Raw genomic sequence first — 51050 nt, forward strand, 5'->3', positions numbered from 1 at the left:
TCATAATCTCTTAATGATCTTTCCAACACCTCGTCAGTGCCAGAAGCTGGACTCAAAACACTCGACAACTCAGCTATCCGCCTCGTTCATCACCGTGTATCTCGTCGGTATGGGGTGCATTCTAGAGGATTTCAGAATCATTGCAAGCCCCAATTCACTTTATTTTTCACGTATGTATCTTTTTTCTACGAAACAGCTAAAAAAACCGGTTTTTCACTTATTTTTTGCACAATTCAAAAGAAAAAATCCCGCGAACGGGATTTTTTGCTGTCTTTCTTTTTATCTTATTCAGTAAATTTCTGCGTGCTGTAATCCGCTGTTGGCAATTTACCGAGCGCTTTTTGTCCGGTTGTTCCCGGTAAACGCTCCACATATTGTAAAAACGCTTCGGCATAATCAAGGCCCACGTCCATACGGCGCTCGCCTGTCACCTCTTTCATGCTGCTATAGTAGTCCTGTCCATTGGCCAGGAAGTCGATAGTCACCACTTTATAGGTTCGATCCAAGACCAGTGCTTCATAACTACCGCTTGTATTACGCACTTCCAGCTGGCTAATACGCTGCCCTTTGGCCTGGGTTAAATCTACCTGCCAGCGTAAACCACCAGTATATGGATAACTGCCAGTATTTCTCTGCTCGACCACACCGCTAATCGCATCTTCCAGCGTGGCTTTAATTTCTGCACCAGTCATATCCAAACGGACCAGTGTATTTTTAAATGGCAGTACCTGATAGATTTTCTCTACGGTGACTGGACCTGCCGCGACATCCACACGCACCCCACCACCATTCTGGAATGACAGATCGGCATCAAAGTACACTTTACCTTGTTGCAAGAAGGCTTCGGCAATCATCTGCTGAATATCGCCGCCATGGGCAATGACATGCGGATTCTGGTTACAGATATCGCCCAGACTAGAACGGCTGGTATCACGCTGTATCCCCGGTACACGGCGTAAACACAGGTTATCGGTTGCCTGAGCCACCACCGTGCTGGCAAAATTCTGTTTCTGTTGTTGATATGGCAGCAGCACATTTAAGGTCGCGGTATATGGGCTGACCACCTGCATCGGAATATTCGCCGCTTTAAAACGCTCCAGCAGCGCCGCCTGTTCGGTTGCATTTAAGGCTTCAAACTGTTTGCTCTCGGTATTTTCACGCTTAAAGTCATCGCCCACTAAAATGTGCGGTGTACCACTACACTGTTCCACCTGACCTTGCGGATTGAACCTGACCTTTAAATCACCCACTACATAGCTGTACTGCCAGGCCTGGGCAATACAGACCAGATCACCATCTTTATTTCGCGCTTGGGTCGGATACGCACTACTCGGACTCAGGCCGACCGCCTCTAAACTGTCCGGACCTAATAAGGTATGTGAATCACCGCCGACAATTACATCAACATCAGTTAAAGCCGCAGCCAGTTGCTGATCCAGGGAAAAACCGGTATGGGTTTGCAGGATAATCTTGTGAATACCCTGAGCTTTCAGGCGATCAATTTCCTGTTGAGCCGCTTCAATTTCATTGGCAAACGTAGTGTCACTGTTCGGCTGAGAGGCATTTTTGGTTTTATCAGCAATGGTCAGGCCAATAATGGCAAACTTTTCACCGTCACGTTCAAATATAAAAGACTTTTCAATGCGCTGGGTCTGATACAGCGGCGAAGATGGGCCGAAATTCACATTGGCCGACACAATACGGGTTGGTGTGGCACAGTTACCGGCATCCAGATAGTTAATAAATTTCTGTAGGCCTGTATCTTTGGCATCAAATTCATGGTTACCCAGCACAAAACTGTCAAAGCAGACCGTATTCATGGCATCTGCATCGGCCTTACCTTCAGAAAGGTTAAAGTATAGATCGCCAGTAATCGCATCCCCACTGTGTAGTTTGATCACATTCGGATATTCCTCTGCCAGACGGTTGATTAAACCGGCGACACGGGCAAAACCACCCCGGCTGACGCTATAATTTTCTTCCTCAGCCCCTTGTGCCAGGCTAAAGTTCCAGTGCTCTTCATCTAAATGGGAGTGATGGTCATTGATATGCAGAATATTCAGTTCAACGGCTTTGCCCTCAACTACTGGCGTCGGTGCAGCAGTATGACGGTCATTATCCCCACAGGCTGTCATGAAAACAGAAAGACAGGCTATTGATAATATGGTTTTTTTATTCAATATATTCATCTGGCAATTACCCTGAGACTCAGTGTTTTAATTGGAATTGTCTGATTGAGTCTGTGGCCTGAACATGTAAGGCAGATGAAAAAACGATCAAGATTTCATGACAATAGTTAAACCCGTTCGCGAATATGCTGCATGACCTCTAAGACCAGTGCCTGTTTACCGCGATAATCTTCGGCAGCAAACAGCAGTCTGGCTTTGCGCGGCAGTTGCTCGTGAATCAGGGCAAATAGCTGATACATGGCCGACAGTTCCAATTGCTCAAACAGCGTCTTGACCGGTTGATAGGCAAACTGCTTTTCACTTTGCGGCTGATATTCAAACAGGAAACGTAAAATGGCATCCAGCTGCTGATCATGGGTATCGGTATTATAGGAATACATGCGCTCCCTCTGGCTCGAGTTTATTTTTTATATGGAAATGATGATCCGGATTTATTTATACGCCGGATTTTTGCAGCGGGCAACCATGGGCAGACACCGCTCCAGCTGCTCAAAAAACCGCTTTTTTCAGGTCAAAGGCTAAATTTTGGATAAAAAAAAGAAAGAGATCTCTCCCAAAATCTCTCCCTCGGAGTTGAATCTTTTACGGATCCATATGTTATTGTCATTATTATTTTCGGCTATTTCCGCGCTTCTTGGGGATGAAACGTCATCAAATAGCAATTTACCCTCTAGATATGTAGACACCACATATTTAGACGGATAAATCTTAAACATAAAATATGACAAAATCAAGACAATCGGAAAAATTTAATTCTTGTTTTTATAAGGTTTTTTTTAAATTTAAATATTTAAATATCTTATAAGCAATATCATAAAAAAAGCAGACCGAAGCCTGCTTTTTAATTCAAATACTTAACTGCATTTTTAGTCGGTAAAGGTGACTTTGGCAATGGCTTTTTTACTGGCCTGCACAATCAAGGTCACGTTTTCTTTCACCGAGAATGAGGCATCGACTGGTTGCCAATCAACTTTCACTGCACCACGACCGACAGCATCTTTAGCTTGCGCTGCGTTTTTGGTTAAACCTGCTGCACGTAAAATAGAAGCAATGAAAATCTCGCCGCCATATTCGCCACGTGAAATGGTCACTTCTGGTGTGCCTTCTGGCAATTCACCTTCGGTAATCAGGTTACCGGCACCTTTATGCGCCTTGGCTGCAGCTTCTGCACCGTGGAAACGCTCGACCAGTTCCAGCGCCAGAATCTTTTTCACATCCTGCGGGTTACGGCCTTCAGCCACTTCTTTCAGTAACTGCTGGATTTCTGCCACAGACTTGAAGCTGAGCAGGTCAAAATAACGCTCAATCAGTGAGTCCGGCATAGACAGCACTTTCTGGTACATCGCGCCTGGGGCATCAAATACACCAATATAGTTGCCCAATGATTTCGACATCTTGTTGACGCCATCTAAACCTTCCAGAATTGGCACGGTAATACACACCTGTGCTTCCTGGTTATAACGGCCCTGTAAGGTACGGCCCATTAGCAGGTTAAAGGTCTGGTCGGTGCCACCCAACTCTACGTCAGCTTCTAAAGCCACCGAGTCATAGCCTTGTACCAGCGGATACAGGAATTCGTGAATCGCAATTGGTTGCTGGTTGTTATAACGCTTGGTGAAGTCATCACGCTCCAGCATACGCGCCACGGTTTGCTGTGAGGCCAGTTGAATTAAATCGGCCGCAGTTTTGCTGGCAAACCATTCCGAGTTAAACACCACTTTGGTTTTGTTTGGATCGAGAATCTTGAACACCTGTTCCTGATAGGTTTTGGCATTTTCCAGTACCTGCTCGCGTGACAACGGCGGACGGGTCGCGCTCTTACCGGTCGGGTCACCAATCATGGCAGTATAGTCACCAATCAGGAAGAAGACCTCGTGCCCCAAATCCTGGAACACTTTCAGCTTGTTAATTAAAACCGTATGACCCAAATGCAGGTCAGGTGCAGTCGGGTCAAAGCCCGCTTTAATTTTTAAAGGACGGTTCTCTTTTAATTTCTTTAGAAGATCTTCTTCAGAAATAATTTCATGCGTACCTCGTTGGATGAGGGCAAGTTGTTCTTCAGCTGGCAAGAAATTTGACATCACAAAACCCAAACACATCAGTTATTCAATTTGTGCGATATACTAACACTTTTTCAGCACATTGCAGGCTTAAGAATAACCATGACAGCGATCTATATTGGGGTAATGACCGGCACAAGTATGGATGGTGTCGATATTGTTGCTGCTTCTTTTGATCCTTTACAGCTTCATGCCACCCTGACCCTGAGCTTCGATCCCGATTTACGCGATGAACTGATGGCCCTGACCCTGCCGGATGACAATGAAATTGACCGGATGGGCAAGGCCGATGTGGCGCTGGCGCAAATGATTGGACATGGCATTAACCGCCTGATTGAAGAACACCAGCTTGATCGCAGCCAGATTCGTGCCATTGGTTCACATGGCCAGACCATCCGCCACCGGCCTGAACATGGCTTTACCCTGCAAATTGGTGATCCAAATATTATTACCGAAATAACCCAGCTGCCGGTGGTCTCGGATTTCCGCCGGCGTGATATGGCTGCCGGTGGACAAGGTGCTCCGTTGGTACCAGCTTTTCATCAGGACGTGTTCCAGCATGACAGCATCCACCGGGTGATTCTGAATTTGGGCGGGATTGCCAATGTCAGCATGTTGCCTGCCGGACAGCCGGAAAAAGTCTATGGTTTTGATACCGGCCCGGCCAATATCCTGATGGATGCCTGGTGTGAACGCTACACCGGCCAGCCTTATGATGAAAACGGCAACTGGGCGGCTTATGGACAGCCAATTCGCAGTCTGCTGGACCGGCTACAGGCACATGAATATTTTTCCAAAGAGCCGCCAAAAAGCACCGGCCGTGAAGATTTTAACCTGGAATGGCTGGATGAACAGATTGCCGACTGGCGCAATGACCTGGCCTATCAGGAACTGGAAGATACCCCGGAAAATGTACAGGCCACCTTGTTAAAACTGACCACCCGCGCGATTAAAAAAGCCATTTACCGCTCGGGCATGGACACCGGTGAAGTCTATGTTTGTGGGGGCGGTGCCTATAATTCCTATTTACTGGAACAGCTGCGCTGGCGCTTACGCAAACATGAGTGGAGTGTACAGACCACGGCAGATTTAGGCATTAACCCGACCTGGGTAGAGGCCACTGCTTTTGCCTGGCTGGCGATGCGTTTTCTCAACCAGCAAAGTGGCAATTTCCCGGCTGTGACCGGGGCCAAAGGCTACCGGATTTTAGGAACATTGACCGCAGTCTAGGCCAATCTCTTTATATTAAAAAAGATATTAAAAAAGCCCTCAAAATAGAGGGCTGAGTATTTTAAAATTCTGCTTAAATCGAGAAAGAAGAACCACAGCCACACGTAGTCGTGGCATTCGGATTTTGAACCACAAAACGTGAACCTTCCAGACCTTCTAAATAGTCCACCACTGAACCGACCAGATATTGATAGCTGAGTGAATCGACCAGCATTTTTACGTCACCATTCACGAATTCAGCATCATCTTCATTCATGCTTTCAGCAAAGTTAAAGCCGTAAGAGAAGCCCGAACAACCACCACCGGTCACATAAACGCGTAACATTAAATCTTGGTTGCCTTCACTGTCACGCAATTGGCGTACTTTGTTCGCAGCATTGTCAGTCAGCACAAGGGCTTGGGCATTCATGTCGGATTCCTCGTTCGATTCAAATGTCTTTTAACAGAAAAGACCACATATCAAGTATAACATACCCAATATATGGTCAGTCATGTTCAATTCAAAGTCAATTCAGACTAATTTTATCAAGATTATTTGTAATTCTCATCCTGTAGGCCGCATTCGAAGTTTTTCGGGTCCTGCTTACAGCGGAATTGCCACAGCAGCTTCATCATGCGTTTGTCATAAATACCTCGTTTGGTCAGGTCAATCCGCGCCTCACGCATCATCTTCTGATAGCCCGGTTTGTCGGCTGCCGGAATATTCATCCAGTATTTTTGCGGAATATCGGCTTTCATTTTACCCAAGATGTTAAAGGCACGTGGCAATTGACCTTTGACCCATTCCCGTGATTTCTGGCCAAAACCGGCCGGGAACTTGTTCGGGCGAATAATAATATTGCCAGTTACCTGTAAAATCGGATAATTCACAATCGCGCCTTTACTGCCCAGGCCCTTATGCAGCTCTAGCGGCTTAAACACGGCGGCCGGTGCACCAATAATATCGACCTGACCATTATTAAACTTGCTGCCGAAGTTGGTGACATCTGAACTGACTGCCTGCGCGCCAATCTGCTGCACCATAATTTTTTGTGCCTGGTCATAATCCAGGACCGCAATTTTTTTACCGGCAGCTTTGGCCACGGTATTAATACTGCGGTCATTGACCATTAAAAAGGCATCACCGACAGGCACTACACCAGCCACTTCATACTGGCCTTGAGTCATAAAGCGGGAAAATTTCGGACTGGCCAGTCCCTGCATGACTTTGACCGCCAGATTTAAATCGGGAATTGCACCAATCGCATCCAGAGAACCGGTAAAGCTGTTAAATTGACGCCCGCGCATACCGGTGACACTAATCCCGTCACATTTACCGGCTTTAAAATCTTCGGCAATTACCGCTTCATTCTGCCCGACGCGCAGTTCAATATCGGCGCCCCAGGCTTTGGCCGCCAGCTGATAGTCCAGCATCAGCGCATACACATCACCACTTTTTCCCACCAAATCAAAGACACACACTGTCTGCTTGGCCTGTGCTGCAGTCGCACCGAGTCCCATCACTGCAGCCAGTGCGATGCCTTGAGCATAATATTTCATTGATCTTTCCTTTATCGCTGTTCTTGTTGTTTTCAGTTGTACTGAATCGTGTTTAATGTTTTAAAAAGCTATTTTAGCGCATCCATCCTTGTTCTTTTTACCCTTGGAGATCACGCTCTCCTGCTCCTCCTGTCTGTATGCCTTTGATGAAACAACTCATCTCTATTTTTTAGGCTTGGGCAAAGATGAAACTATTATTTTTGATTAGCTTACGTGATTTGATCTGAACTGCAATGGCCCAAGTGACAAGGTTCCAGATGCAACAACCCGGCACAGATGCCGGGTTGTTTTTCCTTAAAAATGAAGCTTATTCACCGCCCAGTGAACACTCGAAGTTGGCTTTATCGACAGAACAGCGGGCACGTTTGAGTACGCTCATCATCGACGCATCATAAATACCGCGCTTGGTCATATCCATCCGCCCTTCACGTAACAGTTTCTGGTATTTGGTTTTCTCTTCCGCGCTCAGGTTCATTTTGTATTTGGCTGGAATGCCTGCTTCCAGACGTTTAATCATGCCCAAACTTTTTGGCAGATTTTTCGAGAACCAGTCACGCGATTTCTGGCCAAAACCAGCCGGGAATTTCTCCGGACTAATTACTAAATCAGCCGTCACATGCAGTACAGGGAAATTAAACATGGCGCCTTTGGTTCCCAAGCCTTTATAGATTTCCAGCGGCTTATAAGCATAGGCTGGCGCACCAACCATATCGACCTGGCCATTATTAAATTTCGCCACAAAGTTAGAGACATCGGAGATTACCGCCTGAGCACCGACACGTTGCACCATAATTTTTTGTGCATCGTCATAGCCCAGTACCGCAAATTTCTTGCCGGCAGCTTTTTCAATTGAATCAATATTCTTGTCACGGACAAAAATAAAGGCCGAACCTAAAGGTGCAATTCCCGCCACCTCATATTTTTTTCCCCCCAGATTGGTAACCATTTTGCCGGCATTACGTTTGTCCAGTGCAAAGGTAATTGCACGTTGGGCAATGGCATTGCTTGGCACACCGCCCAGCGCATCAATTGAACCGGCAAATTTATTGTACTGACGGGCACGCATCGCAGTCAGGAAAACCGCATCACATTTGCCAGCTTTAAAGTCATTATCGGCCACGGCTTCATCCTGACGGGGAATCAGGTTGATGTCTGCGCCCCAGCCTTTTGCAGCCAGCGCCCATTCCTGGGCCATTTGATAAGATTCACCAGATTTGCCGAGTAAATCGAAGATACATACATCGACTTTGGCTGCCTGAGCATTGCTGGCCATACCCAAAGTAGCCAGCGCAGAAAGCGCGAGAATTGTTTTTTTCATTGTATTTGTCCTTACAGAATCGTCTTTCATCAAGAGTGTCCATACACTTGCTGAATATTAAGCAACTTGTTTTTAAAAAAATAGAGCTTTTACTCCAAATATTTTTAAATCGTGACCAATTCAATTTATACAGCTGCTGATCTCAAACCCACAAATTGCAGAGATCAGCAGTATTTTCAATGGCTTAAAAATTTCAGGCAGCGCGGTGAAAATTTACACATCACGGCCACTTTTTTACAAACTTATAACCATTTTCTCTATTCGCCACCAAGTGAACATTCAAAATTGGTACGTTCTACCGTGCAACGTGCCCGTTTCAGGACCCGCATCATTGAGCCATCATAAATGCCTTTTTCGGTCAGTTCGATGCGGCCATCACGTAGCAGTTTCTGGTATTTGTCCTGATCTTCCTTGCTGAGTCGGGTGCGGTATTTATTTGGAATTTCCGCTTCCAGACGTTTCACCATGGCAAAGTTTTTTGGAATCTGCTGGACAAACCAGCGCCGGGACTGCACTGCAAAACCATCTGCAAATTTTTCTGGCCGGATAATCAGGTCCGCCGTGACATTGACCACCGGAAAATCAATCATGGCGCCGCGTGTGCCCAAACCTTTTTCAATTTCCAGCGGTTTAAAGGCATAGGCCGGTGCGGCCACAATATCAACCTCGCCCTGATTAAACTTGCGTACAAAATTGGAAATATCGGAATCGACTGCAATACCACCGACCCGCTCCACCATCATTTTTTGTGCCGGATCATAATGCAGAATCGCAAATTTCCGGTTTTTAATGTGCTCAACCGAGTTCATGGCCCGATCTTTAACAAAAATATAGGCCGAGCCAATCTGGCCGATGCCAGCCACTTCAAAGGTTTCCTGGCCAATCCGGGTCACCAGACGGCGGTTATTGCGCCGGTCCAGCACATAACTAATGGCTTTCTGGGCAATGCTATTACTTGGCACACCGCCCAGTGCATCAATCGAACCGGCAAATTTATTGTATTGCCGCGCCCGCATTGAGGTCATATAGGCACCATCACACTTGCCCGCCTTAAAATCGCGCTCGACCTGGGCTTCATCCTGATAGGCTTTCAGACTGACATTGCTGCCCCAGCGCTTGCTGGCCAAGGCCCATTCTTCCAGCAATTTATAGGATTCTCCGGCCCGTCCCAACAGATCAAAAACACAGACCTGCGGATTGGCCTGAGCCAGGCCACTGACGCCACACAAGGCCAGTGTCGACAACAACAAAACTCCGTTTTTCATTTTTGTCACCGTACATTTGTTTTTGTTTTTTATCAGAAATTTTAATATATCGGGCTTGGTTTTATAAAAAAACCCTGCATAGTCGCTTTCCGATAGATGACACGGCGCCCGCTTTTTCATTATTTTTTTCGATGTGTTGCTGTAGCACCTGAAATAAACTGCGCCAGCTTTTTGTTTTCCAGAGCGCATCCTTTAGAATAGGCGCATTCTGTTCCTGAGTTTAGTGAGTCCAATGATTCAATTTGACCAAGTCTCTTTACGCCGTGGTGGTCGTGTCTTATTTCAAAAAGCGTCCATGCAGATCCATCCGGGTTGGAAAGTTGGCCTCACCGGAGTCAATGGCGCCGGCAAATCGACCTTATTTGCCGCCTTATTGGGAGAACTGGGGGCAGATGAAGGCAGCCTGACCCGTCCATCGGGCTGGACCGTTGCGCACATGGCCCAGGAAGTCAAAGCCCTAGATATGCCGGCGCTGGATTTTGTGTTATCGGGCGATGAAGAATACTGGCAGATTCAGAAACAGCTGGCACAACCTGAACAGCTCAGTAACAGCGAACTGGCACAATTACATGGCCGTTTTGATGAAATTCATGGCTATTCTGCCCCATCTAAAGCCGCCCAGTTAATGGCCGGTCTCGGTTTTATGGAACATCAGCTACGTCTGGATGTCTCCAGTTTCTCCGGTGGATGGCGCATGCGTTTAAATCTGGCACGCACCCTGATGAGCCGCTCCGACTTACTACTTCTGGATGAGCCAACCAACCACTTGGATCTGGATGCCATTTTATGGCTTGAAGACTGGCTCAATGCCTATGAAGGCACTTTAATCCTGATTTCACATGACCGCGATTTTCTCGATGCAGTGACCGATCATATCCTGCATATCGAAAATCAGGAACTGACCTTATATACCGGCAATTACTCGACCTTTGAAGTGACCCGCAGCGAACGTCTGGCCCAGCAGCAACAGGCCTTTGAAAAGCAGGTTGAAGCCCGCGCACATCTGCAAAAATTTATTGACCGTTTTAAAGCCAAAGCTACCAAGGCACGTCAGGCGCAAAGCCGGATTAAACAGCTGGAAAAAATGCAGTTGCTGGCGCCGGCGCATGTCGATACCCCGTTTACCTTCACTTTCCGTGAACCCACCAAAATGAGTTCACCCTTACTGACTCTGGATCAGGCAGAAATTGGCTATCCGGGCAAAAGTATTGCCAGCAAAATCAGTCTGCAGATTACCCCAAGCTCGCGTATTGGCCTGCTGGGCATGAACGGCGCCGGTAAATCTACTCTAATTAAATCACTGGTTGGTGATTTAGCGCTTTTAAATGGCCAGCGCAAAGCCTCTGAACTGCTGAATATTGGTTACTTTGCCCAGCATCAGATGGATGCACTGGATGCGCAGGCCAGCCCGATGCTGCAATTGTCACGTCTGGCCGACAAACAGATCAGTGAAGCCACCCTACGTTCGTTCCTCGGCAGTTTTGGTTTTAGCGGCGAACGTATGGATACGCCGTGCGAAAGCTTCTCCGGCGGTGAACGCGCCCGTCTGGCCTTAGCCCTGATTGTCTGGCAGCGCCCGAATGTACTGATTCTGGATGAACCGACCAACCATCTGGATTTAGACATGCGTCATGCCCTGAGCATGGCCTTACAGGACTTTGAAGGCGCAGTGGTACTGGTATCGCACGAACGTCAGCTAATCGCCAGTGTCTGTGATGACCTGCTGTTGGTGCATGCCGGACGCTGTACTGAATTTTCCGGTGATTTGCAGGATTATGCCAAATGGTTACGTGAGGCCCGTCAGCAGCAGATCAATGCCCAAACCGCATTGGCACAGGCCAGCGCAAGTACCAACAAGACTGCCGCACCGGCCAAAGTTGATAAAGAAGCACAGCGCAAACTGGCGGCGCAGCGCCGTGAAGAAACCCGTCCGCTGCGGAAAAAAATTGAACAATGTGAAAGCCAGATTGAAAAAATCCAGCCCCGTCTGGCCAGTATTGAAGAACAGCTGGCTGACAGCAGCCTGTATGAAGCTTCGCGTAAAGAAGATTTGCTCAAGCTGATGAATGAACAGACCAGCTTAAAAGCCACGCTGGAACAGGCCGAAGAAACCATGCTGGAACTGATGATGGAACTGGAAACCCTGGAACAGTCATTCCAGAACAGTTAATCCCGTTTCTTCCCAAGCCATCCCCTCAAGATAGCCCCCGTGGCTATCTTTTTTTTATTTCCACTTTATGATCACTCCTCTTTTTAGCCCGTCTGTTTTCTCTAAAAAGATCAAGGAGGATGCTCACCAATAGCTGTTTTCCTCTCCGTTTTACTTCTGATTGCACTTACTGAACTGCAATATAAAGCTCTCTTGCACACAGCTTGGCCGGTTTATTTATACATAAATTTACAGCCGCGCCTTTCATTATGGAGGAATGTGGCCGGCTCAATGCACGGGTCTGGCCTTCTGCTAGCCAAGAGAGGAAATTCTATGCGTGCCTTAACCTATCATGGAACCCGAGATGTAAGAGTTGAATCGGTGCCTGACCCAATTATTCAGGAACCGGATGATGTCATCCTTCGCGTCACCGCCACTGCCATTTGTGGCTCAGATCTGCATTTATATCGCGGTAAAATTCCGGCCACAGAACACGGCGATATTTTTGGCCATGAATTTATGGGCGTGGTCGAAGAAGTCGGCCCCGAGGTCACGGCAGTAAAAAAAGGCGACCGGGTGATTATTCCCTTTGTGATTGCTTGTGGTCACTGCTTTTTCTGTGAACATGAGCTGACTGCCTCCTGTGAAAATACCAATACGGGCCGCGGCGCCATTCTGAATAAAAAACAGATTCCACCGGGTGCAGCGCTGTTTGGCTACAGTCATCTTTATGGCGGCGTGCCGGGTGGACAGGCCGATTATGTGCGAATCCCCAAAGGTAATATCGGTCCTTTTAAAGTTCCCGGTTCACTGCCAGATGAAAAAGTGCTATTCCTGACCGATATTCTGCCAACCGCATGGCAGGCGGTGACCAATGCACAAATTGGCAAAGGCTCCAGTGTAGCCATTTATGGTGCCGGACCCGTGGGATTACTGTCAGCGGCCTGTGCACGGATGCTTGGCGCTGAACAGATTTTTATAGTCGATCATCACCATTACCGGCTGCAGTTTGCCCATGAAACCTATGGCGCGATTCCAGTCAATTTTGATGAAATGGATGCGGCCGAGTTTATTATTGACAATACTCCCGGCCATCGGGGTGTCGATGCGGTCATTGATGCAATTGGTTTTGAAGCCAAAGGCAGCATGATTGAAACCGTGATGACCAACCTGAAACTGGAAGGCTCCAGCGGCTTTGCCCTGCGCCAATGTATTGCCGCAGTGCGCCGTGGCGGAGTAGTCAGTGTGCCGGGTGTCTATGCCGGTCCAATTCACGGCTTCCTGTTTGGCGATGCCTTTGATAAAGGCCTGACTTTCAAGATGGGCCAGACCCATGTGCATCGGTACCTGCCCGAATTACTGGAACGGATTGAAAATGGCGACCTGTCCCCCGAAGTGATTATTACCCACCGTATGAAACTGGCCGATGCTGCCGAGGGCTATCGTATTTTTGATCAACGCGAACAGGATTGCCGCAAAATCATTCTCACGCCCTAATCCGTAGTGCCATCAAAAAAGCGCCCGCAGGCGCTTTTTTTAAATCATGCCCTTAGGCATCAATATCGGCATTCAGGGCATTTTCTTCAATAAAGGCACGACGTGGTTCTACATCATCGCCCATTAAACACGAGAACATCCGGTCTGCTTCAATCGCATCTTCAATGGTCACCTGCAGCATATGACGGTTTTCCGGGTCCATGGTGGTTTCCCAAAGCTGCTCGGCGTTCATCTCGCCCAAACCTTTATAGCGTTGGATCATCATGCCGCGGCGTGAGTCCTGCAGAATATGCTGCCAGACCTGATGGAAGCTGTTGACCTGAATCTTGCGCTCGCCTTTTTGCAAGTACGCGCCTTCTTCAATCAGGCTAAACCAGCTCTTCGAGTTCTTCAGCAAACGTGCGTACTCACCCGAACCGAGTAAACCGGCATCCAGCAAATAAGCATGTGGCAGGTTATGCACATAAATGGTAATACGTGGCCAGTAAATCGCAGACTTCTGTCCTTCCGCATCTTCTTTGTCAAAGGTTTCGATGCTGAGTTCAGGACGTAAACTGCTTTGAGTGGCCGCGATATAGGCACACAGCTGCTCACCCCAAGCCTGTACATAATCCAGATCATGTGCCTGATCCAGCTTGAACGCCTCTTGCGCCAGCAAACCATCTAACAGGCTGGCTGGATAACGCAAGGTTAAACGGCTCAGGCTCTTTTGCGAGGTCTGATAATCGGCAATCACCGAAGCCAGTGCTTCACCACGAATCGCCGGTGCATCTGCGCTGACATGTAGGGCCAGTTCATCAATGGCATTGGAAATCAGATAGGTTTCCAGTGCTTCATTGTCTTTAATGTACTGTTCCTGCTTACCTTTTTTCAGCTTGTACAGCGGTGGCTGGGCAATATAGATATGACCACGTTCCACCAGCTCCGGCATTTGACGAAAGAAGAACGTCAGCAGCAAGGTACGGATGTGCGAACCATCGACGTCGGCATCGGTCATGATAATGATTTTGTGATAACGCAGCTTGTCCGGGTTATATTCTTCACGGCCAATTCCGCAGCCCAGTGCAGTAATCAAGGTGCCGACTTCTGCCGATGAAATCATCTTGTCAAAACGGGCACGTTCCACGTTCAGGATTTTACCTTTTAGCGGTAAAATCGCCTGCATTTTACGGTTACGGCCTTGCTTGGCTGAACCACCCGCAGAGTCACCCTCGACCAGATACAGTTCAGATAAAGCTGGATCTTTTTCCTGACAATCGGCCAGTTTACCCGGTAAACCGGCAATATCCAGCGCGCTCTTACGACGGGTCATTTCACGTGCTTTACGCGCTGCATCACGGGCACGCGCTGCATCAATAATCTTGCCTGCAATCGATTTGGCCGCTTGCGGGTTTTCCAGTAAATATTCCGAGAAAGATTTATTCATGGCCTGCTCGACCGCAGGTTTTACCTCACTCGACACCAGTTTTTCTTTGGTCTGTGAAGAGAATTTTGGATCAGGCACTTTCACCGAAATAATTGCGGTCAAACCTTCACGTGCGTCATCCCCGGAAACCACCACTTTCTCTTTTTTGAGCAGGTTTTCGTTTTCCATGTAGCTGTTTAAACCACGGGTCAACGCGGCACGGAAACCGGCTAAATGGGTACCGCCATCTTTTTGCGGAATATTGTTGGTAAAGCAGCGTACATTTTCCTGATAAGAATCATTCCATTGCAACGCAACTTCAACTCCAATGCCATTTTCTGCCTGCACGGTAAAATGGAAAATATCATTCAGATGGTTTTTGCCTTCGTTAATATATTTCACGAACTCAGACAGACCACCTTCATAGTCATAGATATGTTCCAGGTTAATACGCTCATCTTTCAGGACAATACGTACACCGGCATTCAGGAACGACAGCTCACGTAAACGGCGCGCCAGAATATCAACATTATAAATGGTCTGGCTAAAGGTTTCAGCACTTGGCCAGAAACGAACCATGGTTCCGGTCTCTTCTGTTTCACCAACCACAGTTAATGGATATTGCGGATCACCATGACGGTATTCCTGCTGATGAATCTGACCGGCACGTTTAATGGTCAGTTCCAGTTTGCTCGACAGGGCGTTTACCACCGATACCCCGACCCCGTGCAGACCGCCCGACACTTTATAACTGTTGTCGTCGAACTTACCGCCGGCGTGCAGGATGGTCAGAATCACCTCAGCCGCCGATACGCCTTCTTCCGGGTGAATATCAGTTGGAATACCACGACCGTTATCGGCCACAGATACCGATTCATCTTCATGAATAGTGACTAGAATCTCGTCACAATGGCCGGCAAGCGCTTCGTCAATCGCGTTATCGACCACCTCGAACACCATGTGGTGCAAACCGGTACCATCATCTGTATCACCGATATACATGCCCGGGCGTTTACGAACAGCATCTAGGCCACGTAATACTTTGATACTAGAGGAATCATAAGCCTTTTCATTGGTTTGTTCTGTTTGAGTGGCAGATTGATCTTCTGAACTCATGGTTTCTCCCTAGTAAAAACTGGTCTATCCAAAGATAAAAAACTATTGCACAACAACTTGAACAGTACCGTTTTCAACATTGAATAATTGATAGGAAATAGACAAATCATGTAAGTGATTCTGCACTGATTCATGGTCTAAGGTGGTAATAAAAACTTGACTACCAAGTTGGCTCAATCGCTCAATTAAACGTCGTTGTGCGGTTAAATCTAATTCTGCTGTCAGATCATCTAATAATACCACAGTTTCCTTATTGCACGCATGTAGCATTGCAATCTGTGACAGTTTTAAAGCCATGATCAATAACTTTTTTTGTCCGCGTGACAGCACCACATCGGCATCGCCAGTCGCTGTTTTTAAACGTAAATCTGCGCGATGCGGTCCATATTCGGTATAGCGGCGTCCCACATCTTTCTGATGATGATTGACCAAATCGCTCATTAAACCCGGTTCCGGATGAAATCCCGGATGGTATTCCAGGCGAATATTTAAATCGGGCAACAACTGCTGTAAATCCTGCTGAAAATAGTGCTGCCACTGCTCGATAATACTGTAGCGTTGCAGATGCAGCATTTCACCATACTGGCTCAGCATCTGGTTCCACGGTTCTAGTTCTGCCAGGCTTAAATGACGCCGGGTTTTTAGTAAGCTGTTACGCTGTTTTAAGGCCCGCGAATAGTATTGCCAGGCATGATAAAACTCTGGTTCCACGTGGAACATCATCCAGTCCAGCAACTGCCGGCGCGGTTTGGCGCCGTGGTCGATAATATCAGTACTTTGCGGATCAATCAGTTGTAGCGGCAGCAGTTTGGCCAGCTGCCCCTGGGTGGCAATATGATCACCATTGACCTTAATCAGTTGTTCCCCAGACAGCAGTTTTTGCATGCCGATTTTTTCGGTGGGCGACTGGGCAAATACAATCGCATCTTGGGCATCATGCTGAATATAGTTTTTGGGGATATGGGTACGGAAGGAACGACCGGTGGCTAGTAAATGAATGGCTTCCAGAATCGAGGTTTTACCGGAGCCATTGGCACCATAAAAGACATTAAACGGCTGCAACCCGACGAGTGCAACCGCTTTTAAGTTTCGAACACGTTTTATATTTAAACGCGTAATATGCATAATCGTGTCAGATCACATACAAGCTTAGACACGCATCGGCATCACAACATAGGTTTGATCTTGCTGCGCTGGGTCTTGCACCAGTACCGACTGGTTGGCTTCGGTCATGGTCATCGCCACATCATCACCATCCAGTGCACCTAATACATCCAGCAGATATTGAGCATTGAACGACATTTCCAGCGGTGCATTGTTGTATTGCACGGCCAGGTCTTCAATCGCTTCATCCTGCTCCGGGTTGTTGGCGCGTAATTGCAGTGAATCTGCATTAAAGTTCAGGAATACGCCGCGTAATTTTTCATTACTTAAAATCGCCACACGCTGTAACGACTGCTTGAACACGTCATGTGCAATCATCACCACTTTATCACCACCACGTGGAATCACACGGCGGTAATCCGGGAATTTACCGTCAATTAACTTGGTGGTGAAACGTACGGTAATATCGCCCTGCTCTTTGTCACGGCTCGGCACGGAAATGGTTACATTTAACAGTTCACGGCCAATTAACAAAGACAGCTGCTCATCTTCAATACTGAGCAAACGCTGTAATTCACCCACAGCTTTACGTGGCACAATCGCCTGAATCGGTTGTGTCGCATTTGAAGAGGCACCCGTTTCACATAATGCCAAACGGTGGCCATCGGTAGTCACAGCGCGCAGCTGTTTTTCATCAATTTCCAGCAAGGTGCCGGTCAAATAGAAACGTACATCCTGCACCGCCATGGCAAAGGCAGTTTTTTCAAATAAACGTTTTAATTCACGCTGAGTCACCGCTACCTGTGTGCCTTGAGTATTTTCAGTGGCCAATAACGGATAATCTTCGGCTGGTAAAGTCCCCAACACGAAACGGCTGTTGCCCGATTTTAAAATACAGCGCTGATCTTCAGTAATCTGCAGGTCAATTAAAGCCGCAGTCGGCAAAGATTTACAGATATCCATCAGTTTACGTGCCGGCACTGTGGTCTCACCCGCCTGTAAACATGCACCTTCAGCCAGAACCGTACTGGCCACCAGCTCAACTTCCAGATCGGAACCGGTAATGGTCAGTGCCTGTTCGGTCACCTGAACTTTCACGTTAGATAAAATGTTTAACGTATGGCGACGTTCAACCGCTCCTACAACATGTGATAGAACATTGAGTAAGCTTTCTTTGGCGATTTTTAAACGCACGGTACATTCCTCTAACAACTGAAGATGATGAAGATAAAAATTAATTTTTTAGCAGTGTACTATGCGGCAGAATATGCCGCATTGCAAGAACAGAATTTGACCAAACCGGCCTAACTTTGCAACAGGCGTTGCAGGTTTTTATAGTCCTCGTTGAAGATTGGATCTTCTTCGCGCAGGCTTTGTACTTTCTCGCAGGCATGCATCACGGTACTGTGGTCACGACCACCAAAAGCCATGCCAATTTCAGGGAAACTGTCCCCGGTCAGTTCACGGGCCAGCCCCATCGCCAGCTGCCGCGGACGGGCATAAATCCGGGTACGTTTTGGCCCGACCAATTCTTTGAGTGGGATACGGAAATATTCACTGACCACACGCTGGATATTTTCGGTACTGATGGTACGCGCACGAATCGCCAGCACATCTTTTAGAGATTCACGCACCACATCCAGATCAATCGCGGTGCCTTTAAAACGGGAAATTGCGACCACCTTGTTTAAGGCGCCTTCCAGTTCACGCACGTTGGCGACCACCTGCTGGGCAATAAACAAGGCACAGTTGCGCGGTAAATCGACGCCACTGCTTTCGGCTTTCTTTAATAGAATTTCAATCCGGGTTTCAATATCGGGCGGTTCTACCCCAACTGACAAGCCCCAGGAAAAACGTGACACCAGACGCGGGTCCAGTTCAGTCAGTTCTTTTGGATAACGGTCCGACGTCAGAATAATCTGCTTGGATTCATCCAATAAGGCATTAAAGGTATAGAAAAACTCCACCAGACTGGCTTCTTTACCGGCCAGCAAATGAATGTCATCGACCAAGAGCAGATCAAGTGAACGGCAATTTTTCTTGAATTCTTCAACCTTGCCCTGCTGTAGCGAGCTGACAAAGTCATGTACAAAGCTTTCAGCAGTCATATACATGACCCGGGCATTCGGCTTGGCCTGCAACAAGGCATTCCCCACTGCCTGCATCAAGTGGGTTTTACCCAGACCGGTCGGGCCATATAAAAATAGCGGGTTATGTTGTGAAGCGCCCAGATGGGTCAATACTTTACGGCAGGTTTCTGCCGCCATCTGGTTAGAACGGCCTTCTACAAATAAAGAAAAGGTAAATAAAGGGTTTAACTGACGCTTGCGGCTGTTTTTGCTGCCGCTCTCTTCTTTGTCCTTTTTTGGACGGCTGACCGGTGCCGGTGTTGATTCTAAAGCAGCGGTGGTGGTCGCCGGCTGTTCACTGGCCGATAAAATGGCGCCCGGACGGGAATCGACCAGGATTTCAACTTTACGTACCCGTCCTTCAGACAGTTGTTCGGCCAGAATCGTGATCAGCTCAAGATGATGTTCCTGAATATAGCGGGTCCAATACGGGTTCGGTGCATATAAACGTAAAGTATCTTCTGATTCTTCTGCAACTAATGGGCGAATCCACATCGTAAAGACATTCCCAGAGAGCTCTTGTCGCAAGCGATTTAAGCAGTCCGTCCAAAGCATGTGAAAACCCCTATTTATTCCATTTTAAATTTAAAACGCATTCGTCCGCTGCAAGCGGGTCGCCATTCTAACCAAGTTATCCACATCTGTCATGAGAAATTGAGCGAATTTAGCCAAAAAACAAACACCAAGATCTAAATTTAAATTTAAATTTAAAAGCTGGTGTGGATAAGTTTATCCGCAAGCTGTGGATAAAATATAGCATAAAGTTATCCACAATGTATTAAAAATATAAAAACACGGTTATCCACATGCAAAGTCTATGTTTTTTAAATTTAAAAATTGCTTTTCCACATAAAAAAGCCACTCTAATAAGAATAAATTTAAATTTATAAATTTGAATTTATATATTAGAGCGTGCTCGGATGTGGATAAACTGAAATAAATTTAAATTCGAATTTAAACCTGCAGAGAATAAATTTATTCACATGGTCTTGTGGATAATTATGTGAATAATATTGTTTATAACTTATTTTATATGTTTTAACAATAGGATAGCTTGTGAATAAGCCAGAATATGTACAATTGCCTATTCCTGGATAAACTTAAGGCCTTTTATAAAAATCAGGCTTATTTAAAGGAAAACCGTGTTTTTGATTGACAGCTCAAGCAATGAGCACTAAAATCGCGGACCTTTATAGAAAGATCATTTTTGGAGTTTCGACATGAAACGTACATTCCAACCATCTGAATTAAAGCGTAAACGCGTTCATGGTTTCCGTGCTCGTATGGCTACTAAAGCTGGTCGTCAAGTATTAGCTCGCCGTCGTGCAAAAGGTCGTCACAGCTTAACTGTTTAATCAGTCACGCTGCATCGACTTGGGTGTTATGACATCACTTTATGGCTTCAGCACAGAGCTTCGTATACGCTGTGCTGCCGATTATAAAGATGTGTTTGATGGTGCGCTTTTTAAAGTGCATCAACCCCATTTCTTATTTCTGGCAAAACCGTCCGAACTGCTGAACAGCCGTTTGGGTATTGTTGTTGCCAAGAAAAAAGTGCGTCGTGCACACGAAAGAAATCGAGTAAAACGACTTGCTCGCGAAAGTTTTCGCCTGCATCAACAGCAATTGGCTGTACTGGATATTGTGGTGATGCCCAAAATGGGGATTGAAACAGTGCCAAATGCAGAGTTACATCAGCAATTACAATTTGCTTGGCAGAAATTGCACCGCCTTGCCAAAAAGCATTCTAAAATAGCTCCCTCCCCACATCAGTAGAGATGACCAATGGTACGTTTACTGCATTGGTTGATTCGTTTCTATCAGATTGCGATTAGTCCGCTTCTTGGACCACGTTGTCGCTATATTCCAACCTGTTCTCAATATGCCCTGGAAGCAGTCCAGATCCATGGGGCCGGACGTGGTGTGTGGCTGGCGACTAGACGTATCTGTCGTTGTCATCCGTGGGGTGGTTCGGGCTATGACCCTGTACCGGCCAAAGCAATTCGTTTTATTTCATTTCAGCAAATAGATTCTCAAACGGGTCACATTGCTGTACCCTTTCGTGAACGTTTATTGAACCAAAATCACTCTAACCACTTGGGGTAATAGATATGCAACAATGGGCCAGGATTGCAATTCTCGGGGCCATGTTTGTTGTCGCTTATTTGCTCATTTTGGCTTGGCAAAAAGATTATGGAAATGCTGAAACCCAACCACAGCAACAGGCTGCGGTGGTTTCACATGAAGTGTCTGCAGATTTGCCAAATGGCCAAACCGCTACAGCAGCTTCTGATGTACCGCAGGCAAATATTTCAGCGCAGCAGACTCAAACCACAGATGCCACTGCACCTGTAAGTCAGCAGCTTATTTCAGTACAAACTGACCTTTATCATCTTTGGATCAATCCAAAAGGTGGTGATATTGTTCGTGTTGAATTACTCAATCATGACAAAAATAAAGACAGTGATGCACCGTTTGTAATGCTTGAAAGCGATGACAAACGTACCTATGTCGCTCAGTCAGGCCTGATTGGTCTGAATGGACCAGACAGCAGCCGTAATGGTCGTCCAAGCTATGAAGTTGAAAAATTAAGCTATAGCCTGGAAGATGCCAAAGCCGTTCAGAATCAGGACGGTGAAGCGGTGAAAGTGTTAAATGTACCAATGGTGTACAAAACTGCTGACGGTGTAGAAATTATCAAGACCTTCAGCTTCAAGCAAGGCGAATATCCGATTGTGGTCAACCACAAAGTGGTGAACCGCAGTGGCCAGAACTGGCAAGGTCAAATGTTTGGTCAGATCAAACGTGATAACTCGGATGATCCGGGTAAATCGGACCAGGGCATTTTCACTTTGGGTACCTTCCTGGGCGGCGCCTGGGGGACACCGGATGAACACTACAACAAGCTGAAATTCGACAACTTCACTGAAGAAAAACTGAATGTTGAAGCGACTGGCGGCTGGGTTGCGGTGGTACAGCACTACTTCGTGAGTGCATGGGTGCCGGGTAACCTGAAACTGACCCAGGCCGATGGCCAACCGTATAGCGCCAAGCTGGAATCGCGTAAATCAGGCGATAATATGAATATTATCGGCTTTACTTCGCCAACCATTAATGTACCGGCGGGTACAGTGGCAGAAGTCGATGCTACCTTCTATAGCGGTCCAAAAATCCAGTCAGAGCTGAAAGATCTGGCCACTGGTCTGAATCAGACTGTGGATTATGGCTGGTTATGGCCAATTGCCAAACTGCTATTTGTAGGCTTGGAATTCTTCCACGGCTTAGTGGGGAACTGGGGCTGGGCAATTATTCTGTTGACCATTCTGGTGAAGCTGATTCTGTGGCCATTATCGTCGAAGAGCTACCGTTCTATGGCGAAAATGCGTGTGATTGCACCTGAAATGCAGCGCATGAAAGAAGAGTTCGGTGAAGACCGGATGCGCTTCTCGCAAGAGATGATGGCCCTGTACAAACGTGAACAGGTCAATCCGCTGGCCGGCTGTTTACCGCTGTTACTGCAAATGCCAATCTTCCTGGCCCTGTACTGGGTACTGATGGAATCTGTAGAGCTGCGTCATGCGCCATGGTTACTCTGGATTCAGGATTTATCGGCAATGGACCCTTGGTTTATCTTGCCGCTGATCATGGGTGCGACCATGTATATCCAGCAAATGCTGAACCCGCAGCCGACCGATCCTATGCAGGCTAAAGTCTTCCGCATTATGCCAGTGATCTTTACTGTGTTCCTGCTGTTCTTCCCGGCGGGTCTGGTGTTGTACTGGATTGTCAACAACCTGATCACCATCTTGCAGCAAGGCCTGATCAACAAATCTGTTGAGAAAGACCGTGCCAAACGTGATGAAGCGACCCCAGTCAACTAAGTTGTACTGACGAGCTGAATAAATCCGCTTAAGATGATACTCTTAGGCGGATTTTTTTTGGCCCGACTTTAAGCATTGCGACAGGTGAATTTATGCTGACCCAAACCACAACAATTGCTGCGATTGCCACTCCACCCGGGCGTGGCGGTGTGGGGGTGATTCGCCTGTCTGGTCCCAAATCCTATGCCATTGCTGAAGCCCTGACCCAAAAGCAGCTGCCAAAAGCCCGTTTTGCCGGCTTCCGCCAGTTTTATGAGGCTAGCGGTGAGGTGATGGATGAAGGTTTGGTGATTTGTTTCCCCAATCCAAACTCCTTTACCGGTGAAGATGTGGTGGAACTGCAAGGTCATGGTGGCCCGGTCATTCAAAATGCCCTGCTGGCACGTTTACTGGAACTCGGTGCGACCGCGGCCAAAGCTGGCGAGTTTTCCATGCGCGCCTTTGAAAATGGCAAGCTTGATCTGGTACAGGCCGAAGCGATTGCCGACCTGATTGACGCGACCTCGCAGGCTGCAGCACGTTCAGCGGTACGCTCCCTGCAAGGCGCATTTTCAACCAAGGTCAATACGGTTTTAGAAAAACTGATTCATCTGCGTTTGCATGTGGAAGCAGCGATTGATTTTCCGGAAGAAGAAATTGATTTTCTGGCCGACGGCAAAATTCTGGCCCTGCTGGATGATGTTGCCAGCTCAGTCACCGCGGTACAGCAATCGGCGCGTCAGGGACAATTATTGCGCGAAGGCTTGCAGGTGGTGATTGCCGGTAAACCCAATGCCGGAAAATCATCTTTACTGAATGCTTTAGCCGGGATTGAACGGGCGATTGTGACCGATATTGCTGGTACCACCCGTGATGTGCTGCATGAAAAAATCACCTTAAATGGCTTGCCGATTACCCTGACCGATACCGCCGGTTTACGGGAAACCGGTGATGTGGTGGAAAAAGAAGGCATCCGCCGCGCGATTAAAGAAATTGAACAGGCCGATTTATTGCTGCTGGTGTATGACTTAAGTCAGGGTGAAGATCCACTGGCCTTGGCCCAGGAATATTTTGCCGATCATCTGGAACCCAAACGTCTGATGCTGATTGCTAATAAAGCAGATTTGACTGGTGCTGAAGCCGTTATTGGTGATTATCAGGGCTTTCGTCATATTACCGTGTCGGCCAAGCAGGAAACCGGTGTTCAATCGCTCATAGATGCGATTACAGCGCATGCAGGCTTCCAGCCGGAAGAAGATACCTTTATTGCCCGAACTCGTCATTTAGACGCAATGAAACGCACCCAGTACTATCTGGCCGAAGCGCGCGAGCAGCTGGTAGATTATCATGCCGGTGAGCTGGTGGCTGAATCCCTGCGTCTGGCGCAAAATGCCCTAGGTGAAATTACCGGAGATTTTAGTGCCGATGATCTGTTGGGTAAAATTTTCGGTTCTTTCTGTATTGGAAAATAAGCGCAGCACGCTCTGAGCTTGCTATACATTTAAAAGCATCAGGTGTTAGCCACCTGGTGCTTTTTTATTGCTTTTTATCAGGCAATCTCGTCATTTCAGCCTAAATAGTTTTGTATGTTCTAAGGGAACAGCCTGTCACATTGTATGGGCTAGCCTATATCCCACCATCCGCCCTTCTATTGCCCGATATTCAGGCTATGATGAGTGAATAACCTACAAGTTGTTTCAATAAAATCCTGAATGCAGTCGATAAAAATACTGCCGGAGGTGTGGCATGCTGGAGGTGGTTGATTTACGTGAGTCACTGGTTGCTTTGGTGAGTGTGCTGCAGCTGTTGCTCGAGTTTATCTCGGTGGTCTGTGTAGTGATTGGTCTGGTCAAAACCTTAATGGTGCTGGTCCAGTTAAAATCCGGCCGCAGCGCGCGCTATTGTTTTGGGAACTGGCTGGCCACTGCGCTGGAGTTTCAGCTGGCCGCAGATATTCTGGCCACCACGGTCGATCCGGATATGGACAGCCTGATCAAACTGGCGATTATTGCGGTCATTCGGACCTTTTTAAACTACTTTTTAATGAAAGAGCTGGAACATCAACCCGGTACAGAGAAATAAAACTATTCAATCATCTGGTGGATGTTGATATGGTCAGCATCTGATTGGCAGCGCAGTCTGTCCGCACCCAGGATCAGGCCGAGGGTGCCTGATCATCCCCGACTCAACAGCATTAATTTAAAAGGTTAGCACTTTACGCTGCTGCCAGATCAGGCTGAGGCAAAGCAGCCCAATCAGCATGCAGAAGCTGATAATACCCACACTTAAGCCAAAATGGTCTGATAAATAGCCCACCGCAATAATCGGTACAATGGTGCCCAGATAGGCAATAAACAGATAACTGGACATAATTGCAGCGCGGTTGTGCGGCTGACTCATCTGGTGAATCAGGCCAAAGGCGCCCAATAAGCTCAAGCCATGCCCAATTCCGACCAGCACATCACTAACAAAGAACAGCGGGCTCCATTGCAGCGACATACATAAACCCAGCAGAAGCAGGCTGCCGAGCAGCGCATAGAGCCCCCAGCGCAAGGCCTTGGCAGGCAGCACGCTACGGGCAAAAAACTGGACGATGGCTGAAATAATTAAAATCGCGGAAATTGCTACACCACTGACCAGTGGCCCATGCCAGGGCAAAATATCCTGCACAAACGACGGCGACAGCGAAGCAAACAGACTAAAGCCGGCAAAGGCACAAAACGCGGCCAGACTGACCAGAAAAAAAGCAGCCTGATACGGCGCATCCGGGGTTTGTAATTTGGGATAAACCGAAAATGGCTGCTGTTCAAAGGCAGGCTGTTTTAGCTTGAACAGGCCCAGCCCACAGAAAATGGCACTGACAATCACCGGAAGATAAGGCGTGACCAGTGGCTGCTCGGCAAACTGGGCAATTACACCGCCCAGAAATGGCCCTAAACCAAAGCCAATTGCGGTAATAATCGAGCTGAGCTGCGGCGCCAGCAGTTTATGGCTATCGGGCACTACATTCATCAGCCCCAGCATGGCAGAAGTGGTAATCAGTCCGGAGGCAATCCCAATAATAAAGCGGCCGAGGCCCAAATACAGCGCTGTCGGTGCCCAGGCTGACAGTATCAGTCCAATCGTGACCAGGGCAATACCGACCTGCAAGCTGCGAACAAAACCAAAGCGGTTACTGGTTCGCCCCAGAAACAGTAAAGTGGCCAGACAACCGAACATATAGGCTACAAACAGATAGGTAATATGACTCGGCAGCAGCTGCCACAGCTCCTGATATAGGGGATATAAAGGGCTGGCCAGTGCGGTTCCAACGGTACCAATACACAGCGCCAGGCTGACCATTAAAAACGGCTGCCACGATTGAGCGTTTGACATGAGAGAATAAAAAAATACCTCAGCTTTTTGGCTCAGGTATCATGATATGAGAAAAGATCGTTTCAGTGTAAAGGCAGGAATTTCGTGGGTCAATCGAAAGATGGGCTTAGGTATAGCGTTTTAACAATTTTAAAAATTCATCCAGTTCGACTTCATTGACCTCGACCTCATCGCCAATGACATGATGGCGCAAATGCGATTCAATCAGCTCATTCATCAGCCCGTTAACCGCGCCTTTAATCGCAGCCACCTGCTGTAATACTTCGATACAGCTTTTTTCCGGATCATGGATGGACTGTTCCACCGCACTGATCTGACCTTGTAAACGCTTGATGCGATTTAAAACTTTTTTATCTGTATGTAAATGGCCCACACTTCACCTTAATTTCAAATATACTATGGGGGAGTATATTAGACGATTCTCCCCATGCAAAATCATGTTTCTCACCGTACCCATCACCATCAGTTTGATGAAGGCAATCCACTGGCCCAGAAGCGTATATTATATGCTGCGATATTAACCGGTGTCATGATGCTTTTAGAGATTATTGGCGGCTGGATTTTTAACTCGATGGCACTTCTGGCCGATGGTTGGCATATGAGCTCGCATATGCTGGCTTTGGGGCTGGCCTATGTGGCTTATCGGGCGGCGCGTCATTATGCCCAGGATGCCCGTTTTAGCTTTGGTACCTGGAAAATTGAGATTCTGGCCGGTTATAGTAGTGCGATTTTATTGCTGGTAGTGGCCGGTTTTATGGCGTTTCATTCGGTAGAACGCTTATTTTTCCCGGTTAATATTCATTATAACGAAGCCATTCCGATTGCGATTTTAGGCCTATTGGTCAACTTGATTTGTGCCTGGTTACTGCATGATGATGGTCACCATCACCATCACCATCACCATCACCATCACCATCACCATCACCATCACCATCACCATCACCATGAGTCGGGGCATGGACATGCGCATACACATACAGCGGGAGCATATGATTTAAACCAGAAAGCTGCGTTTATGCATGTGGTGGCCGATGCTGTGACCTCTATTTTTGCGATTGTAGCCTTAATTGCCGGCAAGTTCTGGGGCTGGGATTTTCTTGATGCGGTACTGGGTATTGTGGGTTCGATTCTGGTGGCGCGCTGGGCCTGGGGCCTGATTCAGGAAACTGGACGCACCTTGCTGGATGCTGAAATGGATCATCCGGTGGTGGAAGAAATTCGCGAGGTGATTGCCGAGCTGCCAGGAATGGTCAATATCACCGATCTGCATGTCTGGAAAGTCGGTCGTGACAAGTTTTCCTGTATTCTGGCCGTAGAAACTGAAGATGAATTAAATGCCGATCAAATCCGCACGGCCCTGTCAATGCATGAGGAAATTGTGCATGTCTCAATTGAAATTAACTCGATTCATCCGGTTTATGTTCCACGTGAAACGCCATTGTCGATGCTGTAGTGATTCGGTAAATTTCTCTGATAAAAGTGGAATCTTTGTCCCGATTTAAGATTAGAATCGGGCAAGGATTGATAAAGACAAGATTTCACTATGTTTAAATATGCATTCTTGCTGGCCGCGCTCGCGATGAGCTCAACGCTGGCACTGGCCAATGTCGACACCGTCAAAGCCAATTTAAAGCAGCAGCATCCAAACCTGGATATCCAGAATATTCAGGCCACTGAAATGCGCGGGATTTATAGCGGTTCAATGCAGGGTCAGGTGGTCTATCTGAATGAAGATGCCAAGCATATTCTGGCCGGTTCCATGATCCGTTTAAGCGACCAGCAGAATTTGACCAAAGCGCTGCTGGTACAACAAAACAGCATCGACTGGAAAAAACTGCCGCTACAAGATGCTTTAAAAACGGTTCGAGGGACGGGTAAACGTCAGCTGGCCATCTTTTCTGACCCAAATTGCCCGTATTGCAAACAGCTGGAAGTAGAGCTGAAAAAACTCAATGATGTCACCATTTACACCTTTATTTTACCGTTAAAGGCACAATCGGTACGCCCTTCGCAGCAGGTGTATTGTGAAGCCAATCCGGCCCAGGCCTGGGAAGACCTGATTGCCAAAGGTCTTAGCCCGCGCACGAGCCAGTCCTGTGCCAATCCGATTCAGCGTAATCTGAAACTGGCGCAAAGCCTAGGATTAAACGGCACACCGGCCATTATTTTCTCGAATGGTTTTAAGGTGATGGGCGCCTACCCTGCTGCGCAGATCGAGCAGATTTTCAAGGAATTTGGACTCTAAGCTCAGATTGTTAAAAGTCAGATTTTAGACCATAAAAAAGCACCGGCGAATGAACGGTGCTTTTTTATTGATTTAAACGCGATGTGAGCGTTTGGAAATCATGTTATAGATAAACAGAATAATCAGCGCACCAATCACCGAGGCAATAAAGCCGGCAGCTGAGTTTTCATCATACAGACCGAGGAAGCGACCGCCGTAAGTGGCCAACAGTGAACCGGCGATCCCGAGTAAGGTGGTCATAATAAAGCCTGCTTTATCATCACCTGGATGGATGGCACGGGCAATAAGACCTGCAATAAAACCAATCACGATAGCCACAATAAGTGTCCACATCTCCTGTCTCCTTCTTGTTATGGTTTATCAAGTTGAGTTGTTGCTATTTGATTTATTTTTCAGGATTTTTGAGAGGACAAACAGTAGAGTCCTGCTACAGATTGTAGCTTTTTTGTCCGCTTTGTCGTAAAAAAAGTGGCTGAACGCCACTTTCTTTTGCGGTTGCTTACAGACCGATTTCACCAATAAACGGGATATGGCGATATTTCTGGTCATAGTCGAGGCCATAACCGACAATAAATTTGTCTTCTACTTCAAAGCCCAGGAATTTAACTTCCAGTTCAATTTCACGGCGTGACGGTTTGCTGACCAGCGTGCACAGCTCAATCGAGTTTGGTTCACGGGTTTGTAAAATTTCCAGTACTTTGCTCAGGGTATTGCCAGAGTCGATAATATCTTCTACCACCAGCACATCTTTGCCACGAATTTCGCCGTCGAGGTCTTTTAGGATTTTCACATCACGCGAAGACACGATACCGCCGCCATAACTTGAAACGGTCATAAAGTCCAGTTCATGCGGTTTTTCAATGGTCCGGCATAAATCGGCCATAAACAGCACAGAACCACGCAGTAAACCGATTAACACCAGTTCCTTGTCACTGTTGGCGTAGTGCGCATTAATCTGTTTACCAAGTTCTTGAACTTTCGCATGAATTTCTTCAGCAGAAATCAATACTTTCATATCAACGGTCATGGGTAGATCCCTAAAAGAGCAAAAAATAAAAAAGGTGTTGACCTGCAACACCCCAAAATATGCCTTAATTTTAATACATCTTGCGGTCAGATGCATCCTCTTTGCTGTCTAAAAAAACAGCATTTTTGACCGGGTGGTCTCTTTTCAGCAACAAGGCCAGACCAATCAGCGTGAGCGCCACCCGCCATTTCGGTTGCGCCCGGCGTATAGGTTTAGTCGCGGACATAGGCACATTGTCCATAAATATAGGTGGCCTGAATATTACGTTCATCGCCCATGGTCATGAGCGCAAACAGGCTGTCTTCCAGGCCTTTGCTGTGCTGCTGGCGCAGGGTCTGCAAGGCGGTGGCGTTTAAATCCAGCACAATAAAGTCCGCTTCTTTACCGATATTGAAATTGCCGAGCTTGTCATCCAGATCCAGTGCTTTGGCACCGCCTAAAGTGGCATGATACAGCGCTTCATAGGCCGACAGGTTTTGCTCAAGTAGCTGCTGGACTTTATAGGCTTCGCTAATGGTGCGCAGCTGGCTAAACGAGGTCCCTGCCCCGATGTCGGTGCCCAGGCCCATTTTGACCTGTTTCTGCCAGGTCTGATGAATCGGGAACAGGCCACTGCCCAGGAACAGGTTGGAGGTCGGACAAAAGGCAATCGCGGAATCGGTCTGGTGCATACAGTCCCATTCCTGCTCTTCCAGATGTACACAATGCGCAAATACCGAACGTGAACCGGTCAGCCCATAATGATGGTAGACATCTAAATAGCCTTTTTGCTCCGGGAACAGGCTTTTGACCCAGGCAATTTCATTTTTGTTTTCACTTAAATGGGTATGCAAATACACATCCGGATATTCAGCTTTCAGCTGCTGCGCTTTTTCCAGTTGTGCCGGCGTTGAGGTCGGTGCAAAACGCGGGGTAATCGCATATAAATTACGGCCTTTTCCATGCCACTTTTCAATCAGTGCTTTAGATTCCTGATAGGCGCGTTCTGGCGTGTCACAGAGTTCCTCGGGTGCATGACGGTCCATCAGCACTTTACCAGCAATCAGGCGCATCTGGTGCTGTTCTGCGGCTTCAAACACGGCATCGACAGATTCAGGATGCACTGTACAGAACACCAGTGCCGTGGTGGTGCCATTTTTCAGCAGTTCCTGCACAAAAAATGCGGCTATCTTGTCGGCATAACTTTTATCGGCAAACTGTATTTCGGTTGGAAAGGTATAGGTATTCAGCCATTCCAGCAGCTGGGTGCCATAGGCGCCCACCATTTCGGTTTGTGGGAAATGAATATGGGTATCAATGAAGCCGGGTATAATCAGCTGATCGGGATAATGCTGCACCGAAACACCGGCCGGAATATACGCCTGCCCCTCTTCCCAGGGACCAAACCAGTGAATTTTCCCGTGTTGGGTAATTAATAAACCATCTTCTACATAGCGCACTTGGTCGTGAATATCACGCGCTTGGGCAACTGTATTCTGAATATCGAGGAAGCGGCCGCGAATTGCCGTCGTTGCAATGACAGAAGACATGAAAAACCTGCACTTGTTTAATTTTTTCGGTTGATTGTAGCTGAAAAGCGCTGCCCTGTATGGAAAATCCAACATTCAGTCACAGACATTGGGTGTCATGCAAAACTGTTGCCAGTTTGGGTGAAATACAAGATGTCCACTGGGTCAACTCTAAAATATTCAGTTAAATCGAGTACTTATACGCTGATATTTAAGAGTAATCCCTGAATATGGAAAATAAAAAAAGCCCGTATGCAACGGGCTTTTTGATCAATCAGGCCACTTTAGAGCGTGGTTTCATGATGCTTGCGACTGTGGCGAATCGACAGCCAGGCAGTAATTGCCAGCACAATCACAATAAAGCTTAGGGAAATCCAGATTGGCATATGGAACACATCCAGCATCAGCATCTTGAAGCCAATGAACACCAGAATAATTCCCAGCCCATACGGCAGATAATGCATTTTGGTGGCTGCACCGGCCAGCAGGAAGAACATGGCGCGTAAGCCTAAAATCGCCATCAGGTTGGCGGTCAAGACAATAAAGGGATCACTGGTCACAGCAAAAATCGCAGGAATTGAATCCACCGCAAAAATCACATCGGAGGCTTCAACCAGAATCAGCACCAGAAAGAGTGGCGTGGCCCAGAGTAAGCCCTCTTTACGCACAAAGAAGCGGCTACCTTCCAGCTGCGGGGTAATCCGCATATGTTTGCGTAACCATTTCAGGATTGCCATATCTTCGATATTGCTGTCTTCATCGTCCTGTCCGCGTAGGAATTTAAAGCCGGTATAGACCAGGAAGGCACCGAACAGATACAGAATCCAAGAGAATTCCTGCACAAACCAGGCGCCAATAAAAATAAAGATGGTACGCAGCACAATAGCGCCCAAAACGCCATACAGCAGGATTTTACGTTGTAGTGCCGGTGGAATGGCAAAGGCAGCAAAAATCATCAGCCAGACAAAGACGTTATCAATCGCCAGTGATTTTTCCAGTAAATAACCGGCCAGATATTCCATCACCTTGGTATTGGCGACATCCAGTCCGGCGGTCTGTTTCAGATATAACCATAGGCCACCACCAAACAGCATGGCCACGCTGACCCAGGCGATACTCCAGTAAGCGGCGGTACGCACCTGAACAGTCTGGCCTTCTTTTTGTTTAAAGCCCAGAAAGTCGATGGCGAGCATGACCATAACAATCGCAAAAAAGGCCAGATACAGCCAGATATTGCCGATAGATTCCATACAATCTCCACATCCGACAATTGGCCATAAAAAAACCTTGACCCGTTGCCAGATGAAATAAAAACATCCATAACAACGTGATCAAGGTCTTGCCTACATTGCCCTGCCTGTGCAGATTCAATGCTCAGATACCGACTTTTTGCAAAGTGTAATGACGATAGTCTGACACGTTAAAACCAGTGAGTTTCATCTGGCTTTTAACGCTTGGAGGAGGCTACTCCCCTTGTTCAACAATTCTGTGTTGGGGGAATGCCCCAAAGTCGACAGAGAATTGCATATTTTTAAGTAAAGTGCAAATGGCCGAATGTAAATGAGCGCGTGCTACAGTGTATTCCTCGTCAAGAAAAAAGCGACTGTATGCAATTGTTTCAACATGCAGTGAAAATGTTAGATTACAGATCAGATGCTATATTTTTTTCTGCAGAAAGCAGATACTCAAAATTCAGATGGGAGGATATGATAAAAATGATGGTGCAACACGAAAACAATGACAGCAAAGGGGCCTTTTTTGTTGAAGCCAATGGCGAGCGCCTGGCAGAGATGACCTATTCACGCGCCGGCGAAGATAAAATCATTATTGACCATACCACGGTCAGTGAACAGTTACGTGGTCAGGGCGTGGGACGTCACTTAGTTGAAGCTGCGGTCAATTATGCCCGCGAACAGCAGACCAAGATTATACCGCTCTGCCCTTATGCTAAAGCGGCTTTTGAAAAAGACCCATCTATTCAGGATGTACTTCAACCCTAATTCATCAGGTGACACATAAACTTTAAGGCAGGACAGCAATGGATATTCAACATCAAGAGGCAAAACGTGGCGGCGCATTTTTTATTGAACGGGATGGACAGCGGATTGCTGAAATTACCTATCAATGGCAAGACACGCATAAAATTGTCGCCGACCATACCTGGGTAGATGATTCATTGCGTGGCCAAGGCATTGCCCGCCAATTACTGGATGTGCTGGTCGAGTTTGCCCGGGAAAAACAGCTCAAGATTGTACCGGTCTGTTCTTATGTTGAAGTCATGTTTCGACGCGAGCCCAGCCTGGCCGATGTCGCCGCTTAAATCTGGCACTTGAACCCGCCGCCGACTTTGGAGGGGCAGCCAATATATAAAAACCACGAGCATGAACTCGTGGTTTTTGATTGCCGATAAAGACCTTAGCTGTAATCAATGATCACTTTCAGGGCTTTTTCATCTGAGGCGTGTTTAAATACCTCATAAGCCTTTTCAAACTGGTCAAATTTAAAATGATGGGTGGCCAGACGTTCCATCGGCAGCTTGCCGGCACAGCAGCTTTTGAGCAGCATGCCGGTGGTATTGGCATTGACCAGACCGGTGGTAATGGTCAGGTTTTTAATCCAGAGTTTATTTAACTCGAAATTCACCGATTTGCCGTGTACTCCGACGTTGGCCAGATGACCACCCTCTTTGACGACATGCTGGCAAATATTCCAGGTGGCTTCTACCCCCACGGCCTCCATGGCGCAATCGACCCCGCGGCCATCGGTAATTTCCAGAATACGCTGAATGGCATCTTCTTTGGCCGAGTTAATGGTGTGGGTCGCGCCAAGTTCCTTGGCCATGGCCAGCCGGTTATCATCCATATCTACCGCAATAATTTGCGCCGGTGAATAGAATTGTGCAGTCAGCAGACAGCCCATCCCAATCGGGCCGGTACCAATAATGGCAATGGTATCGCCGGGTTTGACATTGCCATATTGCACGCCAATTTCATGCGAAGTCGGCAACACATCTGATAAAAATACCGCGACCTCTTCATTCAGTCCTTCTGGCAGCGGATACAGCGAGGTATCAGCAAATGGGGTGCGTACATATTCGGCATGGGTGCCGTCAATCATATAACCCATGATCCAGCCGCCTTCATTGCGGCAGTGTGCATAGAGCTGTTTCTGGCAGTTTTCACAGGTACCGCAGCGGCTGACGCAGGAAATAATCACCCGGTCGCCCGGTTTGAAATTTTTGACTGCCGTACCGACCTCTTCAACAATCCCGATGCCTTCATGGCCGAGAATACGGCCATCAAACTGGCCGGTTTTTTCGATTGCGGTGCTTTCAATTTCCGGGTTTTTGCCTTTCCAGATACCAAGGTCGGTACCGCAAATCGTTGACTTGGTCACGCGGATGATGGCATCAGTGGGTTGCAGAATCTGGGGACGTGGACGCTGTTCAAAACGGATATCATTGGCGCCATGATAAACCATAGCTTGCATTGTCTGGGACATGGTGGTCATCCTCTTGTTGTGCTTATTGTGGGACAGCCTGCGCCTTTTCACCTCATCAGGAACCGTTATAGCACAGGATGTGATCGTTCTAACTTAACAGGAGTTGATGACAAGTTCATCTCTAAAAAACCGTTTTTATTCAGATATTTGTATATTTATTTTAATCTATTGAATTGTATGAAAATAAAACAGGGCTGCAGTATCTGGACTACAGCCCCGTTGAATGATGTTTCAGGTCAATAAAACGTGCTTAAGCCGATTTTAATGCACTTAATAATTTCTGGTGCAGACCACCAAAACCGCCATTGGACATGATCACCACCGCATCGCCCTCGCCTGCTTCTTGGCTGACGGTATGAATAATGTCATCCAGCGTCCGGGCAATTTTGGCCTTGTTTGGTGCCGCAGCTACTACTGGCTGTAAATCCCAGTCCAGCCCTTCCGGTTGATACCAGATCACTTCATCGGCCAGACGTGCTGAATGTGCCAGTCCATCTTTATGGCTGCCCATACGCATGGTATTGGAACGAGGCTCAATAATCGCCCACAGTTTGCGTTCACCTAAACGTTTGCGCGCGCCTTCCAGAGTGGTGTCAATTGCCGTCGGATGATGGGCAAAGTCATCATAGACCTCAATGCCGCGTACGGTATCGAGCAGTTCCATACGGCGTTTTACCCCGCCGAAATTGGACAAGGCCGCACAGGCCGTTTCAATCGATACACCAACATGCGCCGCCGCGGCAATGGTTGCCAGGGCATTGGCCACTGAATGCTGGCCGGTCATGTTCCAGCAGACTTCGCCCTGAACCACACCATCTTGCAGCACTTTAAAATGTGAGCCATCGGCCTGTAACTGCTCGGCAGATAGCGCGGCCTGGGCATGTGCAGTCAGTGAGGTGCGGACCACCGGTGTCCAGCAGCCCATTTCCAGCACTTCATCAATATGGGTTTCGGTAACCGGTGCAATAATGCAGCCTTCACTTGGAATGGTACGCACCAGATGATGGAACTGTTTTTGAATCGCCGCCAGATCATCAAAGATATCGGCATGGTCAAATTCAAGGTTATTTAAAATGGCAGTTTTCGGATGGTAATGCACGAACTTGGAGCGCTTGTCGAAGAAAGCAGAATCGTATTCATCGGCTTCAACACAGAAGTATTTGCCACCACCTAAACGCGCGCTTTCTTTAAAGCCAAGCGGAACACCGCCAATCAAAAAGCCCGGTTCCAGACCGGCCTGATCCAGCACCCAGGCCAGCATGGTGGTGGTGGTGGTTTTACCATGGGTGCCGGCCACGCCCAGAACATGCTTGCCTTGCAGCACATGATCGGCCAGGAATTGTGGACCTGAAACATAAGGCAGACCGGCATTGAGCATATATTCCACCGCATCAATACCACGTTTCATGGCATTACCGACAATCACCAAGTCCGGATGCGGCTGTAAATGGCTGCGGTCATAGCCCTGCATTAAGGTAATGCCTGCATTTTCCAGTTGGGTCGACATCGGCGGATAAACATTCTGGTCGGAACCGGTCACGGTATGACCCAGGTCACGCGCCAACAAGGCCAGAGAGCCCATAAAAGTGCCACAAATACCCAAAATATGCAGATGCATCCGCTGTTACTCCACTGCGTGTAGGACCGTACCATTCTTGTTGATGGCCTGGTCATGATGTATTGAATTGTCAGCAACGATAGCAAGGCTGTTTCGGAAAAGATAGTCATTCTTGTAGGGATTCGTTGACTGAAATCCGAAAAAATCAGGCATTTTCCAGGTGGATGCTGACCGTGAAAAAAATCCGCATAGCCACACTGCTTTTTGGGCCTGAAACCGTACAATAGGCTGACGTTTTCTGGATGCTGCCGCCTATGTCCTTCCCTTTACTGCTGTTAATTATTTCCAACTGTTTTATGACTTTGGCCTGGTATGGACATCTGAAATTTTTGCATGGCGCGCCGCTGTGGCAGGCCATTTTGTTTGGCTGGATGATTGCCCTGCTCGAATACGCCTTTATGATTCCGGCCACGCGCTTGCTGGCCCAGCATGGCTGGTCACTTGGGCAAATGAAAATTACCCAGGAAGTGGTGACCCTGCTGGTCTTTGTGCCGTTTATGCTGTATCTGTTCAAGCAGCCATTTAAACTGGATTATCTCTGGGCCGGTTTATGCCTGCTCGGTTGTGTTTACTTCGTTTTTCGCAGCAGTTAAGTCTTATTCAGGCTGTGGCAGATGTGGAAAAAGCGCGGCGAAATCCGCTTGAATCAGTGCCCGTTCTGGTGCGAAATTAAAGTGATGTAAACAGCGTTGTAGCACCTGCATCGCCATCTGCGTGGCCGCCTGTCTGAGTTCCGGTTCCGGTACATTCTGCTCAATCATCGACAGGCATTTCAGCAGGCGCTGATTTAACTCCAGATTCTGGGCACAATCGCGGGCCAGCGGCATAAAGCTGCCATAAATCAGGTCTTGCAGATCAAAGCACTCAATACTGAGATGCGGATAATCACAGCGCGTCGCCTCCGGGTCCGGGCGACTGTCAATCAGAATCCGGGTCAGCGCATTCAGCGCGCTAATGCCAGAACCGACATCATTAATTGCACTCGACATGGCTTTTTGCCCGACCTCACTCATCACCAGCAGACAAAAACGCGGGTCCTGCAGAAAACTGCGATTGGTTTCAATAATCAGATGCTGCAGAATCTGATTGCGGATCTGCTGTTGCTGTTCTTCGGACAGCGCCTGCGGGCTATAGACTTCGACCAGCGCCGTCATCGGATCTAAAAATTTGCCCGGCATAGATGGCAGATGTAAATGCAGTTGCTGCTGCGCGGCAATCTGCTCCAGTCCGGCCAGATCGACATGGTTAAAATAACCGGTTGTGCTGCTATAGACGCAAAAGCTGGGCGCAAAAGCAGGCTTCTGCCCTGTTGCCCCCAAGTCCGGTTGATGCCGGAACTGGCCCAAGGCCTTTTTGGCCGCAGTTTCAATCTTGTCGATGGTGGTGGTTAAATTGCCGAGTTTAGACAGGGTTTGTACCCAATGAATCAGGGTATAAATCAGGTACATCAACACCAGAATAGTACTGATAAACAGCACAAAACGTCCGGATGGACCGTAGTACTCCAGCCCCAGGGCAATTTTGGCAATCACTGCATAAATAAAAGCGGAAATAAAACTGGAAATGGCCAGCCGGGTGTTGTCATCGCTCATCATCAAGCTATAGGCACGTGGTGTGCCGCTGCTTGAAGCCGAAGCAAAAGCTGCCACCATAATCGACAATGAGAAGGTCGTCACTGCCAGCATGCTGGATGCAATAATATCCAGCAAGCTGCCCAAGGTGTCGATGCTGATATTCGGTACCGTACTGGCCGGAATAAAATACTGGCTGGCGATGGCAAATAATGAAAAAAATGTCGCAAAGATGGCACCCAGCGCCGGCATCAGCCATAAGTTTTCTGAAGGGTTTTGTAGCCAGATTTTAAGTTTGAACCACATGGAAACTGCCCTGAAAATATCTTTAATCTAATCTTAAGTTATTCATTACAAAAAGCTTTATCTTGATAGTTATAGCGTTTTTTTCACCGCTGTATGTCCTCTTTTTGTATTTTTGGCCTATTGCCATCATTGTATTTTCTTCAGTTTTACAAACAGATAATTTTAATCTTTATTCTTGCGCCGAACTTTAGCCAGCCGGTTTTTCAGTCTATAATACGGAGCTTATTCATTAAAGCTTGGCTCTCGTCGAGATTTATCTTTTTTCACTTAGTCTCTGGAACATTAGCAATGAATGCGGCCGCAGCACAAGACGCTCCTCTCGTTGGAATTATTATGGGTTCTCAATCTGATTGGGCAACTCTCGAACACACTGCCAATATGCTCAAGCAGCTTGGTGTCCCATTTGAAGCGGAAGTGGTTTCTGCGCACCGTACCCCAGACCGTTTATTCGAATATGCCGAAACTGCGCGTGATCGTGGTATTCAGGTGATTATTGCCGGTGCGGGTGGCGCTGCCCATTTACCGGGCATGTGTGCAGCCAAGACAGATCTTCCAGTGCTGGGTGTGCCGGTTAAATCTTCTATTTTAAATGGCGTCGATTCACTGCTGTCGATTGTACAAATGCCGGCCGGAATTGCGGTAGGTACCTTGGCAATTGGTCCGGCCGGTGCCACCAATGCTGCCATTATGGCTGCCCAGATTCTGGGTTTAACGCGTCCAGAGATTGCGAAAAATGTCGCTGATTTCCGTGCAGCGCAAACCGATAAAGTGGCCAGCAACAATATTCCGGGTCAGGCTTAATACGGGACATTCCTTATGAATAAAACCATTGGTATTTTTGGTGGTGGGCAGCTTGGTCGTATGATGGCGCAAGCCGCGTTACCACTCAATATTCAATGTACTTTCTTTGAAGCCAGTGCAGATTGCCCTTCTGCGGCTTTAGGTACGGTCTATTCAAACGCAGCTGAACACGGTTTGCAGGATTTTATCCAGAGTGCAGATGTATTTAGCCTGGAGTTTGAAAATACCCCGCTGGCTGATGTCGATGTCTTGACCCAAAGTAAAGCGTTGCATCCACCGCGTCAGGCGCTGGCGATTGCGCAAAACCGTCTGCAGGAAAAAGCCTTATTTGATGCACTGCAGATTCCGGTGGCGCCGTATAAGGCGGTTGATTCGCTGGACAGTTTACAGGCGGCGGTAGCTGAATTAGGTCTGCCGATCGTACTGAAAACCGCAACTGGCGGTTATGATGGTAAAGGTCAGTTTGTGCTGCGTAGTGCTGATCAGATTGATCAGGCCTGGGCAGAACTCGGCCCTGCCGGCTTGCTGATTGCAGAAAGTTTTGTCACCTTCTCGCGTGAAGTATCAATTATTGCGGTACGTGGCCAAAATGGCGATGTCAAAACCTGGCCATTGGCTGAAAACCATCACCATCACGGGATTTTATCGCACTCGATTGTACCGGCACCGAACAGCACTGACTTGCAACCGGTGGCGCAAGACTATATTACACGTTTGCTGAATCATCTGAACTATATTGGTGTGTTGACACTGGAACTGTTTGTCACTGAAAAAGGCCTGTATGCCAATGAAATGGCACCACGCGTGCATAATTCAGGGCACTGGTCGATTGAAGGCGCAGTCTGTTCACAGTTTGAAAACCATGTCCGTGCAGTGGCTGGTTTGCCGCTCGGTTCGACTGAGGTGGTGCGCCCAACGGTGATGGTGAATATTATTGGTCAGCATCCAAAGTCGGAAGATGTGTTGGCGTTAAATGGTGCACATCTGCATTTGTACAATAAAACTGAACGCGAAGGCCGTAAAATCGGGCATATTACCCTAATGCCAAACGACAGTCGCGAACTGACGTCACTCTGCCGTCAGCTGGCGAAAATTTTGCCAAATCCGCTGGCCTTGAGTGAAGATATGAGCATTTAACTGCAGATTCGTTTATGAAAACAGCGGTCCCTCAGCGGGCCGCTTTTTTTATGCCAGAAATTCGGGCAAGATTGCGCTCTTTTTTCGCCAGCTGCCATTGGTCGGCTGGTTCAACAACAGGCTTGATTGCTTCAGTCCAGATCTTTTATAACTATAAATGGCTAAAAAACAAACATAAATACAGAGCATCTGAAAAATTAAAAATGAATTCAAACACAGATTTTATTTTGAATTTAAATCTGAACATGCAGTTTGAATTTAAAATATCCGCTGAATTTTAAATTCAAAATTATGAATTCAAATCTGTTTGTAGTTTTAAATTTAAAAATTTGAATTTAAAACCTGCGAAATAAATTCAAAAACTGCAATTTAAATTTAAAAAGTACAGATTTACGGTCCGGTGGATGGGTTTTGTGGATAAGTTTTGCTGAAATAAATTTAAAAATGATAATTTAAATTTAAAACTCGTGTTGTTTTGTGGGTGTGGATAACTTTTACTGGTTGAAGTCTGAAAAAATGAATTTAAAAGAATGAATTTAAATTTAAAAAATAAGAAAACCTAGATTTGAATTTAAAAATACTCAAGATTAGATCTGTGGATAAAATTTTTTAAATTCAAAACTGAAATATGAATTTAAAATGAAGCAAAATAAATTTAAATTTACGTTTTTACCCTGTCATTTTATGGCTCAGCTGTTATGGTAAAACCAGTTTTAAATTCAAATGACATAAGGGATAGTATGCATCGCTTTGCTTTTGTTTTCGGATCTTTGGCATTGGCTGCATCTCAGCTACATGCAGAACTGATTATTAATGGTCAGCCGGTCACCACTACGGCGCCGGTGCCAAGTACCATCCAGCCTCAAAATAATTTCCAGGTCTGTCTGGCCAATTTACGCGGTCAGGCCATGGCCAAGGGCGTCAGTGGCAGTACTTATGACCGCTATACCCAAAATTTAACGCCAGATTATTCCGTGATTGAACGCCTGAATTATCAGCCGGAATTTTCGACGCCAATCTGGGATTATCTTTCCGGTCTGGTCGATGAAGAACGCGTACAACTGGGCCAGCAAAAACTGGCCGAGCACAGTGAGGTACTGAACCGGGTTGCAGCAGCTTATGGTGTACCGCCAGAAACCGTGGTCGCGGTATGGGGTGTAGAAAGTAATTTTGGTGATATTTCTGGCCGTTATCCGTTATTGCAGGCTTTAGGTACTTTAAGCTGTGAAGGCCGTCGTCAGAGTTATTTCCGCGGCGAATTCTTTGCCGCCATGCGTATTTTACAACGCGGCGATGTGCGTGAAGATCAGCTCAGAGGCTCATGGGCCGGGGCATTTGGTCATACCCAGTTTATGCCATCGACCTATGAAGAACTGGCAGTGGATTTTGATGGTGATGGCCGCCGTGATCTGGTCTCAAGCACCACTGATGCCTTGGCATCAACCGCCAATTTCCTGAAAAAACGTGGCTGGCAAAGCGGACAGCCGTGGGGCTTTGAAGTGAAATTGCCCGCAGGCATGTCAGTCAGTGGAGAAGGGCGCCGCAATAAAAAATCCTTAAGCAGCTGGGTCAATCGTGGGCTAGTACGAGCCGATGGCAGTGCCTTGATTCAGGGCAATCTTTCAGGCAGCAGTCAGGCCGGTTTGCTGACACCGGCAGGCGGCAATGGCCCGGCTTTCCTGGTGTTTAAAAACTTTGATGCCATTTACAGTTATAACGCCGCGGAAAGTTATGCCTTGGCCATTGCGCATTTATCCGACCGTTTACAGGGCAAAGGCCCGTTTGTGACGGCATGGCCTACCGATGATCCGGGCACTTCACGCGCAGAACGTCGTGAAATCCAGCAGTTTTTATTAAATCGCGGTCATGATATTGGTGCGGTAGATGGCCTGATTGGTGATAAAACCCGTCAGGCGATTCGTCAGGAACAGATCCGCCTGGGCTTAAGTCCCACCGGGCGTGCCGGACAGCAGGTGTTACGCGCTTTTCGTAATGAAAATGCCAAACTGATGATGCTGCAATAAATAAATATGCAATAAAAAGGGCGCCTTATGGCGCCCTGATGTTTATTCAATATCTGAGGTATCAATCTTCACGGCTTCTAAAATATCAAAAATGACCGTGGTTACATCCTGACTCAAATCACGGTTGTTAAACACCTCATAGGCCGTAATGGTGACATCGGTGTCGCTTGGCAGCAGTTTTTGTTCTTCTTCAATCAGGTGATTAACCGGCAACAGGGTCTGTTTAATTTCTAAATGCAGGATATCTTCAAACTCGACATTTTCTTCTTCGAGTTCAATCATCTGCTCATTAAAATATGGCAATAGAATAGAGTAGAGATACGGCTGAATATCGACGATATCAAACAGTTCAATATCACGCGTTTGTTCAATCGTGCTGATGTGGTCATTTACTTCAATCAAAATATGGTAGTAACTCACATTAATCTCCACAAACATTCCTGTTGAAATTGCGGCTTTCACAATAACATGAAATAGTCAGAGAGGGCAGTGCTGTTGGCGATAAAGCCCCGGTTTTCTAGATTAACTTGTAATGAAAAGCATCAAATGTATTTAACGCTGCTGTAAAAGTGCCAAATCGGCGGCAGTTAGCTGAAAATGATCCAGATTTTGCTCTTGCATGAGAGGATGCATCAGGGCATGTGGATCATGGGTATGCCCCAAGCCCAAGGCATGACCGAATTCATGTGCCAAGGTTAAACGCAGGTCGGCAGCTGACTGAAACTCATAGATGCGAATACTTTTACCATCAAAACTGCCTTTATCAAATAAACGCGGCTGAAAGCGCTGGTTAAATTGCTGCACCGAAGCATCAATTGACTGATTTAGCTGGTTGAGGGCATCGACCTGTTGGTTCAAGCCTGCAATACGCACATTAAACTGTTGAATTTCAGCCTGTAAACTGGCGGTTTGCTGTTCAAGTTGCTGGCGCTGCTGGTTTAAAGAGCTGTGCTGTGTGGCCGATGCACCGCCTTGCTGGTTCAGCTGCTGCACCTGCTGGTTATAGGCATTCAGCTGTTGCTGTAACTGGGCATTTTTAAAAGCCAGCTGCTGGTTCAGTTGCTGAATCTGCTGTTTGACTGCCTGCACTTGGGCCTGCTGGCGTTCCCAATGTTGCTGCTGTTGCTCAATCTGGCCCATCTGCAGACGACGCTGTTCCGATTCATGTTGGCGTTCATCATAAATCAGGTGGATTGCCAGTCGCGCTTGTGAATCATAGACAAAATAGTCCTGACCAGTACCCTCTGTCCAGATTTGTGTGGCCTGTTGTGCCAGTTGCACTACTTCGGCATGGCTTAAACCAAAGCGCGGGTCCACTTCGGCAATCCGGTAACGCAGCCGGGTATCCAAAGGTGCCTGAATCCGGGTCAGCAGGCTGTTGTGCTGCAACTGCGGATGCTGCTGGTTCTGATACCACAGCATGGCGGCAAACAGCAGTAACACAATCAGGATTAAGGGACGCATCACGCAGATTGGGCTTCCTGTAGAGAGGGGATAATTAACTGCACATCCGCATCTGTGATTGACCGATTTTCTTTCCTTTATATAACAGGGAAAACGGTCAAGCAGAGTAGGCCAGATGGGGGTGCCTAACTAGCTTAAAAAAGCCGCAGGGTGGAAACAAGTCTTTTTTGCTTTCAAGCAGATATAAAAAAACCGCGCTTACGCGCGGTCTTTTTGTTTAAAGTGACAAATTATTTTTTGTCATCTTTCACTTCAGTGAATTCAGCATCTACAACGCCATCGTCCGCTTTTTGCTGTTGGCCAGCATCACCACCGAAGGCATTCGGGTCAAAACCTTGCGCACCGCCTTGGCCTTGAGCTGCTTCATATGCACGTTGCGTAATTGGCATGATGATGTTTTGCAGTGCTTCAGTTTTCGCTTTGATCGCGTCAACGTCATTTTCTTTGGTTGCTGCTTCAAGTTCTGAAACTGCTGTTTCTACCGCAGTTTTTTCATCAGCAGTCACTTGTTCGCCAAGATCTTTTACTGCTTTTTGAGCAGAAGAAACCAGGGCATCTGCTTCGTTACGTGCTTTTGCCAGTTCTTCAAACTTACGGTCTTCTTCAGCATTCGCTTCAGCGTCTTTGATCATCGCTTCGATTTCAGCATCAGACAAACCTGAGTTTGCTTTAATCTGGATCGATTGCTCTTTACCCGTGCTCTTGTCTTTCGCAGACACTTTCAAGATACCATCCGCGTTGATGTCGAACGATACTTCAATTTGTGGCACACCACGTGGTGCAGGTGGGATATCACCCAACTGGAAGTTACCCAACAATTTGTTTTGTTGAGCCATTTTACGTTCACCTTGGTAAACCGAAATGTCTACTGCAGGCTGGTTATCTGCCGCTGTAGAGAACACTTGCGATTTTTTCGCAGGGATTGTGGTGTTTTTCTCGATGATTGGCGTTAACACACCGCCCATGGTTTCAATACCCAGTGTCAGCGGTGTTACGTCAAGTAAAAGAACGTCGTTCTTGTCACCAGACAATACCGCACCTTGAATTGCCGCACCCATTGCCACAGCTTCATCCGGGTTCACGTCTTTACGTGGCTCTTTACCAAAGAATTCTTGTACTTTTTGTTGTACAAGTGGCATACGAGACTGACCACCCACCAAAATCACGTCAGAGATGTCAGATGTTGAAAGACCCGCATCTTTCAGTGCAATACGGCAAGGTTCGATGGTACGCGCAACTAGGTCTGCAACCAAACCTTCTAATTTCGCACGTGTTACGTTGATCACCAAGTGTTTAGGACCAGTCGCATCAGCTGTGATGTATGGCAGGTTGATTTCAGTTGCATTTGAAGAAGAAAGCTCGATTTTTGCTTTTTCAGCCGCTTCTTTCAAACGTTGTAACGCCAGTGGATCGTTTTTCAGGTTGACGTTTTGTTCTTTCTTGAACTCTTCAACCAGGTAATCGATCAATGCGTTATCGAAGTCTTCACCACCCAGGAATGTATCACCGTTAGTCGACAATACTTCGATTTGCTGGTCGCCATCAAGATCCGCAATTTCAATGATGGATACGTCGAAAGTACCACCACCCAAGTCATAGACTGCAACTTTACGGTCGCCTTCTTTCTTGTCCATACCGAACGCTAACGCCGCAGCAGTAGGTTCGTTGATGATACGTTTAACGTCTAAACCAGCAATTTTACCGGCATCTTTAGTCGCTTGACGCTGTGCATCGTTGAAGTATGCAGGAACGGTTACAACTGCTTCAGTAACAGTTTCACCGAGGTAATCTTCCGCAGTTTTCTTCATTTTTTTCAGAACTTCTGCAGAGATTTGCTGTGGTGCTAATTTTTTGTCGTTAACTTCAACCCAAGCATCGCCATTGTCTGCTTTGATGATTTTGTATGGCACCAGACCGATATCTTTTTGTACCGCTTGGTCTTCATAACGACGACCGATCAGACGTTTGATTGCGAACAATGTGTTTTTCGGGTTAGTTACTGCTTGACGTTTCGCAGACTGACCGACCAGGATTTCGCCATCTTTATACGCAATAATAGATGGAGTTGTACGCGCGCCTTCAGCGTTTTCAATTACTTTAACTTTATCGCCTTCAAGTACCGCAACACATGAGTTGGTTGTACCTAAGTCAATACCAATGATTTTAGCCATTTGGATGTTTCCTCAAAAATTTTATTGTGCTTTACACTTGTTATCCGATATGAGAGCCGTTCAATTTTTTTCAAGTTAAAAATATGAAAAAATTTCACCAACTCCCGAATTTATGAGGCTTAAGCGCCGACCATAACCATTGCAGGACGCAATAAACGGCCATTTAAGCTATAACCTTTTTGCAGTACGTTGCCAATTTCGTTGGCTTTGGCTGTTGGATCAATGCCCACCGCCTGATGTAAATCTGCATTGAAACCGTTCGCGGTATCTACCGCCACAATGCCGAATTTCTCTAAAGTCGTCAGCAGTGATTTCAGCGTCAGTTCCACCCCTTCAGACAGCGGGGTTTTTTCTTCGCCAGCTGCGGCAATAGCACGTTCCAGGTTATCTACGCTATCGAGCAGTTCTTTGGCAAATTTCTCCAGCACTGCTTCTTTATGCTTTTCAGATTCACGCTGAATACGCTCGACACTCTTTTGCGCTTCATACACTGCATTGGCGGTACGCGCTTTTTCAAGTTTTAAATCGCCTTCGAGCTGCGCAATCTGTTCTTGTAAAGACTCAACGGAAACGTCTGCCTGCTCGGTTTCAGCTTGAGTTTGGGTAGTATCTTGTTCTACTTGCTCTTGTTGCAGATCTTGAGCGTCTTGGTTGTGCTCGGTTGCCATTGATTTACTCCGTTTAAATGGGTTCTTAAACATGTACAGTCCTTCTGGCATCAGTATTGACTGGTTCATTCTGAACTGCCATGAGTGATGAATTTCGTAATTATTAAAGAAGTCGGGGCAGGGGATAAAAATTCAAGCGGTGCCAGTCATTAAATCTGCAGAAATTTGCTGAAAAAACATACATTCTTTTAATTTTTGATCTTTTTAGCAGGGAGGGTGCAGGAAGATACTACGAGGCTGAAACCCCAATTTATGGGAAAATGATTTTAATTTTAAGTCCGGATAAATTCTGTAGATGCTGTTGAGTTGTCTATACAAAATTTTTAAGTTGATTATTATTTATACATAAAAACGATCAGAATGAGTGAAAAATACTATTTTACAGGGCAAGGTCAACTTTGTATGATTGCGCCCAGATTCTATCGCTGTAGTTTCTTTTGATATTTTCTTGAAATGTGTTTTCTGGCTTATCCGCCCTCTGGATAAGCCTTTTTTTTGCCCTAAAGATTTAAAAGTGCCGCATTTACACTGTTATCTTTTCGCAAAACTAGCCGTATGTTGTGTAGAGCACGCTGTTTTCTTCCTCTAAAATAATTCTGCACTTTCGTTCTTTTTTATTGCTGTAATCTATAACAAAAACAGCAGATTAATCCTGCTGATTCCTTCCATTGGCTGTAAAAACAGCTGCATCTTCACGTTTATAAAAAGCTGCATAACTCGTACCGGTGGATATAAAAATTTAACTTTTTATCTGCCGAGCCAGCACCAAAATTTTGAAAGTATAGCCAGCGCAAAGTTGGACTTTGTATTTTTCAATGAATGAGGATCGAATGATGAAAAAAATGGGTGTATTGGCTGTGGCCTTGTTTGCTGGACTGGCGGTGGTAGGCTGTAGCAGTCATGAAGCGGCACAGGCGCCAGAAGTGGCACAAAATCCGGAGCAACCTGAAGCGGTACAGGTGACTACCATGCCGGTAGAAGCGGGGGCTGAAGTGGGCGTAGCCGCAAAAATTACTGCCCCGGCCGCTGCTGCACCAGCAGGGTCGGAAGCACCGGCAGTCGAGGCACAGCCACAGCCCTAAATTCAACGCTGTCTATTTCAAATGAAACAGGACCATCATTTAAATCAGGGAGGAAGATTTAATTTCTCAACAGGGATATTCAACGAAAACCGGCCAGGGAAGGCCATGCTATTTTCACTAGTATTATGGAAGGCTGTTATTTTTCTATTCCAGCGCTTTTAAATAAATGCATACGGCAAAATAAAAACCCGAAAGCTAGGTTTTCGGGTTTTTTAAACTGTGCATCGCACGCACGCTGTCAAATACAGGATTAATCGCGACGGTCGCGTTGCCGTTTGCGATATTCTTCCATCCGTTTACGCTGTTCTTCGACCCGTTTTTTACGCTGCTCTTGCTGTTTGCGTTCGACTTGCTGGCGTTTACGGTTCAGTTCGGCGCGTCGTTCGCGTTCCCGTTGTAACTGCTGACGGCTTTGTTCGGCACGTTTACGTTCCAGTTCACGTTTTTGTCGATCCCACTGCGCTTCGCGTTGGCGTTGTTGCTGTAAGCGTTTTTGACGTTGTTCATATTCCCAACGCTGACGTTCTGTCATGCGGCGATAATCATAGTTACGGTCGTAATCCCGGTCATAACGATGATCATAGCGGCCATTGTAGTGACCATCTTCAGGGAACGCGACACAACCGACCGCTAAAAATACGGTCGCGCAGGAAACCAAGAGGAGTTTTCTAGACATGGTGAGCGTCCTTTTTCTATCCGGATTAGCAAAATCAATCCCTCTGTATCATCAAAATTGTCAATGACACCTTATAGAAATAAGATTAGCGTATATAAATTCTGAATATGTAGGCCGATGACTGGACTTCTATAACGAAATAGTCACTAAACTGCTGATCATGTAGAAAATGTGAAGAATGAATAAAAAAGGAAGATGTAGATGAGTGCGTATCAACAGAAACTGCAAAAAATCATTGATAACAGTCAGGGTGCGGTGGTGCGAACACTCGATCATTTACCGTGTGTGGCGCAGGAATCACTGGCGCGCGCCTTGGGCTATCCTTATCAGTATCCGCAACTTGACCCACTCATTAAATGCATGATGGCGGCCCAAATCAAGCAGGGGCGTATCGGCTTTATTGGCGAAAATCCGGCGCAATCGCGTCAGGCCTTTGACACCCAGATGAAAGCCATCCGCAAACAGCCGACCTATGTCAAACGGGTCGAAGATTTACGTTTAAGCCTGCAAAGCGGCACCATCTCGGCCCGTTATTATCATCCTGCACCGCATAAAAAACTGCCACTGATTGTGTTTTATCATGGTGGTGGTTTTGTGGTGGGCAATCTTGATACCCATGATGAAGTTTGCCGGCTATTGGCGCATGCCGCTCAGGCGCAGGTGGTCAGTGTCGATTATCCACTGACCCCCGAGGTTTCACCGACACAGCTGATTCAGTGCTGTGAAGATGCTTTGGCTTGGGTGTATCAGCATCGCCGTCAATTTAATATTCTGAAAAACCGTATTGCCGTGGCGGGTGACAGTGCTGGTGCCAATATTGCTACCGTGGTGTCACAGCGTAGTAAAAATACCGCCTATGCACCGCATGCCCAGTTACTGATTTATCCAGTGGTGGATTTTAAAAGCCGTCATCCGTCGTTCTTTGCCTATAAAGATGGTCTGGTGCTGACCGAGCAGGATATTGATTTCGTCACCGAGTATTATGCGTTACAGCACAATATGGCACTGGATGATGCCCTGATTTCACCAACCTACGGCAATTTAAGAAAACTGCCGCCGACCTTTATTGTGACGGCCGGGCATGATGTGCTGCACGATGAAGCGGAAATTTATGCGCACAAGCTGCGTCAGCAAGGGGTCAAAGTCCAATATAAGGAATATACCGACCAGACCCATGGTTTTATTAATTTAACCCCGGTTTCGCGCCGTGCTAAAAAACTCACGCTCGAGCTGGGCAAGAATTTCAGAAAATTCTGGGATCGACCACGCTTCTTTTAAAAGGAGTGATCTAAAAAGGCCGACTCAGATTTTTTCTGGTTTCACGTGGAACAGCGGTTTTGGTTTTAATCTGTGCTTCGGGGAATAACAGATCAAACTCCGGTACATAAAAACTTTGTAATAGTCGGGCCTGGGAAAAATCAGGAAAAATATCCTGGGTATTTTGCCATTCCACCGTTTTGAGTTTAGATAAACGGCCGCGAAACTTCGGACTAAACTGGTAGCGCTGGCCTTGCCAGGCCTGCTGAATGGATAAAAATGAAGCCGGAATATGGTGGCTATTGATATAAAACGAGGTGCTGTTTTTCGGCCGCTCCAGACAAATTGACATCTCTTGCTGCTGATGACGCACAATACAATAGGTGCGACCTTCTTTTTCCAGCCATTCAAATTCGGCCAGCTCTTTCGGAATGCCCCATAACTGCTGGCCATGCACTAAAGAGGCCTGAGTCGAGACATAAATCTTGGGGATGGTCGACAAGCGATGTTTATACAATAAAGGATGATCCATAATTAACAGTTCATCATACGGACCCACTGGTGAATCCTGATAACGGATCAGCATCACATTGACCATGCGTCCTAAAGGAGACGGGGCCAGCCGAAAACGCTTGGCTGTTTTCAGGAAAAAAGGGTTCAGCCAATAATTCAAAATAAAAGCATCGCCGTGTAAGCGCCAAGGCGGATGCGCAAAAATCTGCTTCTGGATATTGTTATTCATCTTATTCTCAGGATTTGAAAGGAACAGCTAATGTTTTCTTCATACTGAACAATTAATATAAGTGAAGCAAAACATCAAACCACGGATTCGTAAAGAAATGTTAAAACGTAGCGTTCTTATGGCCGCCAGCCTTGCCTTTAGTGCCTCTGCATGGGCTGCCAATTCAATGATTGAAATGAAAACTTCCATGGGCAATATTGAAATTGAACTTTTTAACGACAAAGCGCCATTGTCAGCAGCCAATTTTGAAAAATATGTCAGCAGCAGTTTTTATACCGGTACCATTTTCCATCGCGTCATTCCGGGCTTTATGATTCAGGGCGGCGGTATGGATGCAGCTATGGTGGAACGTCCGAATACCCGTCCACCGGTCAGAAATGAATCCTATAATGGCCTGAGCAATCAGCGTGGTACTTTGGCGATGGCACGGACCAATCATCCTGATTCAGCCAAAAGCCAGTTTTTTATTAATCTGGTCGATAACGACTTCCTGAATAAAAGTCCACGTAATGCGGGTTATGCCGTGTTTGGCCGTGTTACCAAGGGGATGGATGTGGTCGATAAAATTGCCAAAGTACCGACCCGCAATGTTGGTGTGCACCAGAATGTTCCGGCTCAACCGGTGAAAATCCTGAGTGTGAAGATAAAACCGGCAACGGCAAAAAATTAACGAAAATAAAAAGCAGAAATATAAATTAAATATTTCTGCTTTAAAATTAGAAGTTTATTTCAAAGATCGGGTAAAAATGCTCCATATTGGTGCATAAAAAAGAAACACTCGATAAAACAAGATGCTAAAAGCACTTGCGTGTGTAAGAAATTGTCCTATAATGCACCCCATACCGACGAGATACACGGTGATGAACGAGGCGGATAGCTGAGTTGTCGGGTGTTTTGAGTCCAGCTTCTGGCACTGACGAGGTGTTGGAAAGATCATTAAGAGATTATGAAGAACAACTTGTGTGGATTTTTACTGGTTGATTAATCGAATATATTTTCATTAATTGATTGGTTTA

General features: G+C 46.8%; 48 protein-coding genes. 21 read left to right on the forward strand and 27 right to left on the reverse strand.

Annotated elements, in window-relative coordinates; all coding sequences use genetic code 11:
• Window positions 1-284: 284 nt before the first annotated feature.
• The 3 genes from FTU67_RS11990 to tyrS form a co-directional block, all read right to left on the reverse strand.
• Window positions 285-2189 carry a bifunctional UDP-sugar hydrolase/5'-nucleotidase gene (locus FTU67_RS11990; RefSeq protein WP_180061779.1) on the reverse strand — a complete coding sequence of 635 codons (1905 nt, stop codon included), beginning with the start codon at window positions 2187-2189 and terminating at the stop codon, window positions 285-287.
• A gap of 107 nt (window positions 2190-2296) precedes the next feature.
• Window positions 2297-2569: a hypothetical protein gene (locus FTU67_RS11995; RefSeq protein WP_005181154.1), complete on the reverse strand. Its 273-nt coding sequence runs from the start codon at window positions 2567-2569 to the stop codon at window positions 2297-2299.
• A 486-nt stretch (window positions 2570-3055) separates the two neighbouring features.
• Window positions 3056-4288 (reverse strand): tyrosine--tRNA ligase, encoded by a 1233-nt coding sequence (gene tyrS / locus FTU67_RS12000; RefSeq protein ID WP_168382784.1) that lies wholly within the window; start codon window positions 4286-4288, stop codon window positions 3056-3058.
• Between the two features lie 63 nt (window positions 4289-4351).
• Here tyrS and FTU67_RS12005 point away from each other — a divergent pair, with 63 nt between their 5' ends.
• Window positions 4352-5479 carry an anhydro-N-acetylmuramic acid kinase gene (locus tag FTU67_RS12005; protein WP_005181147.1) on the forward strand — a complete coding sequence of 376 codons (1128 nt, stop codon included), beginning with the start codon at window positions 4352-4354 and terminating at the stop codon, window positions 5477-5479.
• 73 nt (window positions 5480-5552) lie between these two features.
• On the opposite strand, the gene erpA is transcribed toward FTU67_RS12005, so the two are convergent.
• The 4 genes from erpA to FTU67_RS12025 form a co-directional block, all read right to left on the reverse strand.
• The gene (gene erpA / locus FTU67_RS12010; RefSeq protein WP_005181144.1) at window positions 5553-5888 is read right to left on the reverse strand and encodes an iron-sulfur cluster insertion protein ErpA; all 336 of its coding nucleotides are present in this window, start codon (window positions 5886-5888) and stop codon (window positions 5553-5555) included.
• Window positions 5889-6010: 122 nt separating this feature from the next.
• Window positions 6011-6979, reverse strand: a complete 969-nt coding sequence (locus FTU67_RS12015) for a putative solute-binding protein (protein WP_171065126.1) — start codon at window positions 6977-6979, stop codon at window positions 6011-6013.
• A gap of 346 nt (window positions 6980-7325) precedes the next feature.
• Window positions 7326-8336 (reverse strand): putative solute-binding protein, encoded by a 1011-nt coding sequence (locus FTU67_RS12020; protein WP_075175275.1) that lies wholly within the window; start codon window positions 8334-8336, stop codon window positions 7326-7328.
• A gap of 257 nt (window positions 8337-8593) precedes the next feature.
• Window positions 8594-9601: a putative solute-binding protein gene (locus FTU67_RS12025; RefSeq protein ID WP_034598267.1), complete on the reverse strand. Its 1008-nt coding sequence runs from the start codon at window positions 9599-9601 to the stop codon at window positions 8594-8596.
• A 232-nt stretch (window positions 9602-9833) separates the two neighbouring features.
• On the opposite strand from FTU67_RS12025, the gene abc-f reads away from it, so the two are divergent.
• The gene (gene abc-f / locus FTU67_RS12030) at window positions 9834-11771 is read left to right on the forward strand and encodes a ribosomal protection-like ABC-F family protein (protein WP_104504245.1); all 1938 of its coding nucleotides are present in this window, start codon (window positions 9834-9836) and stop codon (window positions 11769-11771) included.
• Window positions 11772-12083: 312 nt separating this feature from the next.
• Window positions 12084-13247 (forward strand): zinc-dependent alcohol dehydrogenase, encoded by a 1164-nt coding sequence (locus FTU67_RS12035; RefSeq protein ID WP_180061780.1) that lies wholly within the window; start codon window positions 12084-12086, stop codon window positions 13245-13247.
• A gap of 52 nt (window positions 13248-13299) precedes the next feature.
• On the opposite strand, the gene gyrB is transcribed toward FTU67_RS12035, so the two are convergent.
• The 4 genes from gyrB to dnaA all read right to left on the reverse strand — a co-directional run bounded on the left by gyrB (window position 13300) and on the right by dnaA (window position 19556).
• The gene (gene gyrB, locus FTU67_RS12040; protein WP_168405797.1) at window positions 13300-15768 is read right to left on the reverse strand and encodes a DNA topoisomerase (ATP-hydrolyzing) subunit B; all 2469 of its coding nucleotides are present in this window, start codon (window positions 15766-15768) and stop codon (window positions 13300-13302) included.
• 42 nt (window positions 15769-15810) lie between these two features.
• Window positions 15811-16893 carry a DNA replication/repair protein RecF gene (gene recF, locus FTU67_RS12045; RefSeq protein ID WP_180061781.1) on the reverse strand — a complete coding sequence of 361 codons (1083 nt, stop codon included), beginning with the start codon at window positions 16891-16893 and terminating at the stop codon, window positions 15811-15813.
• A gap of 24 nt (window positions 16894-16917) precedes the next feature.
• Window positions 16918-18066, reverse strand: a complete 1149-nt coding sequence (gene dnaN / locus FTU67_RS12050) for a DNA polymerase III subunit beta (RefSeq protein ID WP_005181124.1) — start codon at window positions 18064-18066, stop codon at window positions 16918-16920.
• A 110-nt stretch (window positions 18067-18176) separates the two neighbouring features.
• Window positions 18177-19556 carry a chromosomal replication initiator protein DnaA gene (dnaA, locus tag FTU67_RS12055; protein WP_104470782.1) on the reverse strand — a complete coding sequence of 460 codons (1380 nt, stop codon included), beginning with the start codon at window positions 19554-19556 and terminating at the stop codon, window positions 18177-18179.
• A gap of 665 nt (window positions 19557-20221) precedes the next feature.
• Between dnaA and rpmH the strand changes: the two genes are divergently transcribed.
• The 6 genes from rpmH to FTU67_RS12085 all read left to right on the forward strand — a co-directional run bounded on the left by rpmH (window position 20222) and on the right by FTU67_RS12085 (window position 24943).
• Window positions 20222-20356, forward strand: a complete 135-nt coding sequence (gene rpmH, locus FTU67_RS12060; RefSeq protein WP_000831329.1) for a 50S ribosomal protein L34 — start codon at window positions 20222-20224, stop codon at window positions 20354-20356.
• Window positions 20357-20384: 28 nt separating this feature from the next.
• Window positions 20385-20777, forward strand: a complete 393-nt coding sequence (rnpA, locus tag FTU67_RS12065; RefSeq protein ID WP_005181120.1) for a ribonuclease P protein component — start codon at window positions 20385-20387, stop codon at window positions 20775-20777.
• Between the two features lie 9 nt (window positions 20778-20786).
• On the forward strand, window positions 20787-21107 hold the full coding sequence (gene yidD / locus FTU67_RS12070; protein WP_045795963.1) for a membrane protein insertion efficiency factor YidD: 321 nt from the start codon (window positions 20787-20789) through the stop codon (window positions 21105-21107).
• Between the two features lie 5 nt (window positions 21108-21112).
• Window positions 21113-22882, forward strand: a complete 1770-nt coding sequence (gene yidC / locus FTU67_RS12075) for a membrane protein insertase YidC (RefSeq protein ID WP_005181113.1) — start codon at window positions 21113-21115, stop codon at window positions 22880-22882.
• A 95-nt stretch (window positions 22883-22977) separates the two neighbouring features.
• Window positions 22978-24333, forward strand: coding sequence for a tRNA uridine-5-carboxymethylaminomethyl(34) synthesis GTPase MnmE (gene mnmE, locus FTU67_RS12080; RefSeq protein WP_168382074.1), 1356 nt, complete (start codon window positions 22978-22980; stop codon window positions 24331-24333).
• A 274-nt stretch (window positions 24334-24607) separates the two neighbouring features.
• A complete protein-coding gene (locus FTU67_RS12085) occupies window positions 24608-24943 on the forward strand; it encodes a DUF1622 domain-containing protein (protein WP_005181102.1) in 336 nt (111 codons plus the stop codon).
• A 117-nt stretch (window positions 24944-25060) separates the two neighbouring features.
• On the opposite strand, the gene FTU67_RS12090 is transcribed toward FTU67_RS12085, so the two are convergent.
• Both FTU67_RS12090 and FTU67_RS12095 read right to left on the reverse strand, forming a co-directional pair.
• Window positions 25061-26203, reverse strand: coding sequence for an MFS transporter (locus FTU67_RS12090; RefSeq protein ID WP_180061787.1), 1143 nt, complete (start codon window positions 26201-26203; stop codon window positions 25061-25063).
• A gap of 139 nt (window positions 26204-26342) precedes the next feature.
• Window positions 26343-26609 carry a metal/formaldehyde-sensitive transcriptional repressor gene (locus tag FTU67_RS12095; RefSeq protein WP_005181098.1) on the reverse strand — a complete coding sequence of 89 codons (267 nt, stop codon included), beginning with the start codon at window positions 26607-26609 and terminating at the stop codon, window positions 26343-26345.
• 54 nt (window positions 26610-26663) lie between these two features.
• On the opposite strand from FTU67_RS12095, the gene dmeF reads away from it, so the two are divergent.
• Both dmeF and FTU67_RS12105 read left to right on the forward strand, forming a co-directional pair.
• The gene (gene dmeF, locus FTU67_RS12100) at window positions 26664-27689 is read left to right on the forward strand and encodes a CDF family Co(II)/Ni(II) efflux transporter DmeF (RefSeq protein WP_180061782.1); all 1026 of its coding nucleotides are present in this window, start codon (window positions 26664-26666) and stop codon (window positions 27687-27689) included.
• Window positions 27690-27779: 90 nt separating this feature from the next.
• Entirely contained in the window at window positions 27780-28481 is a 702-nt protein-coding gene (locus FTU67_RS12105) for a DsbC family protein (RefSeq protein WP_180061783.1), read from the forward strand.
• 72 nt (window positions 28482-28553) lie between these two features.
• Here the strand turns inward: FTU67_RS12105 and FTU67_RS12110 are convergent, their stop codons facing one another.
• The 5 genes from FTU67_RS12110 to FTU67_RS12130 all read right to left on the reverse strand — a co-directional run bounded on the left by FTU67_RS12110 (window position 28554) and on the right by FTU67_RS12130 (window position 32266).
• A complete protein-coding gene (locus FTU67_RS12110; protein ID WP_005181091.1) occupies window positions 28554-28814 on the reverse strand; it encodes a GlsB/YeaQ/YmgE family stress response membrane protein in 261 nt (86 codons plus the stop codon).
• A 166-nt stretch (window positions 28815-28980) separates the two neighbouring features.
• Entirely contained in the window at window positions 28981-29508 is a 528-nt protein-coding gene (hpt, locus tag FTU67_RS12115; RefSeq protein WP_104490108.1) for a hypoxanthine phosphoribosyltransferase, read from the reverse strand.
• Between the two features lie 70 nt (window positions 29509-29578).
• Window positions 29579-29734: a hypothetical protein gene (locus tag FTU67_RS12120; protein ID WP_005181085.1), complete on the reverse strand. Its 156-nt coding sequence runs from the start codon at window positions 29732-29734 to the stop codon at window positions 29579-29581.
• On the reverse strand, window positions 29721-31037 hold the full coding sequence (gene guaD, locus FTU67_RS12125; RefSeq protein ID WP_168405793.1) for a guanine deaminase: 1317 nt from the start codon (window positions 31035-31037) through the stop codon (window positions 29721-29723). Before guaD ends, FTU67_RS12120 begins: the two co-directional genes overlap by 14 nt.
• 263 nt (window positions 31038-31300) lie before the next feature.
• The gene (locus tag FTU67_RS12130; RefSeq protein WP_075168119.1) at window positions 31301-32266 is read right to left on the reverse strand and encodes a TerC family protein; all 966 of its coding nucleotides are present in this window, start codon (window positions 32264-32266) and stop codon (window positions 31301-31303) included.
• A gap of 384 nt (window positions 32267-32650) precedes the next feature.
• Here FTU67_RS12130 and FTU67_RS12135 point away from each other — a divergent pair, with 384 nt between their 5' ends.
• On the forward strand, window positions 32651-33016 hold the full coding sequence (locus tag FTU67_RS12135; RefSeq protein ID WP_168396841.1) for a GNAT family N-acetyltransferase: 366 nt from the start codon (window positions 32651-32653) through the stop codon (window positions 33014-33016).
• 38 nt (window positions 33017-33054) lie between these two features.
• The gene (locus FTU67_RS12140; protein WP_016659776.1) at window positions 33055-33336 is read left to right on the forward strand and encodes a GNAT family N-acetyltransferase; all 282 of its coding nucleotides are present in this window, start codon (window positions 33055-33057) and stop codon (window positions 33334-33336) included.
• Between the two features lie 95 nt (window positions 33337-33431).
• Here the strand turns inward: FTU67_RS12140 and FTU67_RS12145 are convergent, their stop codons facing one another.
• On the reverse strand, window positions 33432-34517 hold the full coding sequence (locus FTU67_RS12145; RefSeq protein WP_104470788.1) for a zinc-dependent alcohol dehydrogenase family protein: 1086 nt from the start codon (window positions 34515-34517) through the stop codon (window positions 33432-33434).
• Between the two features lie 250 nt (window positions 34518-34767).
• Window positions 34768-36135, reverse strand: a complete 1368-nt coding sequence (gene mpl, locus FTU67_RS12150; RefSeq protein WP_005181071.1) for a UDP-N-acetylmuramate:L-alanyl-gamma-D-glutamyl-meso-diaminopimelate ligase — start codon at window positions 36133-36135, stop codon at window positions 34768-34770.
• A gap of 254 nt (window positions 36136-36389) precedes the next feature.
• On the opposite strand from mpl, the gene FTU67_RS12155 reads away from it, so the two are divergent.
• Window positions 36390-36728 (forward strand): DMT family protein, encoded by a 339-nt coding sequence (locus FTU67_RS12155; protein WP_005181069.1) that lies wholly within the window; start codon window positions 36390-36392, stop codon window positions 36726-36728.
• A 3-nt stretch (window positions 36729-36731) separates the two neighbouring features.
• Here the strand turns inward: FTU67_RS12155 and FTU67_RS12160 are convergent, their stop codons facing one another.
• Window positions 36732-38012 carry a DUF2254 domain-containing protein gene (locus tag FTU67_RS12160; protein ID WP_180061784.1) on the reverse strand — a complete coding sequence of 427 codons (1281 nt, stop codon included), beginning with the start codon at window positions 38010-38012 and terminating at the stop codon, window positions 36732-36734.
• 288 nt (window positions 38013-38300) lie between these two features.
• Here FTU67_RS12160 and purE point away from each other — a divergent pair, with 288 nt between their 5' ends.
• From purE to FTU67_RS12180, 4 genes are all read left to right on the forward strand, one after another.
• Window positions 38301-38813, forward strand: coding sequence for a 5-(carboxyamino)imidazole ribonucleotide mutase (purE, locus tag FTU67_RS12165; RefSeq protein WP_005181065.1), 513 nt, complete (start codon window positions 38301-38303; stop codon window positions 38811-38813).
• 15 nt (window positions 38814-38828) lie between these two features.
• Window positions 38829-39950, forward strand: coding sequence for a 5-(carboxyamino)imidazole ribonucleotide synthase (locus tag FTU67_RS12170; protein ID WP_180061785.1), 1122 nt, complete (start codon window positions 38829-38831; stop codon window positions 39948-39950).
• Window positions 39951-39964: 14 nt separating this feature from the next.
• A complete protein-coding gene (locus FTU67_RS12175) occupies window positions 39965-40231 on the forward strand; it encodes a hypothetical protein (protein WP_180061786.1) in 267 nt (88 codons plus the stop codon).
• Between the two features lie 459 nt (window positions 40232-40690).
• The gene (locus FTU67_RS12180) at window positions 40691-41974 is read left to right on the forward strand and encodes a lytic murein transglycosylase (RefSeq protein ID WP_218946106.1); all 1284 of its coding nucleotides are present in this window, start codon (window positions 40691-40693) and stop codon (window positions 41972-41974) included.
• Window positions 41975-42016: 42 nt separating this feature from the next.
• On the opposite strand, the gene FTU67_RS12185 is transcribed toward FTU67_RS12180, so the two are convergent.
• From FTU67_RS12185 to grpE, 4 genes are all read right to left on the reverse strand, one after another.
• Window positions 42017-42406 carry a hypothetical protein gene (locus FTU67_RS12185; protein ID WP_162182855.1) on the reverse strand — a complete coding sequence of 130 codons (390 nt, stop codon included), beginning with the start codon at window positions 42404-42406 and terminating at the stop codon, window positions 42017-42019.
• Between the two features lie 120 nt (window positions 42407-42526).
• On the reverse strand, window positions 42527-43438 hold the full coding sequence (locus FTU67_RS12190; RefSeq protein ID WP_180061789.1) for a matrixin family metalloprotease: 912 nt from the start codon (window positions 43436-43438) through the stop codon (window positions 42527-42529).
• A 230-nt stretch (window positions 43439-43668) separates the two neighbouring features.
• Complete coding sequence (dnaK, locus tag FTU67_RS12195; protein WP_005181052.1) at window positions 43669-45609, reverse strand: molecular chaperone DnaK; 1941 nt, start codon at window positions 45607-45609, stop codon at window positions 43669-43671.
• 119 nt (window positions 45610-45728) lie between these two features.
• Window positions 45729-46277: a nucleotide exchange factor GrpE gene (gene grpE / locus FTU67_RS12200; protein ID WP_005181051.1), complete on the reverse strand. Its 549-nt coding sequence runs from the start codon at window positions 46275-46277 to the stop codon at window positions 45729-45731.
• An 830-nt stretch (window positions 46278-47107) separates the two neighbouring features.
• Between grpE and FTU67_RS12205 the strand changes: the two genes are divergently transcribed.
• On the forward strand, window positions 47108-47359 hold the full coding sequence (locus FTU67_RS12205; RefSeq protein ID WP_005181050.1) for a hypothetical protein: 252 nt from the start codon (window positions 47108-47110) through the stop codon (window positions 47357-47359).
• Window positions 47360-47609: 250 nt separating this feature from the next.
• Here the strand turns inward: FTU67_RS12205 and FTU67_RS12210 are convergent, their stop codons facing one another.
• Window positions 47610-48035, reverse strand: coding sequence for a hypothetical protein (locus FTU67_RS12210; protein WP_005181048.1), 426 nt, complete (start codon window positions 48033-48035; stop codon window positions 47610-47612).
• A gap of 201 nt (window positions 48036-48236) precedes the next feature.
• On the opposite strand from FTU67_RS12210, the gene FTU67_RS12215 reads away from it, so the two are divergent.
• The gene (locus FTU67_RS12215) at window positions 48237-49313 is read left to right on the forward strand and encodes an alpha/beta hydrolase (RefSeq protein WP_168391187.1); all 1077 of its coding nucleotides are present in this window, start codon (window positions 48237-48239) and stop codon (window positions 49311-49313) included.
• 10 nt (window positions 49314-49323) lie between these two features.
• On the opposite strand, the gene FTU67_RS12220 is transcribed toward FTU67_RS12215, so the two are convergent.
• Window positions 49324-50034: an acetoacetate decarboxylase family protein gene (locus FTU67_RS12220; RefSeq protein WP_104470771.1), complete on the reverse strand. Its 711-nt coding sequence runs from the start codon at window positions 50032-50034 to the stop codon at window positions 49324-49326.
• Between the two features lie 97 nt (window positions 50035-50131).
• Here FTU67_RS12220 and FTU67_RS12225 point away from each other — a divergent pair, with 97 nt between their 5' ends.
• A complete protein-coding gene (locus FTU67_RS12225) occupies window positions 50132-50704 on the forward strand; it encodes a peptidylprolyl isomerase (protein WP_005181044.1) in 573 nt (190 codons plus the stop codon).
• The last annotated feature ends 346 nt before the right edge of the window (window positions 50705-51050 follow it).

Source organism: Acinetobacter sp. YH12132 (assembly GCF_013418645.1).
GTDB classification, from domain to species: Bacteria; Pseudomonadota; Gammaproteobacteria; order Pseudomonadales; family Moraxellaceae; genus Acinetobacter; species Acinetobacter indicus.

Coding starts and splice junctions, on each gene's coding strand:
- abc-f (WP_104504245.1), top strand. CDS start 9,834: ATGATTCAATTTGACCAAGTCTCTTTACGCCGTGGTGGTCGTGTCTTA.
- FTU67_RS12020 (WP_075175275.1), bottom strand. CDS start 8,336: ATGAAAAAAACAATTCTCGCGCTTTCTGCGCTGGCTACTTTGGGTATG.
- FTU67_RS12105 (WP_180061783.1), top strand. CDS start 27,780: ATGTTTAAATATGCATTCTTGCTGGCCGCGCTCGCGATGAGCTCAACG.
- FTU67_RS12155 (WP_005181069.1), top strand. CDS start 36,390: ATGTCCTTCCCTTTACTGCTGTTAATTATTTCCAACTGTTTTATGACT.
- FTU67_RS12220 (WP_104470771.1), bottom strand. CDS start 50,034: ATGAATAACAATATCCAGAAGCAGATTTTTGCGCATCCGCCTTGGCGC.
- FTU67_RS12035 (WP_180061780.1), top strand. CDS start 12,084: ATGCGTGCCTTAACCTATCATGGAACCCGAGATGTAAGAGTTGAATCG.
- FTU67_RS12170 (WP_180061785.1), top strand. CDS start 38,829: ATGAATAAAACCATTGGTATTTTTGGTGGTGGGCAGCTTGGTCGTATG.
- yidC (WP_005181113.1), top strand. CDS start 21,113: ATGCAACAATGGGCCAGGATTGCAATTCTCGGGGCCATGTTTGTTGTC.
- gyrB (WP_168405797.1), bottom strand. CDS start 15,768: ATGAGTTCAGAAGATCAATCTGCCACTCAAACAGAACAAACCAATGAA.
- guaD (WP_168405793.1), bottom strand. CDS start 31,037: ATGTCTTCTGTCATTGCAACGACGGCAATTCGCGGCCGCTTCCTCGAT.
- FTU67_RS12005 (WP_005181147.1), top strand. CDS start 4,352: ATGACAGCGATCTATATTGGGGTAATGACCGGCACAAGTATGGATGGT.
- FTU67_RS12180 (WP_218946106.1), top strand. CDS start 40,691: ATGCATCGCTTTGCTTTTGTTTTCGGATCTTTGGCATTGGCTGCATCT.
- rnpA (WP_005181120.1), top strand. CDS start 20,385: ATGACATCACTTTATGGCTTCAGCACAGAGCTTCGTATACGCTGTGCT.
- recF (WP_180061781.1), bottom strand. CDS start 16,893: ATGCATATTACGCGTTTAAATATAAAACGTGTTCGAAACTTAAAAGCG.
- FTU67_RS12160 (WP_180061784.1), bottom strand. CDS start 38,012: ATGTGGTTCAAACTTAAAATCTGGCTACAAAACCCTTCAGAAAACTTA.
- rpmH (WP_000831329.1), top strand. CDS start 20,222: ATGAAACGTACATTCCAACCATCTGAATTAAAGCGTAAACGCGTTCAT.
- FTU67_RS11995 (WP_005181154.1), bottom strand. CDS start 2,569: ATGTATTCCTATAATACCGATACCCATGATCAGCAGCTGGATGCCATT.
- FTU67_RS12215 (WP_168391187.1), top strand. CDS start 48,237: ATGAGTGCGTATCAACAGAAACTGCAAAAAATCATTGATAACAGTCAG.
- FTU67_RS12145 (WP_104470788.1), bottom strand. CDS start 34,517: ATGTCCCAGACAATGCAAGCTATGGTTTATCATGGCGCCAATGATATC.
- FTU67_RS11990 (WP_180061779.1), bottom strand. CDS start 2,189: ATGAATATATTGAATAAAAAAACCATATTATCAATAGCCTGTCTTTCT.
- dnaK (WP_005181052.1), bottom strand. CDS start 45,609: ATGGCTAAAATCATTGGTATTGACTTAGGTACAACCAACTCATGTGTT.
- FTU67_RS12205 (WP_005181050.1), top strand. CDS start 47,108: ATGATGAAAAAAATGGGTGTATTGGCTGTGGCCTTGTTTGCTGGACTG.
- dnaA (WP_104470782.1), bottom strand. CDS start 19,556: ATGCTTTGGACGGACTGCTTAAATCGCTTGCGACAAGAGCTCTCTGGG.
- FTU67_RS12110 (WP_005181091.1), bottom strand. CDS start 28,814: ATGTGGACACTTATTGTGGCTATCGTGATTGGTTTTATTGCAGGTCTT.
- FTU67_RS12025 (WP_034598267.1), bottom strand. CDS start 9,601: ATGAAAAACGGAGTTTTGTTGTTGTCGACACTGGCCTTGTGTGGCGTC.
- mpl (WP_005181071.1), bottom strand. CDS start 36,135: ATGCATCTGCATATTTTGGGTATTTGTGGCACTTTTATGGGCTCTCTG.
- FTU67_RS12225 (WP_005181044.1), top strand. CDS start 50,132: ATGTTAAAACGTAGCGTTCTTATGGCCGCCAGCCTTGCCTTTAGTGCC.
- FTU67_RS12175 (WP_180061786.1), top strand. CDS start 39,965: ATGAAAACAGCGGTCCCTCAGCGGGCCGCTTTTTTTATGCCAGAAATT.
- FTU67_RS12120 (WP_005181085.1), bottom strand. CDS start 29,734: ATGTCCGCGACTAAACCTATACGCCGGGCGCAACCGAAATGGCGGGTG.
- erpA (WP_005181144.1), bottom strand. CDS start 5,888: ATGAATGCCCAAGCCCTTGTGCTGACTGACAATGCTGCGAACAAAGTA.
- FTU67_RS12015 (WP_171065126.1), bottom strand. CDS start 6,979: ATGGGACTCGGTGCGACTGCAGCACAGGCCAAGCAGACAGTGTGTGTC.
- hpt (WP_104490108.1), bottom strand. CDS start 29,508: ATGACCGTTGATATGAAAGTATTGATTTCTGCTGAAGAAATTCATGCG.
- yidD (WP_045795963.1), top strand. CDS start 20,787: ATGGTACGTTTACTGCATTGGTTGATTCGTTTCTATCAGATTGCGATT.
- grpE (WP_005181051.1), bottom strand. CDS start 46,277: ATGGCAACCGAGCACAACCAAGACGCTCAAGATCTGCAACAAGAGCAA.
- FTU67_RS12140 (WP_016659776.1), top strand. CDS start 33,055: ATGGATATTCAACATCAAGAGGCAAAACGTGGCGGCGCATTTTTTATT.
- purE (WP_005181065.1), top strand. CDS start 38,301: ATGAATGCGGCCGCAGCACAAGACGCTCCTCTCGTTGGAATTATTATG.
- FTU67_RS12210 (WP_005181048.1), bottom strand. CDS start 48,035: ATGTCTAGAAAACTCCTCTTGGTTTCCTGCGCGACCGTATTTTTAGCG.
- dmeF (WP_180061782.1), top strand. CDS start 26,664: ATGCAAAATCATGTTTCTCACCGTACCCATCACCATCAGTTTGATGAA.
- tyrS (WP_168382784.1), bottom strand. CDS start 4,288: ATGTGTTTGGGTTTTGTGATGTCAAATTTCTTGCCAGCTGAAGAACAA.
- FTU67_RS12130 (WP_075168119.1), bottom strand. CDS start 32,266: ATGGAATCTATCGGCAATATCTGGCTGTATCTGGCCTTTTTTGCGATT.
- FTU67_RS12085 (WP_005181102.1), top strand. CDS start 24,608: ATGCTGGAGGTGGTTGATTTACGTGAGTCACTGGTTGCTTTGGTGAGT.
- FTU67_RS12135 (WP_168396841.1), top strand. CDS start 32,651: ATGTTAGATTACAGATCAGATGCTATATTTTTTTCTGCAGAAAGCAGA.
- FTU67_RS12090 (WP_180061787.1), bottom strand. CDS start 26,203: ATGGTCAGCCTGGCGCTGTGTATTGGTACCGTTGGAACCGCACTGGCC.
- FTU67_RS12190 (WP_180061789.1), bottom strand. CDS start 43,438: ATGCGTCCCTTAATCCTGATTGTGTTACTGCTGTTTGCCGCCATGCTG.